Below are 57,671 nucleotides of genomic sequence, written 5' to 3'. Positions count from 1 at the left end.
CCGCCAGGATGGGTCAACGGGTTGTGCTTGAAGAAGTCCAGCAGGTCGCCATGAAAGGCCGCCGGCAGGCGAGTGTTGTCGTTGTTCCAATAGAGAATGTCGAAGGCTGGCGGCTCTTTGCCCAGCAGGTAGTTGTTGACCCAGTAGTTCCAGATCAGGTCGTTGGGGCGCATCCAGGCAAAGACCCTGGCCATGTCACGACCTTCGAGTACGCCTTTCTGGTAGGAGCGACGCTTGGCCGCTTCGAGGGTTTGCTCGTCGGCAAACAGGGTCGCCGGGCTTTCCAGTTCACTGTCGAGCAGGCTCACCAGATAGGTCGCGCTCGAGACCCGACGCAACTGCCGCTTGGCTTGCAGATGTCCTTGCAGGGCGGCGATAGTCAGGCCGCCGGCGCAGGCGCCCATCAGGTTGACCTCGCGGCTGCCGCTGATCGCCCGGCAGACACTCAGCGCTTCTTCCACGGCCTCGACGTAACTCGACAGGCCCCATTCGCGATGACGGACATCCGGGTTGCGCCAGCTGATCATGAACACCTGCAGGCCGTTTTTCAGCGCGAACTGGACAAAGCTGTTGTGCGGGCTCAAGTCGAAAATGTAGTACTTGTTGATCTGCGGCGGCACCACGAGCAGCGGCCTTGCGTACTGCTTTTCGCTCATCGGCTTGTACTGCATCAGCTCCAGCAGTTCGTTGCGAAACACCACGGCACCGGTGGTGGTGGCTACCGTTTTGCCGACTTCGAAGGCGTGCTTGGTCACCTGGCTGGGCAGGCCATTGTTGTGCATCAGGTCGTCGAGCAGATGGCTGAGACCGCGCACCAGACTGTGGCCGCCTGAGTTGAACAGCTCCTTGACCGCCAGCGGGTTAAGCAAGGTGTTGGACGGCGAGACGGCGTCGTTGAGCAGGGTAAAGGCAAAGTGCGCGCGTGCTCGGTCATCGGCGGGCATGCCGCTTTCATCGATCCATTTTTTGATCTGCTTCTGCCAGCTCAGGTAAGCCTGAAGGCCGCGTCGATAAAACGGATTGAGGGCCCAGCTTGGGTCGGCGAAGCGGCTGTCCGAAGGATTGGGCTGATGCAGGGTCTCGCCCAGTAGTACCCGGCCCAGCTGGCCACCCAATGCCAGTGCGTGTTTGGCACTCTGTACCGGGTGGCGCAAGCCATGAGCAGCGACACTGCGCAGCGTCGAGAACACATCCCGGCCGCGCAGACCGGTAATCGCACTCTGGGCATTGATGAATGCGGCGGGTGGAGGGAAGGCGCCCGGCGCTTTTTTGTCTCGCATGAGTCAACACTCCTTCGTCAAGCCATCAACAAGTACATCAATTCCGAATAGACACCATAGTCGCTTCGGACCTCCCTTGCGGCTTTCGACACGCCTGTCGACATACGCAGTACGTTATGTGCCGCCGAACGACCCCGGGTGCGGATGCATCACCGCACGTTGGCGTTCTTCCTGGAGAAATTTCATGATGATCGGAGCGACGGCTTCAGCACGAGTGATCAGGAATAAATGGCCGTCGTCGATTATGTGTAGCTGGGCATTGGGAATACGCCAGGCGAGTACCCGCATATTGATCAGCGGAATGAGCGGGTCATCGTCACCGGCCAGCACCAGGGTCGGCTGATTGATTTTGTGCAGCCAGTGAATACTGGTCCAGCCCAGGCCCGCGAATAGCTGCCAGTAGTAACCGAGTTTGCCCGCCGAACGCACTTTGCTCGCGTGCTCCGCCGCAAGGTTCGGATCACGCCGGAACGAACCACCGTAAATCAGCGGCGCAATGCGAATCACGTGGGATGGCTGGATGTAGCGTCTGGGGCTGGCCATCATCCACAGCACTTTCGGTTTGCCCGGCACCATCACCATGCCCGCCGCCGTCGCCGCCAACACCAGCTTCTTGCAGCGTTCGGGGTAGTCGAAGGCGAACTGTTGGGCGAGTGCCCCGCCCCAGGAAACACCGACCACGTTGACTTGCCCGTAATCGAGGTAGTCGAGCATTCGTGCAGTCAGCTTGGCCAGGCCGGGAAAGCGGTAAGGGTGGGTAGGCGTCGATGAACCGCCGACACCGGGGACATCGAAGGCGATCACTTCCAGGTCCGGGTCGAGCGCCTGGACGAACGGAAACACCAGCTCCAGGTTGGCGCCGATGCCGTTGAAAATCAGCAAGGGCGTCAAGTGAGGCTTGCCGGGGCGTACCGCGGTGCGGATGGTTTGACCATCCAGGTCGACAGTACGAAATATGAACGGTTGCGGCATGCTTCAAGCCCTGTGGGTCGATGTCTCATTTTCATTGTGGGAGCGAGCCTGCTCGCGATGACGGCGGCACATTCAACCCTTTTGTTGGTTGTGACACCGCTATCGCGAGCAGGCTCGCTCCCACATGTGTCAGTTAACGTTCATGCACATAAGTCCCTGGTGATGCCTCACCTGCCGGATAGGCCTTGTTGCCGAGTACGGTCGGGGCTTTCTTCAGCTTGCCCGAACGCTCGGCGTGCCAGGCCTGCCAGTGCAGCCACCAGGAGTCAGTGTGCTTGGTTGAGTTTTCCATCCAGTCGTTGGCATGGACCGGCATCTCGGTGCTGGTCATGTAACGGGATTTCGGGTTGCCCGGCGGGTTCAGGATGCTCTGGATATGCCCGCTGCTGGACAGCACGAATTCGACTTTGCCACCGAACAGCTGCGCCGACTTGTAGCACGACTTCCACGGTGTGATGTGGTCGTTGGTGCCTGCCAGGGAATAGACGTCTGCCGTGACCTGCTTGAGGTCGATGGGCGTACCGCACACTTCCAGTGCATCAGGACGGATCAGTGGGTTGTTTTTGAACAGTTCGATCAGGTCGCCGTGGAACGCCGCAGGCAGGCGGGTGGTGTCGTTGTTCCAGAACAGAATGTCGAAGACTGGCGGTTCGTTGCCCAACAGGTAGTTGTTGACCCAGTAGTTCCAGATCAGGTCGTTGGGGCGCATCCAGGCGAAGACCTTGGCCATGTCGCGACCTTCGAGCACACCGGCCTGATATGAATGACGCTTGGCGGCTTCCAGGGTTTGTTCGTCGACGAACAGCGCGACCTGGGAATCAAGGGTGGTGTCGAGCACGCTGACCAGCAGCGTCAGGGCGTTGACCTTCTTCTCGCCAATCGCCGCGTAGTGGCCCAGCAGCGCGGTGCAGGTGATGCCGCCGGAGCAGGCGCCAAGCATGTTCACGTCTTTGCTGCCGGTGATCGCGGTGACTACGTCGACCGCTTCCTTGAGCGCTTCGATGTAGGTCGACAGGCCCCATTCGCGCTGGGCCTTGGTTGGGTTGCGCCAGCTGACGATAAAGGTCTGCACATTGTTGCGCAGGCAGAAGCGCGCGAGGCTTTTGTCCGGGCTCAGGTCGAAAACGTAGAACTTGTTGATCTGTGGTGGCACCACCAGCAGTGGGCGTTCGTGCACTTGTTCAGTGATTGGCCGGTACTGGATCAGCTCCAGCACGTCGTTGCGGAAAACCACCGCGCCTTCGGTGGTGCCCAGGCTCTTGCCGACTTCGAAGGCGCCCATGTTGACCTGGCTCGGCATGCCGCCGTTGTGCACCAGATCCTTGGCCAGGTGCGAGAGGCCATCGAGCAGGCTTTTGCCGCCGGTTTCGAAGAAGCGTTTGACGGCAGCAGGGTTGGCCGCGCTGTTGGTCGGGGCCATGGCCTCGGTCATCAGGTTGATCACGAAGTGTGCGCGGCTGATGTCCTGGGCGGACAGATTGCTTTCGCCAATCCAGTCGTGGAGTTCCTTGCGCCACGCCAGGTAGGTTTGCAGATAACGTCTGTAGAGCGGGTTCTGACTCCACGCCGGATCGTTGAAACGACGGTCATCACTTTCCGGTTGCAGCTCGGATCTACCGAGCATCACGTTCTTGAGCTCAATGCCAAAATGCGCGACATGCTTGACGCTGTGAATGGGTTGTTTAATGGCCTGGGTCAGCACCATGCGGGCAGAGGTAAGCAGATCCTTTCGACGCAAGCCGATGACCGGATTCAGCCCCAGGGTATTTTCCGAGGCTTGAAGTTTCAGGTCATCGTTATTCTTGTTACTCATCTACGACGCTCCATTGTCCTGAGGCGAGTACCTGAGTCCTGCTGTGTAGTCACACAGCAAATGCCGGGTACACGCTCGGGTGACCGTTAGTTGTACATCGCTGACTTTTTCATTCAGGAGGCGCGCTGCACAGAACTTGCCAGATCCATTGGTTACCCGAGTTTAATTTTTTTCGCAAGCAGGCCGATCCTCGGCACCGCAGCCCAGCATTCAAACAGATGAAATTAGAAAATGCCCTCTAAAGAGCGCGGGCCTTGAGCTAGAGCATCAGCTTGACGACAGACTCGTTTGGATCGCGGGTCTTTCCGGCGGCTTTGAGCTCGGCAAGATAGTCGTCCCAGAGTGCGTCATATCGTCGCGCCAGTTCGTACAGGTATTCCCAGGTGAACAGGCCGCTGTCGTGGCCGTCATCGAAGGTCAATTTCAGTGCGTACTGACCGGCCGGTTCTACCTTGTTCAGGCCTACGCCGATCTTGCCAAATTGAAGGATGGGTTTGCCGTGGCCCTGGACCTCGGCGGAAGGAGAGTGCACGCGCAAGAATTCTGCGCTCAGGTGATAGACCTCATCGGGAGCGTATTGCAGCTCCAGAGTTTTCGAGGCTTTGTGCAGTTTGATGGCGGTGGGGAGTGGAGTCGTCATGGGGCCGGTCGTCCGTCATTGTGAGGGCCCTTGTGGGAGCGAGCCTGCTCGCGATTGCGGCGTGACATTCAGCATCAATGTTGAACGTTATGGCCTCATCGCGAGCAGGCTCGCTCCCACAGGTCCCGTACCACAGTAGAATTGACCTACAGGATATAACGGGACAGGTCTTCGTTCTGCGCCAATTCGCCGAGGTGGCTGTTGACGTAGTCAGCGTCGATGCGGATCGGTTCTTCGCTGTGGGCGCTGGCCAGATCGCTGGCGCTGAACGACACCTCTTCGAGCAGGCGCTCGAGCAGGGTGTGCAGGCGACGGGCACCGATGTTCTCGGTCTTCTCGTTGACCTGCCAGGCGATCTCCGCCACACGCTTGATGCCGTCCGGCTGGAACTCGATGTTCACGCCTTCGGTTTTCAGCAGGGCGCAATACTGCTCGGTGAGCGAGGCATGCGGCTCGCTGAGGATGCGCTCGAAGTCTTCCGGCGTGAGGGCCTTGAGTTCGACGCGGATCGGCAGGCGGCCTTGCAGCTCGGGCACCAGATCGCTTGGCTTGCTCAGGTGGAACGCACCGGAAGCGATGAACAGGATGTGGTCGGTCTTGACCATGCCCAGTTTGGTGTTGACCGTGCAGCCTTCGATCAGCGGCAGCAAGTCGCGCTGTACGCCTTCGCGGGACACGTCGACGCCACCGGAATTGCCACGCTTGGCGACCTTGTCGATTTCGTCGATGAACACGATGCCGTGCTGTTCGACCGCTTCCAGCGCCTTGGCCTTGAGTTCTTCATCATTGACCAGGCGGCCGGCTTCTTCGTCGCGCACCAGTCTCAGCGCTTCCTTGACCTTGAGCTTGCGGCTCTTGCGCGTGCCTTTGCCCATGTTGGCGAACAGGCTTTGCAACTGGTTGGTCATTTCTTCCATGCCTGGCGGCGCGGAGATATCGACGCCGGACACTTCGGCGACTTCGATTTCGATCTCCTTGTCATCCAGCTGACCTTCGCGCAGGCGCTTGCGGAACAGTTGGCGGGTGTTGGAGTCCTGGGCCGGCGCGGAGTCTTCGTTGCTGAAACCCATGCGTGCCGGTGGCAGCAGTGCATCGAGGATGCGCTCTTCGGCGGCATCTTCGGCGCGATGGCGAACCTTGATCATTTCCTGTTCGCGCAGCAGCTTGATCGCGGCATCGGCGAGGTCGCGAATGATCGACTCGACGTCACGGCCGACATAACCGACTTCGGTGAACTTGGTCGCTTCGACCTTGATGAACGGCGCGTTGGCGAGTTTGGCCAGGCGACGGGCGATTTCGGTTTTACCGACACCGGTCGGGCCGATCATCAGAATGTTCTTGGGCGTTACTTCAACGCGCAGCTCTTCGGGCAGTTGCATCCGGCGCCAGCGGTTACGCAGGGCGATGGCGACGGCGCGCTTGGCATCGTCCTGGCCGATGATATGGCGACTGAGTTCATGGACGATTTCGCGGGGAGTCATTGGCATGGTAATGGGTGGTCCTCAAGCAAAAATGAATGCCGTGGCGTGATGGCCGAAACAGGCTTATTCGCTGAGGTCCTGCTCCTCAATGGTGATGTTGTGGTTGGTGAAGACACAGATGTCGCCGGCGATGCCCAGGGCGGTTTCGACGATTTCACGGGCCGACAGATCGGTTTTCTTCAGCAGGGCGCTGGCTGCGGCCTGAGCGTAAGCGCCGCCGGAACCCATGGCGATCAGGCCTTCTTCGGGTTCGACCACATCGCCGTTACCGGTGATGATCAGGGAAGCGTCTTTATTGGCGACTGCAAGCATCGCTTCGAGGCGGCTGAGGGAGCGGTCGGTACGCCATTCTTTGGCGAGTTCGACGGCGGCGCGAACCAGGTGGCCCTGGTGCTTCTCAAGCTGGCCTTCGAAACGTTCGAAGAGGGTAAAGGCGTCAGCAGTGGCGCCGGCAAACCCGGCGATGACCTGGCCGTGGTACAGGCGGCGAACTTTCTTCGCGTTGCCTTTCATCACGGTATTGCCGAGAGAAACCTGGCCGTCGCCGCCCATGACGACTTTGCCGTGGCGGCGAACTGAAACGATGGTGGTCAAGGGAAGAGTCTCCACGCAGCGGGGCGAAAATGCCTTATCCCAACTCATATGGGGGTGGTGAGGCGTTTTTCAACTGTGGGGCGGGAGAGGGGACGAGCGGCGCGAGGGAATTAGAGATGTGGCGTTTATAAGGACTGCATCGCGAGCAGGCTCGCTCCCACAGGGGTGGTGCATATTCTGTGGGAGCGAGCCTGCTCGCGATGAACGATGACGCGGTGTGACTGAAAGGATCAGCGGCTTTGGCGTTGTTGTAACAACAGGTTGCTGAAGCCGCTGCCAGCCAGTTGTTTCTGGGCGGTGGTCAGCTGTTCGCGGTTGCTGAACGGGCCGACCAGCACGCGGTACCAGGTCTCATCCTTCACCGTGCCGGACTCCACCGAAACCGCCTGGCCGAGCAGAATGATCTGCGCACGAACCTTGTCGGCATCGGCTTCCTTGCGGAAGGAGCCTGCCTGCAGGAAGAACTTGGTCACCGGCGCCGCTTTCGCCACCGGTGGCGCTGGCGGCGGGGTAACGCCGCTCAGGGCTGCCTGTGCTCGCGCGGTGTCGATCTTCGCTGCTTCTGCCGGGGTTACCGGTGCAACAGGTGCAGTCTGCGGCGTCGGCAGGGTTTTCTCCGGCACGGCATCCGGCGGCACGATGACCTCCGATTCCGGCAGCAAGGTGTAGAAGTCGTACTTCGGCTTCACCGGTTGCGTCGGGCTCGGCGGGGTCTTGTTGGCCTCGGCGATCTTGCTGGCTTTCTGTTGCTCGACCTTCTCGCGCTTGACGCTTTCGCTGCCTTTACCCGGCTCCAGCTTCATCAGGAACACGATGAAGGCGCCTACGGTCAGGCCGATGGCCATCCACAGCCATCCCGGAATCGGCTTTTTTGCAGGAGCTTGGTAACGGCTGGCGCCACGCTTTGGTGCTGGTTTTTTCTTGGCAGCCAACTTACATACGCTCCAGAGTTTCCAGACCCAAGAGTTCCAGGCCTTGCTTGAGGGTGCGACCGGTCAATGCGGCGAGGCGCAAGCGGCTTTGCATTTGTGCCGGAGTTTCGGCGCTGAGGATCGGGCAGTTCTCGTAGAAGCTGGAAAACAGGCCGGCAACATCGTACAGGTAGGTGCAGAGGATGTGCGGCGTGCCTTTTTCGGCGACGTTGTTCAGCACTTCACCGAACTGCGCCAGCTTGGCGGCCAGTTCGTGTTCGTGAGTGGCCTCGAGGACGATCTGCCCTTCGACTTCGCTGAAGTCTTTGCCGAGTTTGCGGAATACGCCGGCCACGCGGGTGTAGGCGTACAGCAGGTACGGTGCGGTGTTGCCTTCGAAGTTCAGCATCAGGTCGAAGTTGAAGCTGTAGTCGCTGGTGCGGTGCTTGGACAGGTCGGCGTATTTCACTGCGCCAATGCCCACGACTTTGGCGATGTTGCGCAGGTCGGCTTCGGCAAGCTCAGGGTTCTTTTCCTTCACCAGCGTGTAGGCGCGTTCCTGGGCTTCGTTCAGCAGGTCGATCAGCTTCACGGTGCCGCCATCACGGGTCTTGAACGGACGGCCATCGGCGCCGTTCATGGTGCCGAAGCCCATGTGTTCCATTTCCATCGGGTGGGTCACGAAGCCGGCCAGGCGAGCCACTTCGAACACCTGCTGGAAGTGCAGCGCCTGGCGCTGGTCAACGAAGTACAGCACTCGATCGGCTTTCAGCACGCCGTTACGGTAGCGCACGGCCGCCAGGTCAGTGGTGGCATAGAGGTAGCCGCCATCAGCCTTGACGATGATTACCGGCAGAGGGTCGCCGTCGGCATTCTTGAACTCGTCGAGGAACACGCACTGGGCGCCGTTGCTCTCGACCAGCATGCCTTTGGCCTTGAGGTCGTTGACCACGTTGATCAGGTCGTCGTTGTAGGCACTTTCGCCCATCACGTCGGCCATGGTCAGTTTGACGTTCAGCTGTTCGTAGATTTTCTGGCAGTGGGACAGGGAAATGTCTTTGAACTTGGTCCACAGCGCCAGGCAGTCCGGGTCACCGGCTTGCAGCTTGACCACCAGGCCACGGGCGCGGTCGGCGAATGCTTCGGATTCGTCGAAGCGCTGCTTGGCGGCGCGGTAGAAGTTTTCCAGGTCCGACAGCTCGTCGCTGGTAATCGGGTTTTCTTGCAGGTACGCCATCAGCATGCCGAACTGGGTGCCCCAGTCGCCGACGTGGTTCTGACGGATCACCGTGTCGCCGAGGAACTCCAGCACGCGCGCCACACCGTCGCCGATGATGGTCGAGCGCAAGTGACCGACGTGCATCTCTTTGGCCAGGTTCGGCGCCGACAGGTCGACCACGGTGCGCTGCACGGGACCTGCCTTGCGCACGCCGATCTTGGCGTCAGCCAGGGCAGCGTCCAGGCGCGAGGCCAGGGCCTGGGTGTTCTGGAAGAAGTTGAGGAAGCCGGGGCCGGCGATTTCGGTTTTGCTGACGTTTTCGTCAACCGGCAGCGCAGCGATGATTTTTTCCGCCAGATCGCGCGGTTTCATGCCGGCCGGTTTCGCCAGCATCATGGCGATGTTGCTGGCGAAGTCGCCGTGAGTCTTGTCACGGGAGTTCTCCACCTGAATCGCCGGCGTCAGGCCTTCAGGCAACACACCGTCGGTAACGAGTTGGGTGAGGGCTTGCTGGATCAACTGGCGAATGGTGTCTTTCATGGTCTTCTCTTTCAACCGCAGAGCGGCGGCGCATCAATGCGCAGGTGGAAAAACTGGGCATTATCCGTTGCGAAGTCGGGCTTGCCAACCATAGCAGGCAGGTTATGGATATGTGGTGACAAATCGGGCGCCATCGCGAGCAGGCTCGCTCCCACAGTGGATCTGCAGTGCTCACCTATTATTTGCCTGGTACAAAATCCCTGTGGGAGCGAGCCTGCTCGCGATGGCAATCGCCGAATCAATACAAATCGACCGGGTCGACATCCAAAGACCAGCGCACCGCCCGCCCACTCGGCATCTGTTCCAGCGCCAGCAACCAGGCGCTTAGCAGTCGATGCAGCGGCGCCCGTGCCGTGGCTTGCAACAACAATTGCGCCCGATAACGCCCGGCCCGACGTTCCATCGGCGCCGGCACCGGCCCCAGCAATTCGATGCCGGTCAGGTTGTGCTCGTCCAACAATCGCTCCGCCTCGCTGCAGGCTTCATCGAGGAAGCTTTCGGCCTGCCCCGGTTTGTGCGCCTCGGCCCGCAACAGCGCCAGATGCGCGAAGGGCGGCAGCCCGGCGGAACGACGTTCGCTCAAGGCCTGCTCGGCAAAAGCGAAATAACCTTGCTCGGTCAGTTGTACCAACAGCGGATGGTCAGCCAGGTGAGTCTGGATGATCACTTTGCCCGGCTCTTCGGCGCGCCCGGCACGCCCTGCCACCTGTACGATCAATTGGGCCATGCGCTCGCTGGCGCGGAAGTCGCCGGAGAACAGTCCACCGTCGGCATCGAGAATCGACACCAGCGTCACCCGTGGAAAGTGATGCCCTTTGGCGAGCATCTGCGTGCCCACCAGAATGCACGGCTGACCTTTCTGAATGGTTGCGAACAGCTGATTCATCGCGTCCTTGCGCGAAGTGCTGTCGCGGTCGACCCGCAACACCGGGTAGTCCGGGAACAGAATGCCCAGGCGCTCTTCGGCGCGTTCGGTACCGGCACCCACGGGGCGCAAATCGACCTTGCCGCATTTCGGGCAGTGCCGAGGGACACGTTCAACGTAGCCGCAATGGTGGCAACGCAGCTCGCCGGAGCGCTGGTGCACGGTCATCCGCGCATCGCAGCGCTGACACTCCGACATCCAGCCGCAATCGTGACAGAGCAGGGTGGGCGCAAAGCCGCGACGGTTGAGGAACACCAGGACTTGCTGGCCGGCAGCGAGGGTCTGGCCGATCGCCTGTTGCATCGGCCCGGAAATACCGCTGTCCAGCGGGCGACTTTTGACGTCCAGCCGCAGGAAACGGGGTTGTTTCGCCCCGCCGGCGCGCTCGTTCAGGCGCAGGAGTCCGTAACGACCGGTGTAGGCGTTGTGCAGGCTTTCCAGTGACGGCGTCGCCGAGCCGAGGACAATCGGAATGTTTTCCTGCCGCGCTCGTACCAACGCCAGGTCGCGGGCGTGATAGCGCAAACCTTCCTGCTGTTTATAAGAGCCGTCGTGCTCTTCATCGATGATGATCAGCCCGGGGTTTTTCATCGGCGTGAATAGCGCCGAGCGGGTGCCGATAATGATGTCGGCCTCGCCATCCCGGGCTGCGAGCCAGGATTCCAGCCGTTCACGGTCATTGACCGCCGAATGCACCAGGGCGATACGCGCATTGAAACGCTGTTCGAAACGCGCCAGGGTCTGCGGCCCGAGGTTGATTTCGGGGATCAGCACCAGCGCCTGCTTGCCGGCTTCAAGGGTTTCGCGGATCAGCTGCAAATAGACTTCGGTCTTGCCGCTGCCAGTGACACCGGCCAGCAGGAACGCATGGAAACTGTCGAAACCTGCACGAATCGCTTCGTACGCGGCGCGCTGCTCCGGGTTCAGCGGCAGCTCCGGTTGCGCCAGCCAGTGTTCGTGACGTTCGCCGGGTGCGTGTTTGCGGATATCCACTTGCACCAGTTCTTTGGCCAGCAACAGGTCAAGGCTGTCCTTGCTCAGCATCAGTTTGCTCAGCAGTTGGTGGGCAACGCCATGCGGGTGCTGGGCCAGCGTCGCCAAGGCCTCGCGCTGACGCGGAGCGCGGGCGATGCGCGGATCATCCAGTTTCGCGCCCGGGGTGACCGACCAGAAGCGCTCCTGGCGTGCTTCCGCCAGTTCACCCTGGCGCAACAACACCGGCAGCGCCCAACTCAAGGTGTCACCGAGACTGTGCTGGTAATACTGGGAAGTCCACAGGCACAACTTGAACAGTGCTGCCGGTAGCGGTGGCGTGGCGTCGAGCAGGGCCAGTGCCGGTTTGAGCTTGTCGGCCGGGACTTCGCTGTGGCTGGTGACTTCCACCAGGATCCCGATCATCTCGCGGCGACCGAACGGCACCCGCAGCCGCATGCCCGGATGCAAATGCGCACGCAGGACTCCCGCCGGGGCACGGTAGTCGAACAGGCGGCGCAGGGGCGAAGGCAGGGCGAGGCGCAAAATGGCGTCGGGCACGCGGGGGGATCTCATTGAGCAGGCGGTAAAGAAGGGCCGGAGCCTAGCAGACGGTCGGTGTAAGGGACAGCTTGCGTGATTGGCGAGGTCTGGTAGAATCCGCGGCCTAATTACGTGCGGTATTCAACAATAGTGTTGGGTGGCGGCACGCTAGCCTGAGGAAGACACCATGAAAGCCGATATCCATCCAGAATACCCAGCAGTTGCCGTAACTTGCAGCTGCGGCAACAAGTTCGAAACCCGTTCGACCTTTGCCAAGCCACTGGCGATCGACGTTTGCAACGAGTGCCACCCGTTCTACACCGGTAAGCAGAAGACTCTGGATACCGGCGGCCGCGTTCAGAAGTTCGCCGATCGTTTCGGTGCTTTCGGCGCGACGAAAAAAGCCTAAGGCTGATCGTCCTGGAAAGCCTCAATGGCTTCTCCTCGCTGTTGAAAAAAGCGTCCCTTGTGGGCGCTTTTTTTATGCCCGCGATTTGGCTCTCCAGCGCCCAGGCCCTCTGTCCTGCGCCAGCCGGTCAGTTGCAGGCTGTCAGCGTGCAGCACGTGGTGGATGGCGACACGGTGCGCCTGCGCGACGGCCGCAGTGTGCGCATGATCGGTTTGAATACCCCGGAACTGGGCAAGAAAGGTCGCTCCGACGAGCCTTTCGCCGTGGCTGCGCGCAAGCGTCTGGAAACGTTGGTGGCCGCAAGCGACGGACGGTTGGGTTTGCTGGCGGGACAAGAGGGCAAGGATCGCTACGGGCGCACCCTGGCCCATCTTTACAGCGCCAACGGTGACAATCTTGAAGCGCAGATGCTTGCCGAAGGTCTTGGTTACCTGGTGGCAGTGTCACCGAACGTCGATTTTGTCAGTTGCCAACAGGCCGCCGAACGCACTGCGCGACAGGCCAGGCTGGGGTTATGGCGGCAGTCGCCTGTACTGAAAGCGGCGCAGATCAACACTTCTGGTTTTGCCGTGCTCAGTGGGCGTGTGAGCAAAGTTCAGCGCAATCGCGGCGGAATTTGGATCGAGTTGCAGGATTCGGTTGTATTGCGCGTTGCACCCAATCGACTCGGTCAATTCGATCTGGCGGCTCTGGAGCGGCTCGACGGCAAGCAGATCGAGGCGCGTGGCTGGGTGATCGATCGCTCACGGCGCGGTGGTCTGGATTCCGGTCAGGCGCGCTGGTTGTTGCCATTGACCCATCCGGCCATGCTGCAAGCAGTGCCGTAAAAAGAAATTGTCGACATTTTTTAAGTTGATTGTGAACAGTTTAGCCCTTGTGTTCCGTGGCTCTTGGCCCAAAGTCGTAGGGTAGGGCTCTTGACAGGGGTGACCGGTCAGTCTTGTGGGGACTTTGCGACGCGAGTATCCTCGGCGGTCCGTCGTTCAACAGTAAAAGCGGAATGCCCACATGTCTGATTTGAAAACTGCCGCTCTCGAATATCACGCCCATCCTCGTCCAGGTAAGCTGAGTGTCGAGCTCACCAAGGCCACCGCTACCGCCCGCGATCTGTCGCTGGCCTACAGCCCCGGCGTAGCCGAACCAGTACGCGAAATCGCCCGCGACCCTGAACTGGCCTACAAATACACCGGCAAGGGCAACCTGGTTGCAGTCATTTCCGATGGCACCGCGATTCTCGGCCTGGGTAACCTTGGCCCATTGGCTTCCAAGCCAGTGATGGAAGGTAAAGGCGTGCTGTTCAAGCGCTTCGCCGGTATCGACGTGTTCGACATCGAAGTCGACTCCGAAAGCCCGCAAGCCTTCATCGACACCGTCAAGCGTATCTCCATCACCTTCGGTGGCATCAACCTGGAAGACATCAAGGCACCTGAGTGCTTTGAGATCGAGCGCGCGCTGATCGAACAGTGCGACATTCCGGTGTTCCACGATGACCAGCACGGCACCGCGATCGTGACCGCTGCCGGCATGATCAACGCCCTGGAAATCGCTGGTAAAACCCTGCCGGAAGCCAAGATCGTCTGCCTGGGCGCTGGCGCTGCCGCTATCTCCTGCATGAAGTTGCTGGTGAGCATGGGTGCCAAGATCGAAAACATCTTCATGGTTGACCGTACCGGCGTGATCCACTCCGAGCGTGACGACCTGAACCAGTACAAGGCTGTCTTCGCTCACGCGACCGACAAGCGCACGCTGACTGACGCCCTGAAAGGTGCAGACGTGTTCGTTGGCCTGTCCGGCCCGAACCTGCTGAGCGCTGAAAACCTGATGCTGATGGCAGCCAACCCGATCGTGTTCGCGTGCTCGAACCCTGATCCGGAAATCGCCCCGGAACTGGCTCACGCCACCCGTAGCGACGTGATCATGGCGACCGGCCGTTCGGACTACCCGAACCAGGTGAACAACGTATTGGGCTTCCCGTTCATTTTCCGTGGTGCTCTGGACGTTCGCGCCAAGCGCATCAACGAAGAAATGAAAGTGGCTGCGGCCAACGCTCTGCGTGAATTGGCCAAGCTGCCAGTGCCTCAGGAAGTGTGTGACGCTTACGGTGGCATCAAGCTGGAATTCGGTCGTGAGTACATCATTCCGAAGCCAATGGATGCGCGTTTGATCACTGTGATCTCGGATGCTGTGGCCAAGGCTGCGATCGAGACGGGTGTGGCGACTCTGCCGTATCCGAAGAACTACCCGCTGAAAAGCGTGGATGACGTGTTCAACGGCTAAGTCGTTGTAGCGCTTCAACAGAAAGCCCCGGCTCTTGTGAGTCGGGGCTTTTTTGTATCTGTCTTTCGCAGATGTACCCCAACCAAATCTGTGGAGCTGAGCTTGCTCGCGATGGCGGCCTGACAGCCGACCAGTCTCTCGCAAGTGTACATATCCATTCCTGCGGTAACGGCCACTTAGGGTTCCGCTCTTACAGCGGGTCACTTTGGCAAACGCCCCAAAGKAASCAAARGTCTTCGCCCCAAGCGTMCGGCACCTCGCCTAGGCTCGGYGTYCCCTTGCTCCGGTGTCCATCAGGGGGCATCGCCTACGGTCTGCTTCGCGACGACCTCCTCTCGATGTGTCCGGCTGCGCCGTACGGCGCTGCGCGCCCACCCCCTGATGAACACCTCCACTCGGCCTCCCGAAGGGGCGGGTGGATCAAGATCAACAGCAACAGCACGGCGGCCTGACAGCCGGCCTGAGTGGTTGGGGCGTGTGCGGCTTCAGATACTGATCGTTCCCACGCGCAGCTAAGGAATGCCGCCAGGGACGCTCCGCGTTCCGCTTCACGAGCTGACGCGGAGCGTGGGAACGATCATTTGTGTAATGCCCGTAGGATGAGGTCGGAACTTGATGACAGCATCACGGGCAACGTTGAAATCTCCGACATGTCTTTAAGGTTGCCCCTCGGAAGCGTGGCCTCTAGCCTTTGAACGTCGCTGCCCATTCAGCGACCGGATTTGACCGTCCGTGTAAATCAAGGCGCGCCAGCGCCCAGACCTATTCCAGGCGCTTTTTTTGCGTCTGAGGTATCGTGTCATGGCGGCTGTGCGTGGGACACCTTCGGGTGTGCCGGGTTCCTTGATTCCTGGTCGGTCAACCCGCGTACAGCTGCCACCTTTTCGTTTGACCGCGGACGGTGGTAGCTCCAACAATCAAGGAGCACCATCATGATCAAAGAAACCCCCAACCCCCCAGAACACGACGACGTCTCCCCCTACGAATCCCTCGATTCAAAAAAACTCCACGACGCCGCCCACCGCGCCCTCGATCACTACCTGAAACCCACCCTCGCCAAACTGCGCTTCAGCGACTTGCGCTCCGATCGCCTGTTCAGCGTTTCACCCGACGTGGGCCTCGAAAGCCTGTTGGCCAATGCCTCGGAAGACCTGGTCTCAGTCAAGGTCATGGCCGCCGACCTGGCATTCGAGATCGAGGGTTCGCGACGCAGCGTGGCGCTGGCGATTTGCCGGATGGTCGATGGCGCTCTGTTGTTGGTGGACAAGGCACTGGATGACTACAACCCGTCGGAGTCGGACCAGTTTTACGTCAAAGAATAGAAGCGCGAAGTCCAGAAACTAAAAAGCCCCGCCTTCAAACGAAGAGCGGGGCTTTCTGCTGGTGCTGCGCGATCAGAACAGGTCGATCGGCGCCGCTTCGTCCGCTGGCAGTGGGCTGCCCGGTGCATTGCCGTTGCCCAGTTCGTTGATCGATGGCGGGGAGTCTTCGGACTTGAACAGCTCGAAGTAGGCGCCTGGCGTGCTTGGGGTGGCCGCACGGCCGCTGACCGGGTCAACCCGCAGGCTGAGGATGCCTTCCGGCTCGGCCTGGGTATGCGGTGGCTTGCCTTTGAGCGCTGCGCTCATGTAGTTCATCCAGATCGGCAGCGCCACGGTGCCGCCGAACTCGCGCTTGCCGAGGCTTTCCGGTTGGTCGAAACCGGTCCAGACCGTGGTCACGTAATCGGCGTTGTAGCCCGAGAACCAGGCATCCTTGGATTCGTTGGTGGTCCCGGTCTTGCCCGCGATGTCGCTGCGGCCCATGGACAGGGCGCGACGTCCGGTACCGAGCTTGATCACGTCTTCAAGCATGCTGTTGAGGATGAACGTGGTGCGCCCGTCGATGATCCGTTCTGCGACGGCCGGTGCTTGTACGGTGGTTTGCGCTGCCGGGGCTTCGCCTGGCGTCGGGTTGACCGTAAAGGTGTTGCTCACCGGCGCTGCGATCCCGTTGCTGGCGATATCGCCTTTCGGCACGCTTGGCGGGTTGGCGACGAACAGCGTGTCACCGTTGCGGCTTTCGATCTTGTCGATGATGTACGGGGTGATCTTGTAGCCGCCGTTGGCAAAGGTGCTCCAGCCGGTGGCGATTTCCATTGGCGTCAGCGTTGCGGTGCCCAGGGCCAGCGACAGGTTGCGCGGCAAGTCCTGCTTGTTGAAGCCGAACTTGCTGATGTAATCGATGGTGCGATCGACACCCAGCGCCTGGAGCAGGCGGATCGACACCAGGTTGCGCGACTTGTAGAGCGCTTCACGCATGCGGATCGGGCCGAGGAAGGTGTTGGTGTCGTTCTTCGGACGCCAGACCTTGTCCAGGTACTCGTCGACGAACACGATTGGAGCGTCGTTCACCAGGGTTGCCGGAGTGTAGCCGTTATCCAGCGCAGCGCTGTAGACGAATGGCTTGAAGCTCGAGCCCGGCTGGCGCTTGGCCTGCATGGCGCGGTTGTAGTTGCTCTGCTCGAACGCGAAGCCGCCGACCAACGCGCGGATCGCACCGTTTTGCGGGTCCAGCGAAACCAGTGCGCTTTGGGCGACCGGAATCTGGCTGAACTTCAGGGCGTTGTCCGCTTGGCGCTGTACGCGAATCAGGTCGCCGACCTGGGCGACGTCCGATGGCTGCTTCGGTGCCGGGCCCATGCTGTTGGTGTTCAGGAATGGGCGCGCCCATTTCATGCTGTCCCAGCTGACATGTTCTTCGCCGTTGCGGGTCAGGACCTGCACGCCGTTTTTCTCGATCAGGGTGACGATGGCCGGTTCCAGGCCGCTGATGGTGCGCTGCTTGGTCAGTTCCGTGGCCCATGCCGCGGGCGTCTTGCCCGGCAAACGGGACTCGGGGCCGCGATAGCCATGACGCTGGTCGTAGGTGATCAAGCCTTCATGGACGGCGGTGTTGGCCATTTCCTGAAGGTTGCTCGGCACGGTGGTGGTGACGCGGAAACCTTCGGTGTAGGCATCGCTGCCATAACGACCGACCATTTCGGCACGGGCCATTTCGGCGATGTACGGCGCGTTCACTTCCGGCGTCGGCACGTGATAGCTGGCGTTCAGCGGCTCGTTGATCGCGGCCTGATACGCCGCTTCGTCAATTTTCCCGAGCTTGTACATGCGCCCCAGGATCCAGTCGCGACGTTCTTTGCTGCGCGCCGGGTTGGCCAGCGGGTTGAAGCGCGAAGGGGCTTTCGGCAGGCCGGCGATCATCGCCATCTGCGCCAGGCTGACGTCGCGGATCGACTTGCCGTAATACACCTGTGCCGCCGCCTCGATGCCGTAGGCGCGGTTGCCCAGGTAGATCTTGTTCACGTAGAGCTCAAGGATCTCGTCCTTGGTCAGCTGACGCTCGATTTGCAGGGCCAGGAGGATTTCCGTGGTCTTGCGCGAGAAGCTGCGCTCGCTGGTGAGGAAGAAGTTCTTCGCCACCTGCATGGTGATGGTGCTGCCGCCGGATTGAATGTGTCCGCTTTTGACCAGTTGGCTCGCGGCACGCATCAGGCTGCTGGGGTCGACGCCATAGTGATTGGCGAAGTTGTCGTCTTCGGCGCTGAGTAACGCATTGATGAAATTGGGTGGGATGTCGGCGAAGCGGATCGGCGTGCGGCGCATTTCGCCAAACTCGGCGATCAATTTGCCGTCGCTGCTGTAGACCCGCAAAGGAATCTGCAACTGAATGCTTCTCAGCGCCTCCACGGATGGCAATCCCGGACTAAGGTAAAGAAAAGCGCCGCTCAGACCGAGGAGCAGTCCGCAGAAAACGGCGACGATGGACCACCCGAAAAATTTCAGCAGACGAATCAAGGCTTTTGGACATCCAGGGTAAAGAATGAATTAGGCGTCAGGGCATTCAAGGTAAGCAAGGGTCGACCCGCGCTTGAGAAAGCGGAAAAAACGCTGGCCATTATAAGCATTTTTCCGCCAAAAGCGCATTTGGCGCCTCTGTCAAGACGCAGCCATTGAACGCAATGAATCATAAAGAGTCCGTAACTCACGGATAGTCATAGGGAATTGCAAGTGCTGGGACTCTTCAATAAAAAAAGCCGCACGCTTTTGGGGATCGATATCAGCTCCACTTCGGTGAAGCTTCTCGAGCTAAGCCGTGCAGGCAATCGATACCGGGTCGAAGCCTACGCGGTAGAGCCGCTGCCGACCAACGCCGTGGTCGAGAAAAATATCGCCGAACTCGAAGGTGTCGGGCAGGCATTGTCCCGGGTGTTGCTCAAGGCCAAGACCAGCGTCAAGAGTGTCGCGGTGGCGGTTGCCGGATCGGCGGTCATTACCAAGATCATCGAAATGGACGCCGGGCTTTCCCCTGATGAGATGGAAAATCAGCTGAAGATTGAAGCTGACCAGTACATTCCCTATCCCCTTGAAGAAGTCGCCATCGATTTTGAAGTGCAGGGCGTCTCCCGGCGTAATCCCGAGCGGGTCGATGTATTGCTGGCGGCCTGTCGCAAGGAAAACGTCGAAGTTCGCGAAGCCGCGTTGGCCCTTGCCGGCCTGACCGCGCGGGTCGTCGATGTCGAGGCGTACGCGCTGGAGCGTTCATTCGGCTTGCTGACGGCACAACTGGCCGGTGTGACCGAGCGTTCGACGGTGGCCGTGGTCGACATCGGTGCCACCATGACCACCTTGAGCGTGCTGTCCAACGGCCGAATCATCTACACCCGCGAGCAGTTGTTCGGCGGCCGCCAGTTGACGGAGGAAATCCAGCGTCGCTATGGCATGACCGTCGAACAGGCCGGGCTTGCAAAAAAACAGGGTGGCTTGCCTGACGACTACGTCAGCGAAGTCCTGCAACCGTTTCGCGAGGCGCTGGTGCAGCAGGTCTCGCGATCGTTGCAGTTCTTTTTCGCCTCGGGCCAGTACAACGCAGTCGACTACATCCTGCTGGCCGGTGGTACGGCTTCGGTCACCGGGCTGGATCGGCTGATCGAGCAGCGCCTGGGCACGCCGACGCAGGTGGCCAATCCGTTTGCGGACATGACATTGAGCAGCAAGGTCAACGCCAGTGCCCTGGTCAAGGATGCGCCGGCACTGATGATTGCCTGTGGCCTGGCGCTGAGGAGTTTCGACTGATGGCGCGGATCAATCTTCTCCCTTGGCGCGAAGAGCTGCGCGAGGAGCGTCGCAAGCGCTTCCTGTTGGGGTTGGCCGGCGCGCTGGCGGCGGCGGTCGGGGTGATTATGCTGGGTGACCACGCCATCAGCAGTGCGATTGATCGGCAGGTCGCCCGCAACGATTACGTCGGCAAACAGATCGCCGTGCTGGATGACCGGATCAAGCAGATCAGTGATCTGAAAACCCGTCGTCAGCAACTCGTGGAGCGGATGCGGATCATCCAGGACTTGCAAGGCAATCGGTCGGTCAGCGCACGTATTTTCGATCAACTGGCGCGCAGGCTGCCGGACGGGGTGTATTTCACCGACGTGAAACTGGTCGATAAAACGCTGTCCATCAGCGGGGCGGCAGAGTCGAACAATCGGGTCTCGGAGTTGTTGCGCAACCTCGATGCCTCCGACCGGTTCGAGTCGCCGAACCTGACCGAGGTCAAAGCGACCACGGCCGGCGCGCTGGATCAGGCCAACGTGTTTAAGTTGACCGTTCGTCAGTCTCAACCGGCCGCAGCGGAGGACGCGAAATGAGTCCGTCCCAATGGTTCGAGGGGTTGCGCAAGGTCGATATCAACGACCTGGACCTGAACAACATAGGCTCCTGGCCCACGGCGATCAAAGGCCTGGCCAGCGGGCTGCTGATCGCGCTGGTGCTGGCGCTGGGTTACAGCTTTTACCTCAAGGATCTTGAAGATCAGCTTGAGCAGGCCCGCGCCGGGGAAGCCACCCTCAAGGAGCAGTTCGCGAGCAAGGCGCACATGGCGGCCAATCTGGAGCGCTACATCGAGCAGATGAAAGCAATGGAAACCTCCTTCGGCGTGCTCTTGCGGCAGTTACCCGGCGATACCGAGGTGCCCGGTCTGCTGGAAGACATCACTCGCACCGGATTGGGCAGCGGTCTGGAGTTTGAGGAGATCAAGCTGCTGCCGGAAGTCACCCAGCAGTTCTACATCGAGCTACCGATCCAGATCACTGTTACCGGCGCCTACCATGACCTGGCGACCTTCGTCAGTGGCGTCGCCAACCTCCCGCGGATCGTCACCCTGCACGATTTTAACGTCGAGCCGGTCGTTCCGGGCAGCGGCGCGAAGTTGCGCATGAACATCCTGGCCAAGACTTACCGCTACAACGACAAGGGGTTGCAGAAATGAACGCGGCCCGATGGTTTTCGCTGGCTGTGCTGCTGGGGGGGCTTGCCGGTTGTGGCAACGGTAACGACTTCAGCGATCTGGACGCCTACATGAACGAGGTACGCCTGCACCCGCCCGGCAAGATCGAGCCGGTGCCGACGTTCAGGTCCTACGAGACATTCACTTACAGCGCTGCGTCGTTGCGCAGTCCGTTTTCACCGCAGGTCAGGGTCGACCTGGCAGGTCGAAAACAGGGGGCACGCAACGTCAAGCCCGATCCGAGCCGGGTCAAGCAATACCTTGAAGGTTTCAACATCGAGCAGTTTGAAATGGTCGGCACTATTTCCAATGCGTCCGGTGCCTTTGCGCTGTTGCGCGGTGCCGGCGGGGTGCATCGGCTGAAGGTCGGTGACTACCTGGGGCGCAACGATGGCCGGATCGTGGCCATCAGCGACTCGCAAGTCGATGTGGTCGAAATCGTTCCCGATGGCCAAGGTGCCTGGCTGGAGCGAGCGCGGACTATTCCTTTGAAAGAGCACTCATAGTGGAACTCGTATCATGAACAGGATCTTCTCAACCCTCGGTTTTTCGCTATGGATGGCGCTGCTTTCTCCGATGGTGCAGGCAGCCAATCTCAAAGCGCTGGATGTCGCCGCGCTGCCGGGTGATCGCATCGAGTTGAAACTGGCTTTCGACGGGCCACCGCCCGCGCCTCATGGCTATACCACCGATCAGCCGGCACGCATCGCCCTCGATCTGCCGGGTGTGAGCAGCCAACTGGCGAGCAAGACGCGGGATCTGGGAGGCGGCAACGCTCGCAGTGCGACAGTGGTCGAAGCCAAGGACCGCACTCGTTTGATCATCAACCTGACGCAGTTGACGCCTTACAGCACGCGAGTCGAGGGCAACACGCTGTTCGTGGTGGTCGGGCAGGCTGCTGCCGCTCAGAAACCACGACCCGCGGCACCGCGAGTGGCGAGCGCCATGCCAGTGGCAGCCAAGACTTATGCTCCGGTGAGCAAGGCCATTCGCGGCGTGGACTTTCAGCGCGGTGCGCAGGGTGAAGGCAATGTCGTCATTGATTTGTCAGACCCCGGTATCAGCCCGGATATCCAGGAGCGTGACGGCAAGATCATCCTCACCTTCGCCAAAACCCAGTTGCCTGAACGGTTGCGGGTTCGCCTGGACGTCAAGGATTTCGCCACGCCGGTGCAGTTCGTCAACGCCAGTGCGTCCGCCGATAAAGCGAGCATCAGCATCGAGCCCGGTGGCACATACGACTATTCGACTTACCAGACCGACAACAAGCTGACGGTCAGTGTCCGCCCGATGACCGTCGACGATCTGCAGAAGCGCAACGCAGATCGCTTCGCCTACAGCGGCGAGAAGCTGTCGTTGAATTTTCAGGACATCGATGTGCGCTCGGTGCTGCAACTGATCGCCGACTTCACCAACCTCAATCTGGTGGCCAGCGACACGGTGCAGGGCGGCATTACCTTGCGCCTGCAAAACGTGCCGTGGGATCAGGCGCTGGATCTGGTGCTCAAGACCAAAGGGTTGGACAAGCGCAAGATCGGCAACGTCTTGCTGGTCGCGCCGGCAGACGAGATTGCCGCCCGCGAGCGCCAGGAGCTGGAGTCGCGCAAACAGATCGCCGAGCTGGCGCCACTGCGCCGTGAGCTGTTGCAGGTCAACTACGCCAAGGCGGCGGATATCGCCAAGCTGTTCCAGTCGGTGACCAGCGCCGAGGCGAAAGTCGACGAGCGTGGCTCGATCACTGTCGACGAGCGAACCAACAATATCATCGCCTACCAGACCCAGGATCGCCTGGATGAGCTACGGCGAATCGTCGCTCAGCTGGATATTCCGGTGCGTCAGGTGATGATCGAGGCGCGGATCGTCGAAGCCAACGTCGACTACGACAAAAGCCTCGGCGTGCGTTGGGGCGGCTCGGTCCGCAATAAGGGTAACTGGAATGCCTCCGGGGTCAGCAACGGGGCCAACGCCTCATCGACCATTGGTACACCGGGCAGCACCAGCACCAACTCACCGTTCGTCGACATGGGCGCGGCGGGAAATACGTCGGGGATCGGCATCGCCTTCATCACCGATAACGTGTTGCTGGACCTTGAGCTGACGGCCATGGAGAAGACCGGTAACGGGGAAATCGTCTCGCAACCCAAAGTGGTCACCTCCGACAAGGAAACCGCGAAGATCCTCAAAGGCACGGAAATCCCCTATCAGGAAGCCAGCTCCAGCGGCGCGACGTCGGTGGCGTTCAAGGAGGCTTCGCTGTCTCTGGAGGTAACGCCGCAGATCACCCCGGACAACCGCATCATCATGGAGGTCAAGGTCACCAAGGATGAGCCGGACTACCTGAACAAAGTGCAGGATGTGCCGCCGATCAAGAAGAACGAGGTCAATGCCAAAGTACTGGTCAACGATGGCGAAACCATCGTCATTGGCGGGGTTTTCTCAAATACTCAGAGCAAGGTTGTAGATAAGGTGCCATTTCTCGGTGATGTGCCGTATCTTGGCCGCCTTTTCCGGCGTGACGTGGTGTCGGAGAAAAAATCCGAGCTGCTGGTATTTCTCACTCCGCGTATCATGAATAACCAGGCGATTGCTGTGAGTCATTGATTCTGTGCGAAATTTGATTCTTGTTGGGCCGATGGGTGCTGGAAAAAGCACCATCGGTCGCTTGTTGGCCAAAGAGCTGCGCCTGCCGTTCAAGGATTCCGATAAGGAAATTGAATTGCGCACGGGCGCCAATATCCCGTGGATCTTCGACAAAGAAGGCGAACCCGGCTTTCGCGACCGCGAGCAGGCGATGATCGCCGAGCTGTGCGCGCTCGATGGCGTGGTGCTGGCGACGGGCGGTGGCGCGGTGATGCGTGAAGCCAATCGTCGGGCGCTGCATGCTGGCGGGCGCGTGGTGTATCTGCACGCATCCGTCGAGCAGCAGGTCGGGCGCACCGCGCGCGATCGCAATCGTCCGCTGTTGCGTACTGCCGATCCGGCAAAAACCCTCCGGGATCTGCTGGCATTACGCGATCCGCTGTATCGGGAAATCGCCGACCTGGTGGTGGAAACCGATGAGCGGCCGCCGCGGATGGTGGTCCTGGACATCCTGGAACGCTTGCAGCAGCTGCCTCCCCGTTAATGCACAGGGCGAAATGCGCTATCCTCGGCTCCGGTCATGACCGCTCGAAGGTGTGGCGCATGACGAACGGACAGCGTCACACACGCAGATGTTGTCAGTCGATAATGTAAGGCAAGACGCCTGATTCCAACTTCACTGTGGGGACACATGCAGACACTTAAGGTCGATTTAGGCGAGCGAAGCTACCCGATCCATATTGGCGAAGGGTTGCTGGATCAGCCCGAACTGCTGACGCCGCATATCGCCGGGCGGCAAGTTGCGATCATCTCCAACGAGACCGTTGCGCCGCTGTATCTGGAGCGTCTGACCCGCAGCCTTGCACAGTTTTCGGTTATTTCCGTGGTTCTGCCCGACGGCGAAGCCTTCAAGAACTGGGAAACCCTGCAAACCATCTTTGACGGCCTGCTCACCGCTCGCCATGACCGCCGCACTACCGTGATCGCCCTGGGCGGCGGTGTGATTGGCGACATGGCCGGTTTTGCCGCCGCCTGTTACCAGCGTGGTGTCGATTTCATCCAGGTTCCGACCACCTTGCTGTCGCAAGTCGACTCTTCGGTGGGCGGCAAGACCGGCATCAACCACCCGTTGGGCAAAAACATGATTGGCGCCTTCTATCAGCCGAACGTCGTGTTGATCGATACCGCCACGCTCAATACCTTGCCGGCTCGCGAGCTGTCGGCGGGTCTGGCCGAAGTCATCAAGTACGGGTTGATCTGCGATGAGCCGTTCCTGACCTGGCTCGAAGACAACATCGATCGCTTGCGGGCACTGGATCAAACGGCCCTGACCTACGCTATCGAACGCTCCTGCGCGGCCAAGGCTGCTGTGGTCGGTGCCGACGAGCGCGAGTCTGGCGTGCGCGCCACGCTCAATCTGGGTCATACCTTCGGCCACGCCATCGAAACTCACATGGGCTATGGTGTCTGGCTACATGGTGAAGCGGTGGCTGCTGGCACTGTAATGGCCCTGGAAATGTCTTCGCGCCTGGGCTGGATCAGCGACCAGGAGCGTGATCGCGGCATTCGCCTGTTCCAGCGGGCCGGGTTGCCGGTCATCCCGCCTTCAGTGATGACGCAAGCCGATTTTCTCGAACACATGGCAATTGACAAGAAAGTAATCGACGGTCGTTTGCGACTGGTGTTGTTGCGCCGCATGGGCGAAGCCGTAGTGACCGACGATTATCCGAAAGAGGTTTTACAGGCCACGCTGGGAGCGGATTACCGCGCCCTGGCTCAGCTTAAAGGTTAATAAGATCCCGATGACTAGTTTGCATGCCGACGAGGCGTTCCTCGGCCATTACCAGTTGAGTCACGACCCTTTCGCTCCACGGGTGCCTGGCTTCAAGTTCTTCCCTGCCCAGCGCAAGCCCGTGCTGGGGCAACTGCATCACCTGGCCCGTTACAGCCAGTTGTTGCTGGTGGTTACCGGCCCGCAAGGCAGTGGCAAGACCCTGTTGCGTCAGGCGCTGGTCGCCAGCACCAACAAGCAGTCGGTGCAGAGCGTGGTGGTTTCTGCCCGTGGCGCCGGCGATGCGGCGGGTGTGTTGCGTCAGGTGGCTCAGGCGCTGAACGTTGCCCAGGCTGAAGTCGGCGCGATTCTCAAGCAAGTGGTGCAGCTCGCACTGACCGGCCAGGAAGTCTACTTGCTGGTCGATGACGCCGAGCAGCTCGATGAGTCTGCCCTTGAAGCGCTACTGGCGTTGGCGGCGGGTGCGCCGGAAGGTCGTCCGCACGTGTTCCTGTTCGGTGAGTCGTCGCTGATCGCTGAACTTGAGCAACTGAGCACCGAGGAAGAGCGCTTCCACGTCATCGAACTGCAACCTTACGCCGAAGAAGAAACCCGCGAATACCTGGCCCAGCGACTCGAAGGCGCCGGTCAGGGAATCGAACTTTTCTCTGCGAATCAGATCTCTGAGATACACGAAAGCTCCGATGGATGGCCTGGAAACATCAACCAGGTCGCCCGCGATGCGATGATCGAAGCCATGATTGCTAGCCGCTCAGCGGTCAAACGTCCAAGTATGGGGTTCAACATGCCGAAGAAACACGTATTGGCGATATCCGCCGTAGTCGTGGTCGCGGTGGCCGCCGCCTGGTTGATGCCAGGTCGAAGCAAGGCACCAGCCACTGGCGCGCCCGCCAATGAGCAGGCGCAATTGCCACTGGGCACACCGAAACCGAACGGCGGTGCTCCGGCGGTAGAGTTCGCCGGTAATACCCAGCCGATGCCATTGCCGTTGGTCGGACAATCGCAGCCGGTAATGCGCGGCCCATTGGCGGAAGCTGCGGGCGGTATCACTGAAGGCGACGACGGCGTGCCGGTCGAAGGCTCCAGCGCCAAACCGCCTACCGTGACCACCACTGCACCGCCAGCCGGTATTCCGGCCGGTCCGACACCGGCACCTGCGCCAACTCCTGCGGCCAAACCAGTTCCTGCGGCCAAGCCTGCGCCTGCGCCGACTCAGGTCGCTACCGCCAAGCCTGCTCCTGCACCAGCTCCTGCGGCCAAACCGGCCCCAGTGGCCAAGCCTGCCCCGGTCGCCAAAGCTGTCGAGAAGCCGGTCGAGAAGCCAGCCAGCGTCGCCAAAGCCGCAACCGGCGGTACCTGGTACGCAGGTCAGGCGCCAGGTAACTATGTGGTGCAAATCCTCGGCACCAGCTCTGAAGCCACGGCGCAGAACTTCGTCAAGGAGCAGGGCGGCGAGTACCGCTATTTCAAGAAAGTCCTCAACGGCAAACCGCTTTACGTCATCACTTACGGTAGCTTCGCCAACCGCGATGCAGCTGTTACCGCCATCAAGGCCTTGCCAGCGAAGGTTCAGGCTGGTAAACCTTGGCCTCGCTCTGTCGCCAGCGTCCAACAGGAACTGGCAACAGCTCGCTGAAGATTCGGCGGCCTTACCCAGGCCGCCTCTCCCGGCACCTCAAAATTTCTGCAAGCGCATGTGGCTGTCAAAGCCGCGTGCCTTGTGGTGTCTGCGTCACAGTAGTCTTTGAGTCGTTGCGGTCAACATTAAAAATGTTTTGACTAGCACAGCATATCGCTTTAAACCTTTCACAAATGCGACATAGATTTGCGACATTTCGTCGTCAAATTTGTGAGCCTCTGTGTCGGTGTGTACAATGACCTCCCTTTTGCCCCCGCAAAGCTGGCGTACGTTCGGCGTGGAAGGTAACTGGCTGAATTGAAAAGAAATTTGTCTCGATAAGAGGCAGCCTGGTGAGAAAGTGTCTATGAAAGCAGGTCTGTACCAACCAGATGAATTCAAGGATAACTGCGGTTTCGGCCTGATAGCCCATATGCAGGGCGAACCCAGTCATACCCTGTTGCAAACGGCCATTGAGGCCCTGACCTGCATGACCCACCGCGGTGGGATCAACGCTGACGGCAAAACCGGCGACGGTTGCGGTCTGCTGATGCAAAAGCCCGACGTGTTCCTGCGTGCCATCGCCCAGGAAACGTTTGGTATTGAATTGCCCAAGCAATACGCCGTGGGCATGGTGTTCTTCAATCAGGACCCGGTAAAAGCCGAAGCGGCTCGCGAGAACATGAACCGCGAGATCCTGGCGGCCGGCCTGCAACTGGTGGGTTGGCGCAAAGTGCCGATCGACACCAGCGTTCTCGGCCGTCTGGCGCTCGAACGCCTGCCGCAGATCGAACAAGTGTTCATCGGCGGTGCTGGCCTGAGCGATCAGGACATGGCCGTCAAGCTGTTCACGTCCCGTCGTCGCTCGTCCGTGGCCAACGCCGCCGACCTCGACCACTACGTCTGCAGCTTTTCCCACAAGACCATCATTTACAAAGGCCTGATGATGCCGGCGGACCTGACCGCCTTCTATCCGGACCTCAGCGACCAGCGCCTGCAAACCGCGATCTGCGTGTTCCACCAGCGCTTCTCCACCAACACCCTGCCGAAATGGCCGTTGGCTCAACCGTTCCGCTTCCTGGCGCACAACGGTGAAATCAACACCATTACCGGTAACCGTAACTGGGCCCAGGCCCGTCGCACCAAGTTCACCAACGATCTGATGGATCTGGACGAACTCGGCCCGCTGGTCAATCGCGTGGGTTCCGACTCATCGAGCATGGACAACATGCTCGAGCTGATGGTCACTGGCGGCATTGACTTGTTCCGTGGCGTGCGGATGATCATTCCGCCTGCGTGGCAGAACGTCGAGACCATGGACGCCGACCTGCGCGCGTTCTACGAATACAACTCGATGCACATGGAACCGTGGGACGGCCCGGCCGGCGTGGTAATGACCGACGGTCGTTACGCGGTGTGCCTGCTCGACCGTAACGGTCTGCGCCCGGCGCGTTGGGTCACCACCAAAAACGGCTTCATCACCCTGGCCTCGGAAATCGGTGTCTGGAACTACCAGCCTGAAGACGTGATCGCCAAGGGCCGCGTTGGCCCGGGTCAGATCTTTGCCGTGGACACCGAAACCGGTCAGATCCTCGACACCGATGCCATCGACAACCGCTTGAAGTCCCGTCATCCATACAAGCAATGGCTGCGCAAGAATGCCCTGCGCATCCAGGCGACCATGGAAGACAACGACCACGGTTCGGCGTTCTACGACGTCGATCAGCTCAAGCAATACATGAAGATGTATCAGGTCACGTTCGAAGAACGTGATCAGGTGCTGCGTCCGCTTGGCGAACAAGGCTATGAAGCCGTTGGCTCCATGGGCGACGACACGCCGATGGCAGTGTTGTCCCAGCGTGTGCGTACGCCGTACGACTATTTCCGCCAGCAGTTCGCGCAGGTCACCAACCCGCCGATCGACCCGCTGCGTGAAGCCATCGTCATGTCGCTGGAAGTCTGCCTCGGTGCCGAGCGCAACATCTTCCAGGAGTCGCCGGAGCACGCCTCGCGCGTGATCCTCAGCTCGCCGGTCGTTTCGCCGGCCAAGTGGCGCTCGCTGATGAACCTCGATCGCCCGGGCTTCGAACGCCAGGTCATCGACCTCAACTACGACGAGGCGCTGGGCCTTGAAGCCGCAGTGCGCAACATCGCTGACCAGGCCGAAGAAGCCGTGCGTTCCGGGCGTACCCAGATCGTGCTGAGCGACCGTCACATCGCCCCAGGCAAACTGCCGGTTCACGCTTCGTTGGCCACTGGCGCGGTGCACCACCGCCTGACCGAAAAAGGCCTGCGTTGCGACAGCAACATCCTGGTCGAGACCGCCACCGCACGCGATCCGCATCACTTCGCGGTGCTGATCGGCTTCGGCGCTTCTGCGGTTTATCCGTTCCTGGCTTACGAAGTGCTGGGCGACCTGATCCGCACCGGTGAGGTGCTGGGCGACCTCTACGAGGTGTTCAAGAACTACCGCAAAGGCATCACCAAAGGCCTGCTCAAGATCCTCTCGAAGATGGGCATCTCGACCATCACCTCCTATCGCGGAGCACAACTGTTCGAAGCGATCGGTCTGTCCGAGGAAGTCTGCGACCTGAGCTTCCGTGGTGTGCCGAGCCGCATCAAGGGTGCACGTTTCGTCGACATCGAAGCCGAGCAGAAGGCCTTGGCTGCTGAAGCCTGGAGCCCGCGCAAGCCAATCCAGCAAGGCGGTTTGCTGAAGTTCGTCCACGGTGGCGAATATCACGCGTACAACCCTGACGTGGTCAACACCCTGCAAGCTGCTGTGCAGCAGGGCGACTACAGCAAGTTCAAGGAATACACGGCGCTGGTGGACAACCGTCCGGTGTCGATGATCCGCGACCTGTTCAAGGTCAAGACCCTTGGGACGCCGCTGGATATCAGCGAAATCGAACCACTGGAATCGGTGCTCAAGCGCTTCGACTCCGCGGGCATCTCTCTCGGCGCATTGTCGCCGGAAGCTCACGAAGCCCTGGCCGAAGCCATGAACCGCCTCGGTGCGCGTTCCAACTCTGGCGAAGGCGGTGAAGACCCGGCGCGTTACGGCACCATCAAGAGCTCGAAAATCAAGCAAGTGGCCACCGGCCGTTTCGGTGTAACCCCGGAATACCTGGTCAATGCCGAAGTGCTGCAGATCAAGGTCGCGCAGGGCGCCAAGCCCGGCGAAGGCGGTCAACTGCCAGGCGGCAAGGTCAACGGTCTGATCGCCAAGCTGCGCTATGCAGTGCCGGGCGTGACGCTGATTTCGCCACCGCCGCACCACGACATCTATTCGATCGAAGACTTGTCGCAGCTGATTTTCGACCTGAAACAAGTCAACCCGAAGGCCCTGGTCTCGGTGAAACTGGTAGCGGAAGCCGGCGTTGGCACCATCGCCGCTGGCGTGGCCAAGGCCTATGCCGACCTGATCACCATCTCCGGTTACGACGGCGGCACCGGCGCATCGCCGCTGACCTCGATCAAGTACGCGGGCGCTCCGTGGGAACTCGGCCTGGCTGAAACCCACCAGACCCTGCGCGGCAACGACCTGCGCGGCAAGGTTCGGGTGCAGACTGACGGCGGCCTGAAAACCGGCCTCGACGTGATCAAGGCGGCGATTCTCGGCGCTGAAAGCTTCGGCTTCGGCACCGCGCCAATGATCGCCCTGGGCTGCAAATACCTGCGCATCTGCCACCTGAACAACTGCGCTACCGGCGTGGCGACTCAGAACGAAAAACTGCGCAAGGACCACTACATCGGTACGGTCGACATGGTGGTGAATTTCTTCACCTATGTCGCTGAAGAAACCCGTGAGTGGCTGGCGAAGCTGGGCGTGCGCTCCCTCGAAGAGCTGATCGGTCGTACCGATCTGCTGGAAGTCCTCGAAGGTCAGACCGCCAAGCAGCAACACCTGGATCTGACTCCGCTGCTGGGCAGCGATCACATCCCGGCAGACAAGCCACAGTTCTGCCAGGTAGACCGCAACCCGCCGTTCGACAAAGGCCTGTTGGCCGAGAAGATGGTCGAGATGGCCACTTCGGCGATCAACGACCTGAGCGGCGCCGACTTCGCTCTGGATATCTGCAACTGCGACCGTTCGATCGGTGCGCGGATCTCCGGTGAAATCGCGCGCAAACACGGCAACCAGGGCATGGCCAACGCGCCGATCACCTTCCGCTTCAAAGGGACGGCCGGTCAGAGCTTCGGTGTATGGAACGCCGGTGGCCTGAACCTGTACCTCGAAGGCGATGCCAACGACTATGTCGGCAAAGGCATGACCGGCGGCAAACTGGTCATCGTTCCGCCGAAAGGCAGCGTCTACAAAACTCAGGACAGCGCCATTATCGGCAACACCTGCCTGTATGGCGCCACCGGCGGCAAGCTGTTCGCCGCCGGTACTGCGGGCGAGCGTTTCGCGGTGCGTAACTCCGGTGCCCACACCGTGGTGGAAGGCACTGGCGATCACTGCTGCGAGTACATGACCGGTGGTTTCGTCTGCGTACTGGGCAAGACCGGTTACAACTTCGGCTCAGGCATGACCGGTGGTTTCGCCTACGTGCTCGACCAGGACAACAGCTTCGTTGACCGGGTCAACCACGAACTGGTAGAGATCCAGCGGATCAGCGGTGAGGCGATGGAAGCCTATCGCAGCCACCTGCAACGCGTGCTGAACGAATACGTCGAGGAAACCGACAGCGAGTGGGGTCGTAACCTCGCTGAAAACCTCGATGACTACTTGCGTCGGTTCTGGTTGGTCAAGCCAAAGGCTGCCAGCTTGAAATCGTTGCTTTCCAGCACCCGTGCCAACCCGCAGTGATATGCGCCTGAAGAGTTTGATGAGGTTTTAACAATGGCTGAACGTCTGAATAATGACTTCCAGTTCATCGAGGTCGGGCGCAAGGATCCGAAGAAGAAACTGTTGCGTCAACGCAAGAAAGAGTTCGTGGAAATCTACGAACCCTTCAAACCCCAGCAGTCGGCCGACCAGGCCCACCGCTGCCTGGGTTGCGGTAACCCGTATTGCGAATGGAAGTGCCCGGTGCACAACTTCATTCCCAACTGGCTGAAGCTGGTGGCCGAGGGCAACATCCTCGCCGCCGCCGAACTGTCGCACCAGACCAACACCCTGCCGGAAGTCTGCGGCCGCGTGTGCCCGCAGGACCGTCTGTGCGAGGGTGCGTGCACCCTTAACGACGGCTTCGGCGCGGTGACCATCGGTTCGGTCGAGAAGTACATCACCGACACCGCATTCGCCATGGGCTGGCGCCCGGACATGTCCAAGGTCAAGCCGACCGGCAAGCGTGTCGCGGTGATCGGTGCAGGCCCTGCCGGCCTGGGCTGTGCCGACGTGCTGGTGCGCGGCGGCGTGACCCCGGTGGTGTTCGACAAAAACCCGGAAATCGGCGGTCTGCTGACCTTCGGCATCCCCGAGTTCAAGCTGGAAAAGACCGTGCTGAGCAATCGCCGCGAAGTCTTCACCGGCATGGGCATCGAGTTCCGCCTGAACACCGAAATCGGCAAGGACGTGAGCATCGAGCAACTGCTCGAAGAATACGATGCCGTGTTCATGGGCATGGGCACCTACACCTACATGAAGGGCGGCTTTGCCGGTGAGGACCTGCCGGGCGTCTATGACGCGCTGGACTTCCTGATTGCCAACGTCAACCGCAACCTGGGCTTTGAAAAGTCGCCGGAAGATTTCGTCGACATGAAGGGCAAGAAGGTCGTGGTACTGGGTGGCGGCGACACGGCGATGGACTGCAACCGCACCTCGATCCGCCAGGGCGCCAAGTCGGTGACCTGTGCCTATCGTCGTGACGAAGCGAACATGCCGGGCTCGCGCAAAGAGGTGAAAAACGCCAAGGAAGAAGGCGTGAAATTCCTCTACAACCGCCAGCCAATCGCTATCGTCGGTGAAGACAGGGTCGAAGGTGTGAAGGTGGTCGAGACCCGTCTCGGCGAGCCGGACGCCCGTGGCCGTCGCAGCCCCGAGCCGATCCCGGGTTCCGAGGAAATCATCCCGGCCGACGCCGTGGTCATCGCCTTCGGTTTCCGTCCGAGCCCGGCGTCGTGGTTCGAGCAGTTCAGCATCCAGACCGACAGCCAGGGCCGCGTTGTAGCCCCGGAACAAGGCCAGTACAAGCACCAGACCAGCAACCCGAAAATCTTCGCCGGTGGCGACATGGTGCGTGGTTCTGACCTGGTGGTGACGGCGATCTTCGAAGGCCGTAATGCGGCGGAAGGGATCCTGGATTACCTGGGCGTCTGATCAGACGACACAAAACCCTGTGGGAGCGAGCCTGCTCGCGATAGCGGTGGATCAGTCAACAGAGATGTTGAATGTGAAGCCCTCATCGCGAGCAGGCTCGCTCCCACATTGGTTTCAGGGTGTTGCGCAGAGTGTGTTCCAGCGCGACAAATTGACTCGATAGACAAAAGGTGCGGCGCTTGCCGTGCCTTTTGCGTCGCGCTCTGAGAAAATGCCCGCACTTTTTTTCCGGATGCCGACATGACTGCCCTGAAGAACGACCGTTTCCTTCGCGCCCTGCTCAAGCAACCCGTAGACGTCACCCCTGTGTGGATGATGCGTCAGGCCGGTCGCTACCTGCCGGAATACCGCGCCAGCCGTGCCAAGGCCGGTGATTTCATGAGCCTGTGCATGAATCCTGCGTTCGCTTGCGAAGTCACGATGCAGCCGCTCGACCGTTATCCACAGCTGGATGCGGCGATCCTCTTCTCCGACATCCTGACCATTCCCGATGCCATGGGCCAAGGCCTGTACTTCGAAACCGGCGAAGGTCCGCGCTTCAAGAAAGTCGTCAGCACCTTGGCCGACGTAGAAGCACTGCCGATTCCTGATCCACAGAAAGACCTCGGCTACGTCATGGACGCGGTCAGCACCATTCGCCGCGAGCTCAACGGCCGCGTGCCGCTGATCGGCTTCTCCGGCAGCCCATGGACCCTGGCCACCTACATGGTCGAAGGCGGCTCGTCGAAAGACTTCCGCAAGACCAAGGCCATGCTCTACGACAACCCGCAAGCCATGCACCTGCTGCTGGATAAACTCGCGCAGTCGGTCACCTCCTACCTCAACGGCCAGATCATGGCCGGCGCGCAAGCGGTGCAGATCTTCGACACCTGGGGCGGTAACCTCTCGGCAGCTGCGTACCAGGAGTTCTCCCTGGCCTACATGCGCAAAATTGTCAGCGGTCTGATCCGCGAGCACGAAGGCCGCAAAGTGCCGGTCATCCTGTTCACCAAAAACGGCGGCCTGTGGCTGGAAAGCATCGCCGACGCCGGTGCCGATGCCCTGGGTCTGGACTGGACCTGCGACATCGGCGAAGCCCGCCAGCGTGTCGGCAACAAAGTTGCGCTGCAAGGCAACATGGACCCAACCGTGCTCTACGCCAAGCCCGAGGCCATTCGCGCTGAAGTTGGCCGCATCCTTGCCAGCTACGGCAAAGGCAGCGGCCATGTGTTCAACCTCGGCCATGGCATCACCCCGGAAGTCGACCCGGAGCACGCGGGCGCCTTCTTGCGTGCGGTGCATGAGCTTTCAGCGCAATACCATCAGTAATTCATAGCAACTTGCCTGGCCTCAGCGCCAGGCAGGTTTTGCGCCCTCGATAATCCATACTCACTTCCTCAGACCGTCCTGGCTGTTGGCGTTTGCTTGCCTGTCATATTGACGTTTTTCTTTGGCGGCGGATGTGCGAGTTGTTTACTCTTGTGCAGCCTTTACGCGCTGAATATTTAAGAAATATCTCGCCTCTATGTAAGGCAATATTACCTTTCTTGTCCGATTAGTTGGATTGCCGATATTCCCTGCCTGATTATTAGAATTGTCCTACATAGAATAAAAGTCTCTGGCGGTAAAGTGCCATTCTCAAATTTTTCAGCACGACCTGTATGGCAAGCATGTCATAAAACTACCGTGGCATTACTACTGTGTAAGCGTTAGTTGCTGGTGTTCAGTAATACTGTTTTTACAGGATGCTTGCATAAGCTCGAGGGAAGTGTTGGGGGGTGTGGGGTGCGATAAGGATTTGTAAGGCTTCGTCGAGTTGATGTGGGCTTGCAAGTGATTCTTAATGATTAAGTCGGAACTAATAATATGAAAAACACTATTTCCAAAGGGGGTGCATTAACAGGATGTGCTTCCTCGCTGACGCTGTTGGCGGCATTGTTGTCTTCACAACATGTTGCCGCTCATGGCTATTTGAATGAACCACCCTCCCGTGCTTTTCTTTGCCAGAAAGGTCTGAACAAAGACTGTGGTGGCGCACAGTACGAACCGCAAAGTGTGGGTGAAACTTTCAAAGGTTTTCCGAACGGTGTGGGTGGCGCTCCGGGTCAAGGCCCGATTGACGGCAAGATCGCCAGTGGCGGTATTGCACTGTTTTCCGCGGTCGATGCTCAGTCCGCTACTCGTTGGCATTTGACTGAAATCAAGGACCGTTCGCTCGATTTCGACTGGAAATACACCGCCGCTCATCCTGCCACCAAGCATGAGTACTTCATTACCAAAAACGGCTGGAACCCGAATGAGCCGCTCAAACGCGCTTCTTTCGATACCACGCCATTTTGTTTTGTCGACGGCGGTAATGTTCTGCCGGTTTCCGGGGACAAACACGCTTGCGTGATTCCGGATGACAAGACCGGCCACCATGTGATTCTCGGTCTATGGACCGTCGGTGATACCGCTGCGGCGTTCCACAACGTCGTTGACGTCAACATTCTTGCCGAGGCCGCATTGCCTGGCGGCTGGAACTCTGTTGGCGCCATCACCCCTGCAACCACCCTGATTGCCGGGGACAAGGTCAAGGCCCGCGCCTTTACCCATAGCGGTGAAAGCGCACAGTACAGTGTCGAGATCACCGTCGATAACGCTGATGAAGGCAAACCGCAGAACTGGTCGTTCAAGTTGGCCGAGCAGATCAACAAGACCCAGACGTTGATAAAAGCCGGCATTCGCGATGAGCAAGGCAATATCGAGCCGGTCAAAGGCGTGAACAAGCTGTACGCCCAGAAAGAAAGTGGCATCACCCGTTATGAAGTGGCGCTGGACATGCAGGAGGATACCGACGCTCGCATGGAGTTTGGTGGCCTGGCGCCAGAGCATGAACTGGTGAAAGGTGTTGGCAAGGTCGCGGTCCCGGTCGTCAACAACCGCACGATGACCATCGAAGCGACCATTTTCGATGACAGCAACAAGCAAGTGGGATTCACCCGGCAACAGGTGGCGGCACAGAGCAACACTGTACTGAATATCGATGTACGTTCTGCACCGGGCAAGCATGGCGTGAAGCTGGTGGGCACCACGGAAGACGGTCGTACCACTCGCCAAGCCTTCGAAGAAACCAAGTTCACCGGCGAGGGCGGTGCGCAAGAGTACGACTTCGAGTTCCCGAACAATGTCCGCGACTACACCGCAGGGACCAAGGTGCTGCAGTCTAAAAACGGTTTGGTTTATGAGTGTAAGCCATTCCCTTATTCGGGTTATTGCATTCAATACAGTGAAACGGCACAAGGTTTCGAGCCAGGTTACGGCAGTGACTGGACGATGGCCTGGGATCAAAAATAAGTTGATCTGACACTGCCCCGGGTAATCCTGATTTTTGATTGCCCGGAGTGGTGAGCTCTCAATGTTATTGGGTGAGTGCGTTCAAATGAAAACTTCATCGTATACGAAGTTGCAAAAATTTCTGCACTGGCTTTCTGCTGTCGTTATTATCTGGGCACTGGCCAGTGGTTTTTATGTGTCGCTGTTTGAAGTGGACGTGTCGGTCAAGGAATGGGTGGCCTTTGTTAATGTGTCGTTGACAACCGTATTTTTGCCTTTTTTCGCTTTAAGACTTTATCTTTCTTCGAGTGGGCACCGTTCTGGTACTGGACGATATCGGACGGTGAACGAAGTGTTGGCGTTATGTGTGCATCGGCTTATTTATCTGGTCGTTAGTGTGGTGTTGGTGACGGGTGTGCTCATGATGGACCGTGCCATTAATATATTTGATCTCTTTTCTATTCCTCAACCTTTGGAAGACCCTTACTGGATTCTACTGTTTCTGACTGTTCATGTTTGGGCGTGTCTCGTACTGGCCGTGTTGATTGCCTTGCACATTACCGCTGTCATCAAACATGAAGTATCGGGACGCCGTGTGCTTATAAACATGTGGTTTCACCGCTGAATGGGCAAGCCATTGACGCTGGACTCTTTATTCACGGCCATGTCCACAGGCTGGCCGATGCTGCTGGGGGCCATCCTGTGGGTATTGCCGATGGTGTACGGCGTTTACCTGTTCGCCAGCGAACAGGCGTTGCGTGATGAATGGCTTGTGCTATCCGAGCGGCCGGTACGGCTGCCACCGGATACGCAACCGATGCCTGAATTCAACCCTGACGCTATCGCGACGGTGATGGGGCTGGCCACGCAAACGGCAACACTGCGCAGTGCTGAACCGCTGACCTTGCGCGCCAGTTTTGTCTCCAGCACCGGGCTTTCGCGGGCGTTGCTGGCGGGTGCTGACGGTGAACGTTTGTATCAGGTCGGCGACAGCTTGCCCGGCGGCAGTGTGCTGCGGCGGGTTGAAGTGTCCAGGGTGGTGCTGTGGCGCAAAGGTCGCGAGGAGTTGCTGGCCCTGCAACCCACTACCGAGCGCAGCTTGTTGACGATCAAACCTGCCGACACCCGATCCGATCCCGCACCTGCCCTTATTCACTTTCGGCCAACCGCTGATTTGCCAAAGAGTCACTGAATGAACCGCTCGAATTGTTTTCGCACCTACGGCGCACTGCTGCGCGCCCTGGGCATTGCAGTCCTGTTGCTCCCGGGTTGGGTAGCGGCTGAAGAACAGCGTTGGCAACTGGCGATGAACAACGCTGAACTAAGGGACATCGTTGCCGAAATGTCGTCGATTCTGGACACGACCGTGATCCTCGACCCCAAGGTTCAAGGGCGAATCACGGTCATGTCCGGAAAAGCGCTGGATCGCGAGGGTGTCCGACGGTTGTTCTATTCGGTGCTCGATGCTCACAACTTCACGGTGATCGATCAAGGCGACCGAATACTCATCACACCGGTTGCGGAAGCCAAGACCCGTGCCAGTCAGGGTGATCCGCGAACGTCTCGCGATGGACAGTTCGTGACTGAGGTCATCGCCCTCGGCGCAAGCTCAGCTGCCGACCTGGCCGGTCTGGTCCGGCCGCTGGTCTCGACCAATGGCTATGTCGGTCCGTCCGTCTCGGCCAACGCGTTGGTGGTCACTGATACCGCGAGCAATGTTCGGCGGATTGGGCAAGTGGTACGGCAACTTGATTCCGGGGCGAAAAATGCTCATACCATTGTTGTGCTACGCCATGGTCTGGCAGCCGATATCGCCACGGTGATGGAAGCGTCACTGGGTAAGTCCGGAGCCGAGGCCGGAAGCCTGGTGATTCCCGACCCCCGAGCCAATCGCCTGGTGGTTGTCGGGCCGCCGGTAGTGCGTGAGCGCCTGGTCCGGTTGGCCCGCTCGCTGGATATTCCGGCGACGACCAAACTCGATAACGCCCGAGTGATCCGTTTGCACCACAGCGATGCCAAGCAGTTGGCCGAGGTGCTGGATGCACTGGGGCAGGGGTTCAAGGCACAGTCGAGTAGCCGCGGTTCAAAAGAACCGGTATCGGCCGCGCCGGTCATGGTAAAGGCCGACGAACGCCAGAACGCACTGGTGATATTCGCCGATCCGGCGCAATTGCGGACGTTGGAGAACATTGTTCGTGAGCTGGACCAACCGCGTGCCCAGGTGCTGATTCACGCGGCCATCGTGGAGATTTCCGGTGACATCGTCGAAGCGCTCGGTGTGCAGTGGGGGTTGGACGGTGGGGGGGCGAAAGGGATCATCAACTTTCCGGGGACCGGGGTTCCGGTGCTCGGCGGGTTCAATTTCGACGACAAGAATCCGGCCCCGGAAGGTTCATTGCTGCGGCTCGGTGGCGGCAATTTTGGCGCACTGATTTCAGCGCTGGCCAGTAACAGCCGCAGCAACCTGCTGTCGACGCCGAGCCTGCTGACCCTGGACAACCAGGAAGCGGAAATCATCGTCGGCCAGAACGTACCGTTCAAGACCGGCTCCTACGCCACCAACAGCAGTGGCGCTGACAACCCCTTCACCACGGTTGAGCGCAAGGATGTCGGGATCAGCCTGAAGATTCGCCCGCACATCAACGAAGGTTCGATCCTGCGTCTGGAGGTCGAACAGGAGATCTCCGACATTGCGCCTTCGGTGTCCGGTGTGGATTCCTCCGACCTGATTACCAACAAGCGTGCCCTCAAAAGCACGATCCTCGCCAATGATGGCGAAATCATCGTGATCGGCGGCCTCATCAAGGACAGCGTTCGGACCCAGGAAAGCGGGGTGCCGGTGTTGCGCAGCATTCCTTATCTCGGTGCGCTGTTTCGCTGGACGAAAGACACCCAGACCAAAAGTAACCTGATGGTGTTTTTGCGCCCGACCATCGTGCGCACCCGGCAGGATATCGCCGAAATCAGCGAGGACCGCTACAAGGCCCTGCGGGATCTGAGTCAGCCGACGGCTCGCCAGAACCATTCGTTGTTACTGCCTGATGATCCGCATCAGCTGTTCGACGAGGCCCGTGAGCGCCGCGCCCCATGACGAGTCTGACGGGTTACAGCGAGCAGCTGCCATTCGGTTTCGCCCGGCGCTTGGGGGTGTTGCTGGAAGGTTCGGGCGAGGCGTTGAGCCTGTCGATCCGCAGCGATACGCCGCTGACTGCCCTGGCGGAAGTTCGGCGTGTGACGGGGCGTGATCTGCCTGTTCAAGTCCTTGAGCCTGCAATGTTCGCGACACGGCTGGCGAGCGCTTACGGCGTAGGTCAGAGCGCTGCCGAACAGGTCGCCCAAGGGCTGGACGAAGAACTCGATCTGTTGAGCCTGGCCGATCAGCTCCCGCAGACTGCCGACCTACTCGAACAGGACGGTGACGCGCCGATCATCCGGCTGATCAATGCGTTGCTCAGTGAGGCGGTGCGCGAAAAAGCCTCGGATGTTCACCTGGAAACCTTCGAGCAGTACCTGTTGGTGCGGATGCGGGTGGATGGGCAATTGCGTGAGGTGCTCAGACCCCGGCGTGAGTTGGCCAATTTGCTGGTGTCACGGATCAAGGTCATGGCTCGCCTCGATATCGCTGAAAAGCGCGTGCCGCAGGACGGTCGCATTGCGCTGCGCCTGGCCGGGCATGAGGTGGATGTGCGGGTCTCGACCCTGCCGTCAGCACATGGCGAGCGAGTGGTGTTGCGACTGCTCGACAAACAAGCCGGACGCCTCGACTTGCAGCGCCTGGGCATGCCGCCCGACACCCTGGCACGCTTTCAGCGGATTCTTGGCAGGCCCCACGGGATTTTCCTGGTGACCGGTCCCACCGGCTCCGGCAAGACCACCAGCCTGTATGCGGCGCTGGCCAGTCTCAACGACCAGACGCGCAATATTCTCACGGTGGAGGATCCGATCGAGTATCACCTGCCGGGGATTGGCCAGACGCCGGTCAATCCAAAGGTCGAGATGACGTTCGCCCGGGGCCTGCGGGCGATTCTGCGCCAGGACCCGGATGTGGTGATGGTCGGTGAAATCCGGGATCGGGAAACCGCCGAGATTGCTGTGCAGGCGTCGTTGACCGGGCACCTGGTGTTATCGACCTTGCACACCAACAGTGCAGTCGGTGCGGTCACCCGGTTGCTGGACATGGGCGTCGATGCCTACTTGCTGGCGTCGTCGCTGATCGGTGTGCTCGCCCAACGCTTGTTGCGAACCCTCTGTCCACACTGCAAGCAAACCTATGAAGCTGATGCTGTCGACTGCCAGAGCCTGGGCATTGCCGGCGACCGTACTGTGCGGCTATTCAAGGCCAACGGATGCGCCCGATGCCAACAAGGCTACCGGGGGCGGGTCGGTATGTACGAGTTGATCAGCATGAGCCCGACGCTGTCCGGGCTGGTTCATCAGGGCGCCAGTGAACAGGCGTTGGCGGACGAGGCGCGGACGCTGTCGCGCAGCCTGTTCCAGGACGGTCAGCGGCTGGTGCTTGAGGGTGTCACCAGTCTCGATGAATTGCTGCGCGTCAGCCAGGAGGACTAGCCGGTGCCGGGATTCGAATACCGTGCCCAGGACCGCAGCGGCCGTCAGTCCCGAGGTGTGCTGGAGGCCGACAGCCCACGGCATGCCCGACAGCTGCTGCGTGAACGGGGTTTGTTACCCAGTCATGTCGGCGAGGCGAAATATCAGGGCACTCGGGCGGGGATTTTCGCGAATGCCGTGAAGCTGAGTTCCGGCGAACTGGCGCTGCTGACGTTGCAGCTATCCACGCTGATCCAGGCCGGTCTGCCCCTCGAAGAGGCCTTGCGGGCCGTTGCGGCGCAGAGCGAAAAGCGCAAGGTCAACGCCTTGCTCTCAGCGGTGCGGGCGCGGGTGATGGAAGGTTATGCATTGGCGGCGGCGCTGGGTGGATTTCCCCGGGCGTTCCCCGAACTGTTTCGCGCCACCATCGCGGCAGGTGAGCGCTCCGGGCATCTGGGTCATGTGCTTGAACAGTTGGCGGCCTACACGGAGGCTCGTCAGGCGTCGCGCCAGCGAATTCAGCTGGCGCTGGTTTACCCGATGATTCTGATGGTCGCTTCGCTGGCCATCGTCGGCTTCCTGCTCGGCTATGTGGTGCCGGATGTGGTGAAGATTTTCGTCGACAGCGGTCAGCCGTTACCGCTGCTGACCCGGGGCATGATTCTGCTCAGCGACGGTCTGCGTCGTCATGGCCTGATTCTGTTGGGGCTGTTGTCGGTGTTGGTATTCCTGGGACGTTGGGCCTTGGTCCAGCCACCCCTGCGTGTGCGCTGGCACGCACAGGTGTTGCGTTTGCCGTTGTTGGGCGGAGTGTTGCGGGCCATGGAGGCGGCGCGTTTTGCCAGCACCCTGGCGATCCTCGGCAAAAGCGCGGTGCCGTTGGTCGATGCCCTGGAAATCGCCGCCGCGGTCATTGGCAACCTGACGATTCACACGCGCATGCGCGATGTTGCGCGTTCGGTACGTGAGGGCGGCACCCTGACCCATGGCCTGGAACAAGGCGGCGATATACCGCCGATGATGTTGCACATGATCGCCAGTGGCGAGCGTGCCGGTGAACTCGACAGCATGCTGGCGCGGGCCGCCGAGCAGCAGGAAAAGACCCTGGCAGCGCGCATCGCGCTGGTTGTGAGCCTATTCGAGCCGGTCATGTTGGTGCTGATGGGCGGCGTCGTGCTGCTGATCGTCATGGCCATTCTTTTACCCATTCTTAGCCTGAACCAACTGGTGAGTTGATCGATGAATCCTGTCCGTAATACTTCAGCCAAGCGTCAGCGTGGCTTTACCCTGATCGAAATCATGGTGGTGGTGGTCATCATCGGTGTGCTGGGCGCCATCGTCGTGCCGCAGTTCATGAGCCGGCCCGATCAGGCCAAGGTCACTGCGGCCCGCACCGATATCCTGGCGATCTCCACCAGCCTTGAAATGTACCGCCTCGACAACTTCAGCTACCCCACCACCCAGCAAGGGCTGGAAGCGTTGGTCAAGCGGCCGCTGGGTGCTCCGGTACCGAGAAACTGGAGTCCGCAGGGTTATCTCAAAAGTGTGCCGGTGGACCCTTGGGGAACGCCGTATCAGTACCTCAATCCCGGGGTGAATTCGCTCGATGGTGGCTATGACCTGTACTCCTTTGGCGCTGACGGTGTGTCCGGTGGCGAAGGCCATGGGGCAGACATCGGCAACTGGGGAGATTGACCGATGCGTCAGGCGTGCCGGGGTTTCACTCTATTGGAGTTGATGGTGGTCATGGTGCTGATCGGCGTGCTGTTGGGCATGGCGGGTCTGGCCATCGGCAATCACCCGGCGCGTCTGGCCCGGCAGGAGGCCAACGGTTTGATCCAGTTGTTGCAGACGCTACGTGAGCAGGCCGTGCTCGAGGGACGCGAGTATGGCCTTCGGCTGGAGCCCGAGGGTTATCAGGTGCTGAGTCTCGATGGCCAGGACTGGCGCCCGGCGGGCCGCGCTTATCGTTTACCGGAAGGCTTGCAGCTGCGTCTGGAGCGATCTGGCCAAATGTCGACGCTGGCGGGGCGTCCCGGTCAACCGCATCTGGTGTTGCTCAGCAGTGATGAAAGCACTGCGTTCACCTTGCACCTGCAAGCCGGTCAGCAATCGTTGATCAGCCTCTCCAGTGATGGTTTGAACGAGGCGGCCCTTGATGAGTAAGAGAAAGCCTGCGCCGCCGCGCCAGACACACCGCGGTTTTACCCTGTTGGAAATCATGATCGCGCTGGTTGTTTTTGCGACGTTGGCGGCGGCAGTGATGGCGGCCGGTCAATACGCCCTCAAGCAGAATGCTCGATTGGGGGAGCAGTTGTGTGGGACCTGGCTGGCTGACAATCACTTGAGCGAATTGCAGCTGGGGGCTGCACCGGCTCAAGGGCATGAATACCTGAGCCGACACTTCGACCGACGCGACTGGAGCCTGAGCCAGACCGTCACCCCGGTGGCCGATTCGCGTTTGCTGAAGGTCGAACTCAGCGTCAGCCGTTCAGGCAGCGATCAGGTCGTACACCGAACGACGGGTTGGATTGACGCCCGTGACGAATAAGCAGCATGGCTTCACCTTGCTCGAACTGGTGATCGCCATGGCGATATTCGCCTTGCTTGGCCTGGCCAGCTGGCGGCTGTTCGATGGCGTGGTCCGTGCTGAACGCAGCAGTTCATCCCATGAGCGCGACATGCGCGGGTTGCAACGCGCCATCGCCGTGATCGAGCGTGATGCCTTGCAGGTAACGGCGCAGCCTGTGGTGCTGCAGCAGAACGTTTTGCAGTTGCAGCGCGGCAACTGGCGGAATCCGTTGGATGAGCCGCGTAGCGAGTTGCAGAACGTTACTTATCGCCTCGACAAGGGGACGTTGTGGCGTGAAAGCCAACCCCCTGAGCAGCCGTTGGTGCAGCGGCAAAAACTGCTCACCGGGGTGCGCGAATTGCGGTGGCGACTCTATGACCAGCGCGGTTGGCGCAGCGAGAGAGCGCCCGGCGCCGGTAAGCCAGTCTCCGCGCCGAAGGCTTTGGAAATCACCTTTTCAACGGAACGCTTCGAGTCGATTCGCCGGGTCTTGCTGTTGCCTGGGAGCGCGTCATGAGTCGGCAACGCGGCGTCGCGCTGCTCAGCGTGTTGCTGGTCATGAGCCTGGCTTTGCTGCTGACGGGCGGGATGCTGCGCAACCATCGGTTGGTGGTCAAAAGTACCGCGCAACAGCTTCATCAGGTGCAACTGCGCCAACTGGGTTTTTCCGGTGAGCGCTGGGCCTTGCAGCGGTTGCGCCGCCCTGAGATGCAAGCGTCCCGCAGCGTCAATCTGGCGCAAGCGTGGGCGCAGGCCACGCCGCCGTTCGAGGTCGAGGGCGGGACGCTGCACATCCAGGTCGAAGACCTGGCCGCGCGTTTCAACCTTTCTGCACTGCTGGCCGGCGGGCAAGTCGAACCGCTCACGCAACAGCGTTGGGTGCGTCTGCTGGCCCTGCTGCAGATCCGCAATCCAGACCTCGAAAGTCTCGCAACCTCGCACTTCGGCGCGCTGACAGACCTCAGTCAATTGCGCGTGTGGCCGGGCGTCGACGGCGAGGTGATGCGGCGCTTGCAGCCTATGGTGGCCCTGCTGCCCAGGAACGCCAGCCTGAACATCAATACCGCGTCGGCGCAGCAACTGATGACACTCGACGGCATGAGCGAAACGTTGGCCCGGGCGCTGGTGCAACAGCGTCCGGCCGAGGGCTATCGTTCGGTGCAGGCGTTCGTCGAGGACCCTTTGCTCGCCGGGCTTGAGCTGGGCAGCCATGGTCTGGGGCTGGGCAGTCGCTGGTTTCGGATCACGGTAGACGTGGCCGTTGGGCAAAGCCGTCTGCAACTGGTCAGCGAAGTCGAACTCGACGCTAAAACCCGGCAGGTGAACGTCGTGCTACGACGGTTCCTCACCTCACTGACAAGCGAGGCCTCGTCATGAACACCTGGCTTTACCTCACCCCAGAAGGGGCGGTGCAACCTTGCGCGCAATGGCTCTGCTGCCTGGTCTCAGACTCGAATGAGCGGTCGCTCCTTTCGCTTGCCGATGCRGCCAAACAGTTATCAGGGCAGGCTGTCCATCTGGTGTTGCCGATGGAAATGTGCGGCTGGCTACGTACCGAAAAATGGCCCTCGCGACGTCGCCCTGACGCTCAGGCCATTGCGTTCGCCATCGAAGATCAACTGAGCGAAGACCTTGAGACACTGCACCTGAGCATCGGCCCGCGTGACTCACAGGGGCGCTATCCGGTGCTGTTACTCAACAAACAACGCTTTGCAGCGTTGCTCGCGCTGGTGGCTGAACTGGGAATTTCCGTCAGCACCGTACAGGTCGATGCCGACCGTTTACCCCATGATCAGGCCTATGGCGTGTGGTGGTTGGGGCGCTGGCTCCTCGGCGGCGCATTGGATGCTCGTCTGGCGGTGTCGGCGCACGGGTTGGCGACGATCAGTCCACAGCTGCCTGAGGCCATCTGCTGGCTGGACGAAGGGTTTGCAGCGCTGCACGGCCAGGCGGGGGCGGGGCCTGCGATCAACCTGCTGCACGGTGAGTTTCGTCGGGAGCGCCGGCGTTTTCCCTGGTCGACGGCACTGATCTCGGCTGCGTTGTGTTTCACCCTGGGGTGGGGAAGCACACTCGCGCGCAGCCACTTTTTCGAGGATCAGGCCCAACGCTTGTCTGACCAGAGCGAACAACGTTTCAGGGCCTTGTATCCGGAGCAGACACGTATCGTTGATCTTTCGGCGCAACTCAAGGCGCTGCAAAAACAAACCAGTGTCAGTGCACAGGACACGCAGATCGCCCGTTTGTTGAAGCTGACCGAGCAGGTGATCGGTGCAAGCAGTGTTGAAGTGCAACGCATCGAATACCGTGTCGGCGATGGTTGGAAACTGCAACTCACGGCAGGCAGTTTTGCCGAACTTGAACAACTGCGCGAGCGTGGCCAGAGCAGCGGATTGCCGATCAGTCTGGGCAGCGCAAGCAAGGTTCAGGACCGGGTCCAGGCGCAGCTGACATTGGAGAATCGCCCATGAAACTCAACACGCCGAAGCTGCCGGTCAGTGTGGCGCAGACCTGGAATCGGCTGGCGTTGCGCGACCGACGGGCACTGAGTGTCCTGGCGGTAGCGCTCGTTGCCGGACTGGCCTTCGTCGGGTTGTGGCAGCCATCCCAGCAGCGGCTGGCAGTGGCCGAGCGTTTGTATCAGCAGCGGCTGGTTCAGGCCGGGGAAGTCGCTCGCGCTCAAGCCCCCAGTGCTCGGGCCGCGGGGACTGCGCCCTTGTCCACACAACTCAGTGAACGCGCGATCACCGACGGCCTCGACCTGCAACAGTTGGAGGTGCAAGGCGATCTTCTGCGCCTGACGCTGCGCGGTGATGCGCGAGCGTTATTGGCCTGGCTGCATCGAACCGAACTGGAGGGCGCGACCTTGCAATCACTGACACTGGACAAGCAAGGTCAAGCGCTGGAGGCGCAGGTGGTCGTGCAGGGTTCCTGACGTGCAGGCCTCACGCCGGTTGGTTGTTTGGCAGCAATGGCAAGCGGGCCAGTTTCAACGCCACCAGCAGCGCAATCACCAGCAATCCACCAATGAACAGGCCGATACCGTTCCAGCCGCCCAGGTGCCAGAACACCCCGCCCGCCGTGCCGGCGATACTTGACCCGGCGTAGTAGCTGAACAGGTACAGCGACGAGGCCTGGCCCTTGGCTTTGGTCGCGCGACGACCGATCCAGCTGCTGGCCACCGAGTGCGCGGCGAAGAAGCCGAAGGTGAAGATCAACATGCCGATGATCACCAGCGGCAATGGCGTGAACAGGGTCAGTGCAAGGCCTGCGAGCATCAGCACAATGGTTGCCCACAGGACTTTGCGCCGGCCAAGCTTGTCGGCCAATGCGCCGATTTTCGCCGAGCTGTAGATGCCCGACAGGTAGACCACCGAGAGCAAGCCAACGAAAGCCTGATCCATGTGATACGGCTCGGCCAGCAGGCGATAGCCGATGTAGTTGAACAACGTGACGAACGCGCCCATCAGCACGAACGCTTCGAGGAACAACCACGGCAGCCCGGCGTCGCGAAAGTGCATGGTGAAACCGTCGAGCAAGCTACGCGGATGCATCGAGCGGGAGCGGAAGTTGCGCGACTCGGGGAGAATTTTCCAGAACACCGTCGCGGCAATCAACGCCAGTCCACCGATGATCAGCATCGCGGTGTGCCAGTTAACGAAGTCGATCAAGACGCCGACGATCAGCCGGCCGCACATCCCGCCAATCGCGTTGCCGCCGATGTACAGCCCCATCGCCAGGCCGATGTGCTGTGGATGAATCTCTTCGCTCAGGTACGTCATGGCCACCGCCGCCAGCCCGCTGAGGGACAGCCCGACCAGTGCACGCATTACCAGCACGCCCTGCCAGCTCGGCATCATCGCACTGGCTATGGTGCACAACGCTGCCGCGAACAGCGCCGCAACCATCACCGGTTTCCGGCCGATGCGGTCGGAAACCGGGCCGGTGATCAGCAGGCCGATGGCGAGCATCCCGGTGGCCACCGACAGGATCAGGCTGCTCTGCGCCGCGTTGATCGAAAATTCACGGGAAAACAGCGGCATCATCGGCTGCACGCAATAGAGCAGGGCGAAGGTCGCAAAGCCGCCGGAGAACAGCGCCAGCACCGTGCGCATGAACATCGGGGTGCCTTTTTCGATGTACACGTCATTGCGTTGGGCGACCCCATCATCCAGCGCAGCAGGCGGCAGTTCATGGGCGAGCGGAGCGACAGCAGTTTTCACGGGGGACCTCGGGAGAGCACGGCCAGGCAGGCAATGAAAAAATCATATAGCTGGCTAATGTTTCTATCCAATATATTGTTCGACCTGTTTGATAGGTTTAACGACCTAATGGAGTTTTCATGGAATTGCGCCATCTGCGCTACTTCATCGCCGTCGCTGAAGAACTGCACTTCGGCCGCGCCGCACAGGTGCTGGGTATCTCCCAACCGCCCTTGAGCCAGCAGATTCAGGTGCTGGAGCAGGAAGTCGGTGCACGTTTATTCGAGCGTACCAATCGTCGGGTCGAGCTCAGTGAAGCCGGTCGATTGTTTCTCGAAGAGGCTCGGCTGGTGCTGGCCCAGGTCGACAAGGCTGCCGACGTCGCCCGTCGAGCCCAACTTGGCGAGTTGGGGGAACTGAAGATCGGCTTCACCTCATCGGCACCGTTCAACTCGACGATCCCGCAGGCGATCTTCGCGTTTCGCCAGCGCTTCCCGGCCGTGCATTTGAACCTGCGGGAAATGAGCAGCACTCAGGTCGCCGAGGCGCTGGTGGATGAGTCGATTCAGGTCGGCATCATGCGGCCATTGCCACTGCCGGATTCGCTGGAGGTGGTCGAGTTGACGCGTGAACCCTTGGTGGCCGTGCTCAGCTCCAAGGACCCGCTGGTGATCGGCAGCGAGGAAGGGCTGTTTCTGTCGGCATTGGCCCACGAGCCTTTCGTGTTCTTCCCACGCAGCTACGGCAGCGGTCTATACGCACAACTGCTGAGCCTGGCACGCGACGCCGGGTTCAGCCCGCACTTCACCCAGGAAGCCGGCGAGGCCATGACCATCATCGGCCTGGTGGCGGCGGGGCTCGGGGTGTCGGTGTTGCCGGCGTCGTATCAGCGGATGCGCATCGACGGCGTGGTCTACCGCCCCTTGCTCGATCCGCTGGCGATGTCGGCGGTGTGGCTGGTGCAGCGTAAGGACCAGAAGTCGCCGATGGCCAAGGCGTTTGTCGAGTTGTTGACGCGTAAGGTTGAGGTGACGTAGCAGATACAGGGCGATGACAAGCTTAAGAGACTCCGGGGGCAACATATGACCTGTAGCAGCTGGCGAAGCCTGCGTTCGGCTTGGTCCGCGTTCGGGCGAAGCAGTCGTCAATCCTGCCTCCACGGTTAACCTGAAAAAACGTGACGTCTGATTTTACGACTGCTTCGCAGCCGAACGCAGGCTTCGCCAGCTGCTACGAATTGTGAACAGGCTTAACTGACTGGCATCCAGCCGAAAGGCGCCCTTTGTCGTATAAAAAACAGGCGATCCCACTGGGGTCGCCTGTTTTTTTTACGCCGAAATCTGCGCCTGTAATCGTCGACCGACGACATCCAGCAAATCGCAGCCATCGCGCAATGATGTCACCAACACCCGCGCCAGCTTCTGGCTGGAACCCAAACTGCATAAAAATAGGAGGGGAGGGTTCGCTGTTGATAACCCATTTTCCCTGCAGTACGTTGTCTTTTATAGCTCTAGTTTGACTTTTAGGCTGTTCATGATCCCTGTTTTATTCTTCAGAAACTCATTCAATCCTTTTGCACGAAGATTACAGGCGTCACAGTCGGCGCAGCCACTTCCTTGTATTCCGTTATAGCAAGACAGTGTGTGGTGACGAATCAAGTCCAGTTGGTTGTGGTAGTCGGCAAGGGCCCAGGTTTCCGCCTTGTTTAGCCACATAAGCGGCGTTTCAATGCGCAACTTATAGTCCATGCCCAATTCGATGGCGTTATTCAAAGCCTTTACAAATGCATCCCGGCAATCCGGATAGCCAGAAAAATCAGTTTCACAAACACCTGTAATTACAGTTTGAGCGCCCACTTGATACGCATAAATAGACGCCAAGGTTAAAAACAGAATATTCCTGCCGGGTACGAACGTGCTTGGCAGACCGTCCCCGGAACTGTCTGTGGTTGGGACTGGAATGTTGTCCCGGGTTAAGCTGCTGATGGCCAGTTCATTCAGCAATGAAACGTCCAGTACTTTGTGCACCGTCACGCCAAGCTTTTTCGAGAGCTGTTGCGCCACTTCAATTTCCGCACGATGGCGCTGGCCATAATCAAACGTAATGCAGTGTATTTCATCGTAGTGCGGCAATGCATGGATCAAGCAGGTTGTTGAGTCTTGCCCACCGCTGAAAACGATAACGGCCTTTTTAGTCATGGTTCATTCTTCCTTGGGATGTTCGGGGCACTGACCCTAGCGCGAAATTCAAATTCCTGCTGTGGGACGCTTCCGAAATTGTGTACTTCGCGTTCCGATGTTTCATTTTTTGCCAAGGTGTCATTAGTCCTTCAACCCCGGCAACGCCTGAACAGAGTGATTTGCACTCAGATACTACGCGAGGTCATGAATCCCGCCACATGGTATCCGTCGGGATAGCTTGTCAGCGGCTCACGCGTATGTCGGCCGGATCTTGTGCGGTTCTTGGCCTCCATAGTTGAAAGCTTCGGCTCCATACCACGTACTCAGCAGTCAGTGCTTTAAAGGCTTCGAGAATCGGCTTGTTCACCGCCCAGTTGCCGTGGCGATTTTGGTACACATGAGCTTCGCCGAACATCAGACGGATCTCCCGCGCGGCGACAGCTTGCGGCAGGTAGTCTTGTTTACGGTATTCGGCCAGCATCCATTGGGCGATGCGCATGTCTTCATCTGTCCAAGTCATGACGCGGACTCCCGCTGAGGCCCCTTGGGTGACAATTGCTGATCGGGATAAAAGAGGTGCTGATCGAGAATGCGTTCAACCTGTTGCGGCGTCTTGCACGAGAACCACAGGTTAGCTGGGTAAATCACCATGACCGGGCCGTGGTCGCAGCGGCCCAGGCAGCCCGATGCGTTGGCGCGCGATGTTCCTGGCTCACCCATTTTGGCGAGCTTGCGTTTTGCTGCGCTGAGCAATTCATGAGCGCCTGAGCCCGAGCAACTACGGCGGCCATCGGGGCGCAAGTTGGTGCAAATCAGCACATGGTGCTCGTAGGCCAACGTCGGACTTTCTGCGTCTTTCATAGGTGGTCACGACCGCTGTTCAAACTTCGTCGGCAGGAACCGCGACTTTCGATGGTTCCAGATTGAGGGCGAGTACGCTCATCAGCACAATGACCGTTCCGACGATCACCATGGCCGAAGGGCGTTCGCTCAGAACCAGTGAGGCCATCAACATGGCTGTGGGCGGTATCAGGTAAAGCGAAATGGAAGCGCGGCTCACATTGCTGTGCGCCAGTACGTATGCCCAGGCGAGGTACGCAAGGGCACTGGGGAAGATGCCCAGAATGAGTACCGCCAGGTTGGCCGAAGTTGAGGCATTTTGCGCTTCGCTCCACAGCCCTGGGGCATATACAAGCAGCAGTACGGTGCCCGACCAGATGGTGTAACACACCATCGTCAGCCCGTCATAACGATAGGAATGGCGTTTTTGCAAGGCGAAATACAGACTCCATGAAAACGCCGCCAGCAGGATCAGCAGCCCGTGTGCGTCCAGTTCACCAAAACCACGGTCTCCGGTGACTACCACAGCGGCGCCGAGCAGGCCGCACAGCACACAGATCCATTGCCAGCCGTTGACCCGGTCCTTGAACGCGAAATGCGCCAATAACGTGCTGAACAGCGGAGTGGATTGTGCCAGTACGCTGGCGGCCCCAGCGCTAACACCTCGTTGGCCGTAGTTGAGGGCTATGTGATGCAGGCTGACAGCAAAAAAGCCCAGTACCGCCAGCAGCGGCAGGTCTTTCAGGCGTGGCAGGGAAATACGCATCACTGATGCGACTCCGGCCATGAACGTTGAGGCGATGAGGAATCGCATCAGTGCGAGATGACCGGGTTCGTAAGCCTTTAGTCCGATGTGGATTCCAATGGGGGAATAGGCCCAGCAAAGAATGACAAAGATCGCCGCCAAAGCGACTTTTACGCTAGGCCTTGTATTCATCAAATCGTCATCTTGGGCGCAACACGACTTTGCGCGCTGGGCATGGCGTGAGCTATTCCGTTCCAGTACTGCTCAGTGATGACCAGGAAACGGTTGAACGAAGCGCGGACTTCCTCTATGTGCTGGTCGGTGGTGCATTCCTGTGTGGCGGCTTTCACGGCCTGTATTTTGTGTTCTTTTTCCGCATCCCCGATGTGGATGTAGAAATACTCGCAGTGCTCATGAAAGTTGTCGTTATTGGCATACAGGTGCTTATAGTTGCGCGCTCCTTCGTACAAACGGGTGAGCATCGAATAGGCCAGCCACTTTTGAGCCAACAATGTCCCGAGCACATGGAGCGGATTGTTGTAGCGGCCACCATCGGCGTACAGGCTCAACTGTTCGTGGATGAACATGCGGGTGCTTTTCAGCACAGGTAGAGCTGTGAGTTCGTCCATGCTGTACGGCCGATCAGCGAGACGGCTGAGAAGGTCAATCAGATAACTTTCCAGCAGGGCGAGGTGGGCCTTTTTCGGGCTGCCGTAGCCCATCTCGGAGTACAGATTTTTGACGATTTCGACCTGAGCATGCAGGTTGTCAGCGCCCAGAAATGACAGGGCGATCATGCGAGAGGTCAGTGCAGTGCGGGCCAGGTAGTTTCGGGCGAACACCTCAACGTCACCGAGGGAGAGTGTGCCTCCCATCCATCGTTGGTAGAACGTGTTATTCAAGGCTTTATGGGTGAACACGCTTTCGGCGAGGCACTGGATTTTGTGCTGCGATAACTCCATGAGAACTCCTGTTCATCGGGGAAATGAAGGCGCGATAGCATCCCTGCAATGTGCGCCGGTTGAAGTATCAAAAACACGCAGCCTCACTACAAGTGACTTAAACTGACCCATGCATTCACTTTGGGTGAGCTATGGAATTGTCCCAACTGCGCATGTTCAAGACGGTTCACGACGTTGGCAGCATCGCGCGCGCCGCCGAGTTGCTGCACTGCGTGCCGTCCAATATCACCGCACGTCTCAAGTCCTTGGAGCGTGAGCTCGGCACAGCGCTGTTTTTCCGCGACGGTCGAGGGTTGCGGATCACTCCTGCCGGGGAGGTATTTCTCGAGTACGCGACGAAAATCCTGGGTTTGGCTGATGAAGCCCGGCGCGCGGTAGCGCCCACACATACGCCTGGCGGTCCCCTGCGCATTGGTGCCATCGAGTCTAGTGCTACGGGGCGGTTGCCCCGGTTATTGGCCAAGTACCATGCGCTGTACCCGCAGGTGTCGCTGGAATTGAGCACCGGCACCTGGGCTCAACTGCTGGACGATACTCAGCATCACCGGCTTGATGGGGTGATCGTGGCGGTGAACATTGAACGCCCCGGTCTCAAGCGTGCAGTGATCTACCGTGAAGATTTAATTCTCATCGCGTCCGCGTCCCATGGGCCTTTACGCAAGGCGGCGGATTTGCAAGGGAAGGAAATTTTCATGTGGCCCCCGGGCTGTCCGTACCGGTTGGCACTGGAGCAGTGGTTGTTGCGCCATGATCAGGTGTTGCCGATCGTCAGCATCGCAAGCTATGGCACCATAGTTGGCTGTGTCAGCGCTGGTGCCGGCGTTTCGCTGGTTCCTCGCGGGATCTATGAGCAATACCGTCACAGTGCGGGTTGGCAAGGATATGAATTCCCGGATTTGACGAGTATCGACAACCTGTTTTACTGGCATGAAAACGCAGGTCGACACCCAGCACGGGAGGCGTTTTTGGCTCTACTGCAGACAGAGTTCGAGGGCCCAACGGCGTTGGAAGGGGACATCGATATGACGCAGCCACCTGCAAAAACTGCGTCTTGAATGACTGAGCCTTCGCCAAATCCCCCTCAACGCAATCCTGACCATGTTCGCCTCGGCGTGACACTTATAGGTCTTGGTATTGGGGGATTCTTGACCTTGAAGTTTTAAGTTACGACCAACGCCGAAAAATCAGCGACGTATTAACCCCGCCAAAAGCAAAGTTGTTGTTCATCACATACTGGCAGCTCATCTGGCGGAACTCGCCGCGCAGGTAGTCCAGTTCGCCGCAGCGTGGATCGATGTCGTCGAGGTTGAAGGTGTGCACGTATTCGTCGCTGTTCATCATTTCGATGCTGAACCAGGACTCCAGTGCACCGCAGGCGCCCAGGGTGTGACCGAGAAAGCTCTTCTGCGAGCTGATTGGCATGTGGCTGCCGAACAGGCTGTTGGTGGCCAGGGTTTCCGCGATGTCGCCTTGCTCGGTGGCAGTGCCGTGACCGTTCACGTAGCCAATGGCCGATGGCTCCAGACCTGCATCTTCCAGCGCCAGCTCCATGGCCCGGCGCATGGTGGTCTGCTCGGGACGGGTGGCGTGCTGGCCGTCGGCGTTGCTGCCAAAACCAACGATTTCGGCGTAAATGTGCGCACCGCGGGCCAGCGCGTGTTCGAGTTCTTCGAGTACCAGCATGCCGCCGCCTTCACCGATCACCAGGCCATCGCGCGCACTGTCGTAAGGCCGGGGGCTGGTTTTCGGGGCGTCGTTTTTCAGGCTGGTGGCGTAGAGCGCGTCGAACACCATGGCTTCGGTCGGGCACAGCTCTTCGGCGCCGCCGGCGAGCATCAGCGGCAGGCGGCCGAACTTGATCGCCTCGTAGGCATAACCGATGCCCTGGCTGCCACTGGTGCAGGCGCTGGAGGTCGGGATCAAGCGCCCGGTGAGGCCAAAGAAAATGCTGATATTGGCCGCCGTGGTGTGCGGCATCATCCGCACGTAAGAGTTGGCGTTCAAACCTTCAGCCACCGAATTGAGCAGCATCTTGCCGAAGGCTTTTATCTCCTCGGTGCTGCCGGTGGATGAGCCGCAGGACACGCCCATGCGTCCGTCCTTGATCGACTCGTCACCGAGCAGGCCGGCATCGGCCAGTGCCTGTTCTGCCGCGCCGACCGCCAGCCGGGAAACCCGGCCCATGCTGCGCAGCTGCTTGCGGGTCCAGTGGCTCGGGACGGTGAAATCATCGATGGGACCGGCCAGGCGCGTGTTCAGTTCGATGAAACGATCCCACTCGTCCATGCGGCGGATGCCACTGCGATTGGCCTTGAAGTTAGCGCGAATGGTCTCCCAGTCACTGCCCAACGAGGTGATGCCGGCCATGCCGGTGACGACGACGCGTTTCATCAGCACAGGCCTCCGTTGACGGCCAGCACCTGCCGGGTGATATAGCCCGCTTCGGCGGACATCAGGAAATTCACCGCACCGGCCACCTCTTCAGGGGTGCCCATGCGTTGTGCGGGAATCATTTTCAGCAGTTCTTCCACGGGGACGTTTTCGTCGAGCATCGCGGTGTCGATCAGGCCTGGCGCGACGCAGTTGACGGTGATCTTGCGCTTGCCCAGTTCGATTGCCAGGGCCTTGGCGGCGCCGATCAACCCGGCCTTGGAGGCGCTGTAGTTGACCTGCCCACGGTTGCCGATCAACCCGGAAACCGAGGTGATGCACACGATCCGCCCGGCGGCGCGACGGCGAATCATCGGCATCATCACCGGGTGCAACACGTTATAAAAACCGTCGAGGTTGGTGCGCATCACCACGTCCCAGTCGTCCTCGCTCAGGGCCGGGAAGGCACCGTCGCGGGTCAGGCCGGCGTTGAGCACCACGCCGTAATAGGCGCCGTGGGCTTCCACGTCGGCTTCCAGATGGGCCTTGCAGCTGGCACGATCCGATACGTCGAATTGCAGGATGCGCGCGCGGCGGCCCAATGCTTCGATTTCGGCCTGAACGGCTTCGGCGTCGCTGCGACCGCTACGGCAATGCAGCACCAGATCAAAGCCGGCCTGGGCCAGGCGTAGTGCGATGGCGCGGCCGATGCCACGGCTGGAACCGGTGACCAGTACGGATTCAGTCAAGACTGGACTCCAGTAGTGCTAGAAGAAGAGTGGGATTCATGTAGGTAGTGAGCCGACTGAGGTGGGCAGAACACATTCAGACGGGCCGTGGCATGAATGCCGGGTGCCGTCAGGTGGCATTCGAAAACGCCCATGCCGTTGTCGTCTTCGAGCGAGCGCAGGGCGTGGATCGTCAGTTCGCTGCCGACCGGGAAGTGTTCCACATTACATTCAAATTTACGCGTGCCGAGCAGGAATCCAAGCTCAACCGGATTGCCTCGCTCACGTGCGCGACAGCCGGCGTACGCTGCCACGCTTTGTGCCATCAGCTCGATACCGACCCAGGCCGGCAAACTGCCGTCGGGCTGGTTGAACAGGCCACCGGGCTTGACGGTGAGGCGGGTGTGAATCTGTTCTTCGTCGAACGACAGCACGTGATCGATAAGGATCATGTCACCCGCGTGGGGCAGCAGTTCGGCGAGAGGCCAATCAATCATTGGGCGTCTCCGATAATCAGGCTGACGTTGTTGCCACCAAAGGCAAAGGAGTTACTCATCAGGCAACGTGCAGTGCTTGGTTCCAGGCGATCAGCAGCGGTCACAAAACTCAGCGCTGGCAACTGCGGGTCGGGCTGGCCGTCCCAGACCTGCGGTGGCAATGCGTGTCGGGTGTTTTCGCGGCTCAGGCTCAACCAGCAGAACGCCGCTTCCAGCGCCCCGGCCGCGCCGAGGGTGTGGCCGGTCATGGGTTTGGTTGATGAGCAGGGCACGCCCGCCGGGAACAGGCTGTTGACCGCCAGGCTTTCCATGGCGTCGTTGTGTTGGGTGGCGGTGCCGTGCAGGTTCAGGTAGTTGATCCGCTCAGGCGCTAAACCGGCGCTGCGCAGGGCCTTGTTCATCGCTTGCAGGGCACCGCGCCCGCTCGGTTCAGGGGCGGAAATATGGTGCGCGTCGGAGCTGGCGCCGCTGCCGAGCAGGGCAATCGGTTGGCTGCTGCCGAGGTGTTTGCTCATCAGGAAAAGTACCGCCGCCTCGCCTATGTTGATGCCGTTGCGATTGACCGAGAACGGATTGCAGCGCTGCTCGGACACCGCATCCAGCGCCGAGAAACCGTTTAGGGTCAGTTTGCACAGACTGTCGACGCCGCCGCAGAGCACGGCATCACACACACCGAGGTCGAGCAAGCGCTGGGCACTCAACAAGGCGCGGGCGCTGGAGGTGCAGGCCGTGGAGATCACGTAGGCCGGACCGCTCAGTTGCAGCCAGTCGGCGAGGAAGTTCGCCGGGGCGCCGAGTTCCTGTTGCTGGTAGTCGTAGCCAGGCGGGAACTGACCGTCGCGGATGTACTGGGCAATCCCGCGACTGGCTTCGTCGATGCCCGAGGTGCTGGTACCCAGGACGATGCCGATGCGTCCACGGCCATAGGTTTGAATGGCCTGTTCGATGTCTTCGCGGATTTGCAGCGCGGCGTCCAGCAGCAACTGATTGTTGCGGGTGTTGTGCTGGTTCAACGCCGCCGGGATCGCGGGCAACTCACCGTGTACCGCCGCCACCGGCAGCGAACGCTCAGGCACCCAGCCGGCCTCGACACGGATCCCCGAGCAGTCGCCGGCAAACAGCTTGCGGGCCACTTCGTGTTTGTTGCGGCCCAGGCTGCAGATCAGCCCGAGGGCGTTCAGGTAGGCCGTCATGGTGCGGTCTCGGCGGTCAGCGGGGTAACGTGATAGTTCAGCTGTTCGGGCAGCGTCAGCACGAAGTCCGACGGGGTTCGATACAGCACCTGCCAATGCGGTGTCAGCGAGCGTAAAGCGGCATGACGCCGGGCAGCAGGGTAATTATTGAGCAACTCGGCCTCCGGTGTCAGGGCGAACAACAACGCCGCAAACAACTGGCGCGCTTCCGGGTTGGGCGGCAGCAAGCCGTCAGCCTGCCACTGGTTGTCGACCAGGCGCTGGCGAGCCACCGGAATGCCCAGTGGGTCCATCAGCGACCAGCGAATGCCGGCACCTTCGCGCTGGATCACCAGCAACCAGTCCTGGCGCTGATCGGCCCGTTGCCGCTCGACATGCAATTGCAGCGGCA

General features: G+C 59.9%; 51 protein-coding genes (2 of these 51 only partly in view). 30 read left to right on the top strand and 21 right to left on the bottom strand.

The window, feature by feature from the left end; genetic code table 11:
* The 9 genes from phaC (AC1DIH_RS02320) to AC1DIH_RS02280 form a co-directional block, all read right to left on the bottom strand.
* A protein-coding gene (gene phaC / locus AC1DIH_RS02320) for a class II poly(R)-hydroxyalkanoic acid synthase (RefSeq protein ID WP_477770453.1) crosses the window boundary here: on the bottom strand, positions 1–1,280 show its 5' portion. 403 nt of this gene lie to the left of the window's left edge; 1,280 of the gene's 1,683 nt are visible here — the first part of the coding sequence; its start codon is at positions 1,278–1,280; its stop codon lies off the left edge, out of view.
* Positions 1,281–1,394: 114 nt separating this feature from the next.
* Positions 1,395–2,252: a poly(3-hydroxyalkanoate) depolymerase gene (gene phaZ / locus AC1DIH_RS02315; RefSeq protein ID WP_054595215.1), complete on the bottom strand. Its 858-nt coding sequence runs from the start codon at positions 2,250–2,252 to the stop codon at positions 1,395–1,397.
* Between the two features lie 133 nt (positions 2,253–2,385).
* The gene (phaC, locus tag AC1DIH_RS02310; protein WP_477770452.1) at positions 2,386–4,065 is read right to left on the bottom strand and encodes a class II poly(R)-hydroxyalkanoic acid synthase; all 1,680 of its coding nucleotides are present in this window, start codon (positions 4,063–4,065) and stop codon (positions 2,386–2,388) included.
* Positions 4,066–4,324: 259 nt separating this feature from the next.
* Positions 4,325–4,705, bottom strand: a complete 381-nt coding sequence (locus AC1DIH_RS02305) for a gamma-butyrobetaine hydroxylase family protein (RefSeq protein ID WP_477770451.1) — start codon at positions 4,703–4,705, stop codon at positions 4,325–4,327.
* 146 nt (positions 4,706–4,851) lie between these two features.
* On the bottom strand, positions 4,852–6,192 hold the full coding sequence (gene hslU, locus AC1DIH_RS02300; RefSeq protein WP_477770450.1) for an ATP-dependent protease ATPase subunit HslU: 1,341 nt from the start codon (positions 6,190–6,192) through the stop codon (positions 4,852–4,854).
* Between the two features lie 57 nt (positions 6,193–6,249).
* Positions 6,250–6,780: an ATP-dependent protease subunit HslV gene (hslV, locus tag AC1DIH_RS02295; RefSeq protein WP_477770449.1), complete on the bottom strand. Its 531-nt coding sequence runs from the start codon at positions 6,778–6,780 to the stop codon at positions 6,250–6,252.
* Positions 6,781–7,010: 230 nt separating this feature from the next.
* Positions 7,011–7,712 (bottom strand): SPOR domain-containing protein, encoded by a 702-nt coding sequence (locus tag AC1DIH_RS02290; protein WP_054595220.1) that lies wholly within the window; start codon positions 7,710–7,712, stop codon positions 7,011–7,013.
* 1 nt (position 7,713) lies between these two features.
* Positions 7,714–9,450, bottom strand: a complete 1,737-nt coding sequence (gene argS / locus AC1DIH_RS02285; RefSeq protein WP_477770448.1) for an arginine--tRNA ligase — start codon at positions 9,448–9,450, stop codon at positions 7,714–7,716.
* Positions 9,451–9,688: 238 nt separating this feature from the next.
* Positions 9,689–11,908: a primosomal protein N' gene (locus tag AC1DIH_RS02280; RefSeq protein WP_477770447.1), complete on the bottom strand. Its 2,220-nt coding sequence runs from the start codon at positions 11,906–11,908 to the stop codon at positions 9,689–9,691.
* Positions 11,909–12,077: 169 nt separating this feature from the next.
* Between AC1DIH_RS02280 and rpmE the strand changes: the two genes are divergently transcribed.
* From rpmE to AC1DIH_RS02260, 4 genes are all read left to right on the top strand, one after another.
* Complete coding sequence (rpmE, locus tag AC1DIH_RS02275) at positions 12,078–12,299, top strand: 50S ribosomal protein L31 (protein WP_477770446.1); 222 nt, start codon at positions 12,078–12,080, stop codon at positions 12,297–12,299.
* Positions 12,300–12,373: 74 nt separating this feature from the next.
* Positions 12,374–13,126: a thermonuclease family protein gene (locus AC1DIH_RS02270; RefSeq protein ID WP_477770445.1), complete on the top strand. Its 753-nt coding sequence runs from the start codon at positions 12,374–12,376 to the stop codon at positions 13,124–13,126.
* 181 nt (positions 13,127–13,307) lie between these two features.
* The gene (locus tag AC1DIH_RS02265) at positions 13,308–14,576 is read left to right on the top strand and encodes a malic enzyme-like NAD(P)-binding protein (protein ID WP_427529275.1); all 1,269 of its coding nucleotides are present in this window, start codon (positions 13,308–13,310) and stop codon (positions 14,574–14,576) included.
* Positions 14,577–15,508: 932 nt separating this feature from the next.
* On the top strand, positions 15,509–15,898 hold the full coding sequence (locus tag AC1DIH_RS02260) for a DUF6124 family protein (RefSeq protein WP_477770444.1): 390 nt from the start codon (positions 15,509–15,511) through the stop codon (positions 15,896–15,898).
* Between the two features lie 72 nt (positions 15,899–15,970).
* Here AC1DIH_RS02260 and AC1DIH_RS02255 read toward each other — a convergent pair whose 3' ends face one another.
* Positions 15,971–18,409 carry a penicillin-binding protein 1A gene (locus tag AC1DIH_RS02255; RefSeq protein WP_371917632.1) on the bottom strand — a complete coding sequence of 813 codons (2,439 nt, stop codon included), beginning with the start codon at positions 18,407–18,409 and terminating at the stop codon, positions 15,971–15,973.
* A 216-nt stretch (positions 18,410–18,625) separates the two neighbouring features.
* On the opposite strand from AC1DIH_RS02255, the gene AC1DIH_RS02250 reads away from it, so the two are divergent.
* The 24 genes from AC1DIH_RS02250 (at position 18,626) to gspM (ending at position 46,498) form a co-directional block, all read left to right on the top strand.
* Positions 18,626–19,690 carry a pilus assembly protein PilM gene (locus tag AC1DIH_RS02250; RefSeq protein WP_477770443.1) on the top strand — a complete coding sequence of 355 codons (1,065 nt, stop codon included), beginning with the start codon at positions 18,626–18,628 and terminating at the stop codon, positions 19,688–19,690.
* Entirely contained in the window at positions 19,690–20,256 is a 567-nt protein-coding gene (locus tag AC1DIH_RS02245; protein ID WP_477770442.1) for a PilN domain-containing protein, read from the top strand. The genes AC1DIH_RS02250 and AC1DIH_RS02245 overlap by 1 nt, the downstream gene beginning before the upstream one ends.
* Positions 20,253–20,876: a type 4a pilus biogenesis protein PilO gene (gene pilO / locus AC1DIH_RS02240; protein WP_477770441.1), complete on the top strand. Its 624-nt coding sequence runs from the start codon at positions 20,253–20,255 to the stop codon at positions 20,874–20,876. Before AC1DIH_RS02245 ends, pilO begins: the two co-directional genes overlap by 4 nt.
* Entirely contained in the window at positions 20,873–21,400 is a 528-nt protein-coding gene (locus AC1DIH_RS02235; protein ID WP_477770440.1) for a pilus assembly protein PilP, read from the top strand. The genes pilO and AC1DIH_RS02235 overlap by 4 nt, the downstream gene beginning before the upstream one ends.
* A 13-nt stretch (positions 21,401–21,413) precedes the next feature.
* Positions 21,414–23,495, top strand: coding sequence for a type IV pilus secretin PilQ (locus tag AC1DIH_RS02230; RefSeq protein ID WP_477770439.1), 2,082 nt, complete (start codon positions 21,414–21,416; stop codon positions 23,493–23,495).
* 4 nt (positions 23,496–23,499) lie between these two features.
* Entirely contained in the window at positions 23,500–24,018 is a 519-nt protein-coding gene (gene aroK, locus AC1DIH_RS02225; RefSeq protein ID WP_054595232.1) for a shikimate kinase AroK, read from the top strand.
* Positions 24,019–24,165: 147 nt separating this feature from the next.
* The gene (gene aroB, locus AC1DIH_RS02220) at positions 24,166–25,266 is read left to right on the top strand and encodes a 3-dehydroquinate synthase (protein ID WP_477770438.1); all 1,101 of its coding nucleotides are present in this window, start codon (positions 24,166–24,168) and stop codon (positions 25,264–25,266) included.
* Between the two features lie 10 nt (positions 25,267–25,276).
* The gene (locus AC1DIH_RS02215) at positions 25,277–26,902 is read left to right on the top strand and encodes an AAA family ATPase (RefSeq protein WP_477770437.1); all 1,626 of its coding nucleotides are present in this window, start codon (positions 25,277–25,279) and stop codon (positions 26,900–26,902) included.
* Positions 26,903–27,251: 349 nt separating this feature from the next.
* Entirely contained in the window at positions 27,252–31,697 is a 4,446-nt protein-coding gene (gltB, locus tag AC1DIH_RS02210) for a glutamate synthase large subunit (RefSeq protein ID WP_477770436.1), read from the top strand.
* Between the two features lie 33 nt (positions 31,698–31,730).
* A complete protein-coding gene (locus AC1DIH_RS02205; RefSeq protein ID WP_477770435.1) occupies positions 31,731–33,149 on the top strand; it encodes an FAD-dependent oxidoreductase in 1,419 nt (472 codons plus the stop codon).
* A 240-nt stretch (positions 33,150–33,389) separates the two neighbouring features.
* Positions 33,390–34,457, top strand: a complete 1,068-nt coding sequence (hemE, locus tag AC1DIH_RS02200) for a uroporphyrinogen decarboxylase (protein WP_477770434.1) — start codon at positions 33,390–33,392, stop codon at positions 34,455–34,457.
* 537 nt (positions 34,458–34,994) lie between these two features.
* Positions 34,995–36,464, top strand: a complete 1,470-nt coding sequence (gene gbpA / locus AC1DIH_RS02195; protein WP_477770433.1) for an N-acetylglucosamine-binding protein GbpA — start codon at positions 34,995–34,997, stop codon at positions 36,462–36,464.
* An 85-nt stretch (positions 36,465–36,549) separates the two neighbouring features.
* A complete protein-coding gene (locus AC1DIH_RS02190) occupies positions 36,550–37,068 on the top strand; it encodes a cytochrome b (protein ID WP_477770432.1) in 519 nt (172 codons plus the stop codon).
* Positions 37,069–37,635: a type II secretion system protein N gene (locus AC1DIH_RS02185; protein WP_477770431.1), complete on the top strand. Its 567-nt coding sequence runs from the start codon at positions 37,069–37,071 to the stop codon at positions 37,633–37,635.
* A complete protein-coding gene (gene gspD / locus AC1DIH_RS02180) occupies positions 37,636–39,534 on the top strand; it encodes a type II secretion system secretin GspD (RefSeq protein WP_477770430.1) in 1,899 nt (632 codons plus the stop codon).
* Positions 39,531–41,012, top strand: coding sequence for a type II secretion system ATPase GspE (gspE, locus tag AC1DIH_RS02175; protein ID WP_477770429.1), 1,482 nt, complete (start codon positions 39,531–39,533; stop codon positions 41,010–41,012). Before gspD ends, gspE begins: the two co-directional genes overlap by 4 nt.
* Before the next feature lie 3 nt (positions 41,013–41,015).
* Positions 41,016–42,227 carry a type II secretion system inner membrane protein GspF gene (gene gspF / locus AC1DIH_RS02170; protein WP_477770428.1) on the top strand — a complete coding sequence of 404 codons (1,212 nt, stop codon included), beginning with the start codon at positions 41,016–41,018 and terminating at the stop codon, positions 42,225–42,227.
* Positions 42,228–42,230: 3 nt separating this feature from the next.
* Positions 42,231–42,686 (top strand): type II secretion system major pseudopilin GspG, encoded by a 456-nt coding sequence (gene gspG / locus AC1DIH_RS02165; protein WP_477770427.1) that lies wholly within the window; start codon positions 42,231–42,233, stop codon positions 42,684–42,686.
* Between the two features lie 3 nt (positions 42,687–42,689).
* The gene (gspH, locus tag AC1DIH_RS02160; RefSeq protein WP_477770426.1) at positions 42,690–43,157 is read left to right on the top strand and encodes a type II secretion system minor pseudopilin GspH; all 468 of its coding nucleotides are present in this window, start codon (positions 42,690–42,692) and stop codon (positions 43,155–43,157) included.
* The gene (gene gspI / locus AC1DIH_RS02155) at positions 43,150–43,542 is read left to right on the top strand and encodes a type II secretion system minor pseudopilin GspI (RefSeq protein WP_477770425.1); all 393 of its coding nucleotides are present in this window, start codon (positions 43,150–43,152) and stop codon (positions 43,540–43,542) included. Before gspH ends, gspI begins: the two co-directional genes overlap by 8 nt.
* The gene (locus AC1DIH_RS02150) at positions 43,532–44,080 is read left to right on the top strand and encodes a type II secretion system protein GspJ (protein WP_477770424.1); all 549 of its coding nucleotides are present in this window, start codon (positions 43,532–43,534) and stop codon (positions 44,078–44,080) included. Before gspI ends, AC1DIH_RS02150 begins: the two co-directional genes overlap by 11 nt.
* On the top strand, positions 44,077–44,940 hold the full coding sequence (locus AC1DIH_RS02145) for a type II secretion system protein GspK (protein WP_477770423.1): 864 nt from the start codon (positions 44,077–44,079) through the stop codon (positions 44,938–44,940). The genes AC1DIH_RS02150 and AC1DIH_RS02145 overlap by 4 nt, the downstream gene beginning before the upstream one ends.
* A complete protein-coding gene (gene gspL, locus AC1DIH_RS02140) occupies positions 44,937–46,034 on the top strand; it encodes a type II secretion system protein GspL (protein ID WP_477770422.1) in 1,098 nt (365 codons plus the stop codon). Before AC1DIH_RS02145 ends, gspL begins: the two co-directional genes overlap by 4 nt.
* Entirely contained in the window at positions 46,031–46,498 is a 468-nt protein-coding gene (gspM, locus tag AC1DIH_RS02135; RefSeq protein WP_477770421.1) for a type II secretion system protein GspM, read from the top strand. The genes gspL and gspM overlap by 4 nt, the downstream gene beginning before the upstream one ends.
* A gap of 10 nt (positions 46,499–46,508) precedes the next feature.
* On the opposite strand, the gene AC1DIH_RS02130 is transcribed toward gspM, so the two are convergent.
* The gene (locus AC1DIH_RS02130; RefSeq protein WP_477770525.1) at positions 46,509–47,753 is read right to left on the bottom strand and encodes an MFS transporter; all 1,245 of its coding nucleotides are present in this window, start codon (positions 47,751–47,753) and stop codon (positions 46,509–46,511) included.
* Positions 47,754–47,905: 152 nt separating this feature from the next.
* Between AC1DIH_RS02130 and AC1DIH_RS02125 the strand changes: the two genes are divergently transcribed.
* Complete coding sequence (locus AC1DIH_RS02125) at positions 47,906–48,802, top strand: LysR family transcriptional regulator (protein ID WP_477770420.1); 897 nt, start codon at positions 47,906–47,908, stop codon at positions 48,800–48,802.
* A 465-nt stretch (positions 48,803–49,267) separates the two neighbouring features.
* Here AC1DIH_RS02125 and queC read toward each other — a convergent pair whose 3' ends face one another.
* From queC to AC1DIH_RS02100, 5 genes are all read right to left on the bottom strand, one after another.
* The gene (gene queC, locus AC1DIH_RS02120) at positions 49,268–49,963 is read right to left on the bottom strand and encodes a 7-cyano-7-deazaguanine synthase QueC (RefSeq protein ID WP_477770419.1); all 696 of its coding nucleotides are present in this window, start codon (positions 49,961–49,963) and stop codon (positions 49,268–49,270) included.
* A 223-nt stretch (positions 49,964–50,186) separates the two neighbouring features.
* Positions 50,187–50,465, bottom strand: a complete 279-nt coding sequence (locus AC1DIH_RS02115) for a DUF6953 family protein (protein ID WP_477770418.1) — start codon at positions 50,463–50,465, stop codon at positions 50,187–50,189.
* The gene (locus AC1DIH_RS02110) at positions 50,462–50,806 is read right to left on the bottom strand and encodes a (2Fe-2S) ferredoxin domain-containing protein (RefSeq protein WP_477770417.1); all 345 of its coding nucleotides are present in this window, start codon (positions 50,804–50,806) and stop codon (positions 50,462–50,464) included. Before AC1DIH_RS02110 ends, AC1DIH_RS02115 begins: the two co-directional genes overlap by 4 nt.
* Positions 50,807–50,825: 19 nt before the next feature.
* Complete coding sequence (locus AC1DIH_RS02105) at positions 50,826–51,722, bottom strand: DMT family transporter (protein WP_477770416.1); 897 nt, start codon at positions 51,720–51,722, stop codon at positions 50,826–50,828.
* On the bottom strand, positions 51,722–52,492 hold the full coding sequence (locus AC1DIH_RS02100) for an iron-containing redox enzyme family protein (RefSeq protein ID WP_477770415.1): 771 nt from the start codon (positions 52,490–52,492) through the stop codon (positions 51,722–51,724). The genes AC1DIH_RS02105 and AC1DIH_RS02100 overlap by 1 nt, the downstream gene beginning before the upstream one ends.
* 131 nt (positions 52,493–52,623) lie before the next feature.
* On the opposite strand from AC1DIH_RS02100, the gene AC1DIH_RS02095 reads away from it, so the two are divergent.
* The gene (locus AC1DIH_RS02095; protein WP_477770414.1) at positions 52,624–53,547 is read left to right on the top strand and encodes a LysR family transcriptional regulator; all 924 of its coding nucleotides are present in this window, start codon (positions 52,624–52,626) and stop codon (positions 53,545–53,547) included.
* Between the two features lie 109 nt (positions 53,548–53,656).
* Here AC1DIH_RS02095 and AC1DIH_RS02090 read toward each other — a convergent pair whose 3' ends face one another.
* The 5 genes in view from AC1DIH_RS02090 to AC1DIH_RS02070 are tightly spaced (each overlapping or abutting the next) and all read right to left on the bottom strand, a layout consistent with a single transcriptional unit that may run on beyond the window.
* Positions 53,657–54,883 (bottom strand): beta-ketoacyl-ACP synthase, encoded by a 1,227-nt coding sequence (locus tag AC1DIH_RS02090; RefSeq protein WP_477770413.1) that lies wholly within the window; start codon positions 54,881–54,883, stop codon positions 53,657–53,659.
* Complete coding sequence (gene fabG / locus AC1DIH_RS02085) at positions 54,883–55,611, bottom strand: 3-oxoacyl-ACP reductase FabG (protein WP_477770412.1); 729 nt, start codon at positions 55,609–55,611, stop codon at positions 54,883–54,885. The genes AC1DIH_RS02090 and fabG overlap by 1 nt, the downstream gene beginning before the upstream one ends.
* Positions 55,608–56,087: a hotdog family protein gene (locus AC1DIH_RS02080; RefSeq protein ID WP_477769352.1), complete on the bottom strand. Its 480-nt coding sequence runs from the start codon at positions 56,085–56,087 to the stop codon at positions 55,608–55,610. The genes fabG and AC1DIH_RS02080 overlap by 4 nt, the downstream gene beginning before the upstream one ends.
* Entirely contained in the window at positions 56,084–57,280 is a 1,197-nt protein-coding gene (locus AC1DIH_RS02075; protein WP_477770411.1) for a beta-ketoacyl-[acyl-carrier-protein] synthase family protein, read from the bottom strand. Before AC1DIH_RS02075 ends, AC1DIH_RS02080 begins: the two co-directional genes overlap by 4 nt.
* A protein-coding gene (locus AC1DIH_RS02070) for a DUF3261 domain-containing protein (RefSeq protein ID WP_019691410.1) crosses the window boundary here: on the bottom strand, positions 57,277–57,671 show its 3' portion. 91 nt of this gene lie beyond the right edge of the window; the window shows 395 of its 486 coding nt (coding positions 92–486); its start codon lies off the right edge, out of view — the gene reads right to left on this strand; its stop codon occupies positions 57,277–57,279. Before AC1DIH_RS02070 ends, AC1DIH_RS02075 begins: the two co-directional genes overlap by 4 nt.

The sequence above is a fragment of the Pseudomonas sp. 05N36 genome, assembly GCF_056397385.1.
The sequence above is the reverse complement of the archived record's forward strand: the minus strand, read 5'-3'. Positions and strand labels throughout refer to the sequence as shown.

Bases quoted from the DNA above. Each gene is read 5' to 3' on its own strand.
- rpmE (WP_477770446.1), top strand. From the start codon at position 12,078: ATGAAAGCCGATATCCATCCAGAATACCCAGCAGTTGCCGTAACTTGC.
- AC1DIH_RS02075 (WP_477770411.1), bottom strand. From the start codon at position 57,280: ATGACGGCCTACCTGAACGCCCTCGGGCTGATCTGCAGCCTGGGCCGC.
- AC1DIH_RS02105 (WP_477770416.1), bottom strand. From the start codon at position 51,722: ATGAATACAAGGCCTAGCGTAAAAGTCGCTTTGGCGGCGATCTTTGTC.
- AC1DIH_RS02215 (WP_477770437.1), top strand. From the start codon at position 25,277: ATGACTAGTTTGCATGCCGACGAGGCGTTCCTCGGCCATTACCAGTTG.
- hemE (WP_477770434.1), top strand. From the start codon at position 33,390: ATGACTGCCCTGAAGAACGACCGTTTCCTTCGCGCCCTGCTCAAGCAA.
- AC1DIH_RS02115 (WP_477770418.1), bottom strand. From the start codon at position 50,465: ATGACTTGGACAGATGAAGACATGCGCATCGCCCAATGGATGCTGGCC.
- AC1DIH_RS02260 (WP_477770444.1), top strand. From the start codon at position 15,509: ATGATCAAAGAAACCCCCAACCCCCCAGAACACGACGACGTCTCCCCC.
- aroB (WP_477770438.1), top strand. From the start codon at position 24,166: ATGCAGACACTTAAGGTCGATTTAGGCGAGCGAAGCTACCCGATCCAT.
- gltB (WP_477770436.1), top strand. From the start codon at position 27,252: ATGAAAGCAGGTCTGTACCAACCAGATGAATTCAAGGATAACTGCGGT.
- AC1DIH_RS02185 (WP_477770431.1), top strand. From the start codon at position 37,069: ATGGGCAAGCCATTGACGCTGGACTCTTTATTCACGGCCATGTCCACA.
- AC1DIH_RS02100 (WP_477770415.1), bottom strand. From the start codon at position 52,492: ATGGAGTTATCGCAGCACAAAATCCAGTGCCTCGCCGAAAGCGTGTTC.
- phaC (WP_477770452.1), bottom strand. From the start codon at position 4,065: ATGAGTAACAAGAATAACGATGACCTGAAACTTCAAGCCTCGGAAAAT.
- gspI (WP_477770425.1), top strand. From the start codon at position 43,150: ATGAGTAAGAGAAAGCCTGCGCCGCCGCGCCAGACACACCGCGGTTTT.
- AC1DIH_RS02305 (WP_477770451.1), bottom strand. From the start codon at position 4,705: ATGACGACTCCACTCCCCACCGCCATCAAACTGCACAAAGCCTCGAAA.
- AC1DIH_RS02205 (WP_477770435.1), top strand. From the start codon at position 31,731: ATGGCTGAACGTCTGAATAATGACTTCCAGTTCATCGAGGTCGGGCGC.
- AC1DIH_RS02270 (WP_477770445.1), top strand. From the start codon at position 12,374: ATGCCCGCGATTTGGCTCTCCAGCGCCCAGGCCCTCTGTCCTGCGCCA.
- hslU (WP_477770450.1), bottom strand. From the start codon at position 6,192: ATGCCAATGACTCCCCGCGAAATCGTCCATGAACTCAGTCGCCATATC.
- gspG (WP_477770427.1), top strand. From the start codon at position 42,231: ATGAATCCTGTCCGTAATACTTCAGCCAAGCGTCAGCGTGGCTTTACC.
- AC1DIH_RS02125 (WP_477770420.1), top strand. From the start codon at position 47,906: ATGGAATTGCGCCATCTGCGCTACTTCATCGCCGTCGCTGAAGAACTG.
- AC1DIH_RS02095 (WP_477770414.1), top strand. From the start codon at position 52,624: ATGGAATTGTCCCAACTGCGCATGTTCAAGACGGTTCACGACGTTGGC.
- AC1DIH_RS02190 (WP_477770432.1), top strand. From the start codon at position 36,550: ATGAAAACTTCATCGTATACGAAGTTGCAAAAATTTCTGCACTGGCTT.
- AC1DIH_RS02110 (WP_477770417.1), bottom strand. From the start codon at position 50,806: ATGAAAGACGCAGAAAGTCCGACGTTGGCCTACGAGCACCATGTGCTG.
- AC1DIH_RS02080 (WP_477769352.1), bottom strand. From the start codon at position 56,087: ATGATTGATTGGCCTCTCGCCGAACTGCTGCCCCACGCGGGTGACATG.
- queC (WP_477770419.1), bottom strand. From the start codon at position 49,963: ATGACTAAAAAGGCCGTTATCGTTTTCAGCGGTGGGCAAGACTCAACA.
- AC1DIH_RS02230 (WP_477770439.1), top strand. From the start codon at position 21,414: ATGAACAGGATCTTCTCAACCCTCGGTTTTTCGCTATGGATGGCGCTG.
- gspE (WP_477770429.1), top strand. From the start codon at position 39,531: ATGACGAGTCTGACGGGTTACAGCGAGCAGCTGCCATTCGGTTTCGCC.
- gbpA (WP_477770433.1), top strand. From the start codon at position 34,995: ATGAAAAACACTATTTCCAAAGGGGGTGCATTAACAGGATGTGCTTCC.
- gspM (WP_477770421.1), top strand. From the start codon at position 46,031: ATGAAACTCAACACGCCGAAGCTGCCGGTCAGTGTGGCGCAGACCTGG.
- AC1DIH_RS02090 (WP_477770413.1), bottom strand. From the start codon at position 54,883: ATGAAACGCGTCGTCGTCACCGGCATGGCCGGCATCACCTCGTTGGGC.
- gspH (WP_477770426.1), top strand. From the start codon at position 42,690: ATGCGTCAGGCGTGCCGGGGTTTCACTCTATTGGAGTTGATGGTGGTC.
- pilO (WP_477770441.1), top strand. From the start codon at position 20,253: ATGAGTCCGTCCCAATGGTTCGAGGGGTTGCGCAAGGTCGATATCAAC.
- AC1DIH_RS02245 (WP_477770442.1), top strand. From the start codon at position 19,690: ATGGCGCGGATCAATCTTCTCCCTTGGCGCGAAGAGCTGCGCGAGGAG.
- AC1DIH_RS02235 (WP_477770440.1), top strand. From the start codon at position 20,873: ATGAACGCGGCCCGATGGTTTTCGCTGGCTGTGCTGCTGGGGGGGCTT.
- AC1DIH_RS02265 (WP_427529275.1), top strand. From the start codon at position 13,308: ATGTCTGATTTGAAAACTGCCGCTCTCGAATATCACGCCCATCCTCGT.
- AC1DIH_RS02145 (WP_477770423.1), top strand. From the start codon at position 44,077: ATGAGTCGGCAACGCGGCGTCGCGCTGCTCAGCGTGTTGCTGGTCATG.
- phaZ (WP_054595215.1), bottom strand. From the start codon at position 2,252: ATGCCGCAACCGTTCATATTTCGTACTGTCGACCTGGATGGTCAAACC.
- argS (WP_477770448.1), bottom strand. From the start codon at position 9,450: ATGAAAGACACCATTCGCCAGTTGATCCAGCAAGCCCTCACCCAACTC.
- gspD (WP_477770430.1), top strand. From the start codon at position 37,636: ATGAACCGCTCGAATTGTTTTCGCACCTACGGCGCACTGCTGCGCGCC.